The organism is Blautia sp. HCP3S3_G3 (genome assembly GCF_052063365.1).
Lineage (GTDB): Bacteria > Bacillota > Clostridia > Lachnospirales > Lachnospiraceae > Blautia_A.
Genome location: NZ_JBQHXR010000020.1, coordinates 1 through 49485 on the forward strand (window position 1 = coordinate 1; position 49485 = coordinate 49485).

At 43.3% G+C, this 49485-nt stretch carries 44 protein-coding genes, 1 pseudogene and 1 riboswitch; of the genes and pseudogenes, 6 read left to right on the forward strand and 39 right to left on the reverse strand.

Going from position 1 to position 49485, the window contains the following annotated elements; genetic code table 11:
• The first annotated feature begins 98 nt into the window (after positions 1-98).
• A complete protein-coding gene (locus tag ACTNEW_RS13080; protein WP_441061895.1) occupies positions 99-218 on the forward strand; it encodes a DUF6040 family protein in 120 nt (39 codons plus the stop codon).
• Positions 219-346: 128 nt separating this feature from the next.
• On the opposite strand, the gene ACTNEW_RS13085 is transcribed toward ACTNEW_RS13080, so the two are convergent.
• From ACTNEW_RS13085 to ACTNEW_RS13210, 26 genes and pseudogenes are all read right to left on the reverse strand, one after another.
• Positions 347-3007: an FtsX-like permease family protein gene (locus ACTNEW_RS13085; RefSeq protein ID WP_441061820.1), complete on the reverse strand. Its 2661-nt coding sequence runs from the start codon at positions 3005-3007 to the stop codon at positions 347-349.
• Positions 3001-3711, reverse strand: a complete 711-nt coding sequence (locus ACTNEW_RS13090) for an ABC transporter ATP-binding protein (RefSeq protein WP_008707470.1) — start codon at positions 3709-3711, stop codon at positions 3001-3003. Before ACTNEW_RS13090 ends, ACTNEW_RS13085 begins: the two co-directional genes overlap by 7 nt.
• Positions 3712-3784: 73 nt before the next feature.
• The gene (locus ACTNEW_RS13095; protein ID WP_055066700.1) at positions 3785-4690 is read right to left on the reverse strand and encodes a sensor histidine kinase; all 906 of its coding nucleotides are present in this window, start codon (positions 4688-4690) and stop codon (positions 3785-3787) included.
• A gap of 4 nt (positions 4691-4694) precedes the next feature.
• Positions 4695-5369: a response regulator transcription factor gene (locus ACTNEW_RS13100; protein ID WP_008707461.1), complete on the reverse strand. Its 675-nt coding sequence runs from the start codon at positions 5367-5369 to the stop codon at positions 4695-4697.
• Between the two features lie 227 nt (positions 5370-5596).
• Positions 5597-5836 (reverse strand): DUF6061 family protein, encoded by a 240-nt coding sequence (locus tag ACTNEW_RS13105; RefSeq protein ID WP_020994096.1) that lies wholly within the window; start codon positions 5834-5836, stop codon positions 5597-5599.
• Positions 5837-6136: 300 nt separating this feature from the next.
• Entirely contained in the window at positions 6137-6556 is a 420-nt protein-coding gene (locus ACTNEW_RS13110) for a GNAT family N-acetyltransferase (protein WP_441061826.1), read from the reverse strand.
• Positions 6557-6625: 69 nt separating this feature from the next.
• Positions 6626-7054, reverse strand: coding sequence for a pyridoxamine 5'-phosphate oxidase family protein (locus ACTNEW_RS13115; RefSeq protein ID WP_441061830.1), 429 nt, complete (start codon positions 7052-7054; stop codon positions 6626-6628).
• A 75-nt stretch (positions 7055-7129) separates the two neighbouring features.
• On the reverse strand, positions 7130-7618 hold the full coding sequence (locus tag ACTNEW_RS13120; RefSeq protein WP_441061831.1) for a GNAT family N-acetyltransferase: 489 nt from the start codon (positions 7616-7618) through the stop codon (positions 7130-7132).
• A gap of 81 nt (positions 7619-7699) precedes the next feature.
• Entirely contained in the window at positions 7700-8167 is a 468-nt protein-coding gene (locus ACTNEW_RS13125) for a GNAT family N-acetyltransferase (RefSeq protein ID WP_187115648.1), read from the reverse strand.
• A gap of 48 nt (positions 8168-8215) precedes the next feature.
• A complete protein-coding gene (locus tag ACTNEW_RS13130) occupies positions 8216-8683 on the reverse strand; it encodes a hypothetical protein (RefSeq protein WP_005340973.1) in 468 nt (155 codons plus the stop codon).
• Positions 8684-9001: 318 nt separating this feature from the next.
• Positions 9002-9199: a hypothetical protein gene (locus ACTNEW_RS13135; RefSeq protein WP_441061834.1), complete on the reverse strand. Its 198-nt coding sequence runs from the start codon at positions 9197-9199 to the stop codon at positions 9002-9004.
• A gap of 25 nt (positions 9200-9224) precedes the next feature.
• The gene (locus ACTNEW_RS13140) at positions 9225-10415 is read right to left on the reverse strand and encodes an erythromycin esterase family protein (RefSeq protein WP_441061835.1); all 1191 of its coding nucleotides are present in this window, start codon (positions 10413-10415) and stop codon (positions 9225-9227) included.
• Positions 10416-10526: 111 nt separating this feature from the next.
• Complete coding sequence (locus tag ACTNEW_RS13145) at positions 10527-11447, reverse strand: hypothetical protein (RefSeq protein ID WP_441061837.1); 921 nt, start codon at positions 11445-11447, stop codon at positions 10527-10529.
• A gap of 190 nt (positions 11448-11637) precedes the next feature.
• Positions 11638-11907, reverse strand: a complete 270-nt coding sequence (locus ACTNEW_RS13150) for a hypothetical protein (protein ID WP_441061839.1) — start codon at positions 11905-11907, stop codon at positions 11638-11640.
• On the reverse strand, positions 11904-12095 hold the full coding sequence (locus ACTNEW_RS13155) for a hypothetical protein (RefSeq protein ID WP_441061841.1): 192 nt from the start codon (positions 12093-12095) through the stop codon (positions 11904-11906). Before ACTNEW_RS13155 ends, ACTNEW_RS13150 begins: the two co-directional genes overlap by 4 nt.
• Positions 12076-12357 carry a hypothetical protein gene (locus ACTNEW_RS13160; protein ID WP_441061843.1) on the reverse strand — a complete coding sequence of 94 codons (282 nt, stop codon included), beginning with the start codon at positions 12355-12357 and terminating at the stop codon, positions 12076-12078. The genes ACTNEW_RS13155 and ACTNEW_RS13160 overlap by 20 nt, the downstream gene beginning before the upstream one ends.
• 40 nt (positions 12358-12397) lie before the next feature.
• On the reverse strand, positions 12398-13225 hold the full coding sequence (locus ACTNEW_RS13165) for an alpha/beta fold hydrolase (protein WP_441061845.1): 828 nt from the start codon (positions 13223-13225) through the stop codon (positions 12398-12400).
• A 6-nt stretch (positions 13226-13231) separates the two neighbouring features.
• Positions 13232-14392 (reverse strand): linear amide C-N hydrolase, encoded by a 1161-nt coding sequence (locus ACTNEW_RS13170; RefSeq protein WP_441061847.1) that lies wholly within the window; start codon positions 14390-14392, stop codon positions 13232-13234.
• 178 nt (positions 14393-14570) lie between these two features.
• Positions 14571-14711 carry a hypothetical protein gene (locus ACTNEW_RS13175; RefSeq protein ID WP_441061849.1) on the reverse strand — a complete coding sequence of 47 codons (141 nt, stop codon included), beginning with the start codon at positions 14709-14711 and terminating at the stop codon, positions 14571-14573.
• A 6-nt stretch (positions 14712-14717) separates the two neighbouring features.
• The gene (locus ACTNEW_RS13180; protein WP_441061851.1) at positions 14718-15485 is read right to left on the reverse strand and encodes an EFR1 family ferrodoxin; all 768 of its coding nucleotides are present in this window, start codon (positions 15483-15485) and stop codon (positions 14718-14720) included.
• A gap of 192 nt (positions 15486-15677) precedes the next feature.
• Positions 15678-16274, reverse strand: coding sequence for a TetR/AcrR family transcriptional regulator (locus ACTNEW_RS13185; RefSeq protein WP_441061853.1), 597 nt, complete (start codon positions 16272-16274; stop codon positions 15678-15680).
• A gap of 202 nt (positions 16275-16476) precedes the next feature.
• Positions 16477-16605 (reverse strand): annotated as a pseudogene (locus tag ACTNEW_RS13190) (ParM/StbA family protein); the annotation flags it as partial.
• Between the two features lie 251 nt (positions 16606-16856).
• Positions 16857-17090, reverse strand: coding sequence for a helix-turn-helix domain-containing protein (locus ACTNEW_RS13195; protein WP_441061855.1), 234 nt, complete (start codon positions 17088-17090; stop codon positions 16857-16859).
• A 75-nt stretch (positions 17091-17165) separates the two neighbouring features.
• On the reverse strand, positions 17166-19034 hold the full coding sequence (locus ACTNEW_RS13200; RefSeq protein WP_441061857.1) for a S8 family peptidase: 1869 nt from the start codon (positions 19032-19034) through the stop codon (positions 17166-17168).
• A gap of 138 nt (positions 19035-19172) precedes the next feature.
• A complete protein-coding gene (locus ACTNEW_RS13205; protein ID WP_441061859.1) occupies positions 19173-19781 on the reverse strand; it encodes an NUDIX hydrolase in 609 nt (202 codons plus the stop codon).
• Positions 19782-19797: 16 nt separating this feature from the next.
• Positions 19798-21069, reverse strand: coding sequence for a ferritin family protein (locus ACTNEW_RS13210; protein ID WP_441061861.1), 1272 nt, complete (start codon positions 21067-21069; stop codon positions 19798-19800).
• Between the two features lie 376 nt (positions 21070-21445).
• Here ACTNEW_RS13210 and ACTNEW_RS13215 point away from each other — a divergent pair, with 376 nt between their 5' ends.
• Complete coding sequence (locus ACTNEW_RS13215) at positions 21446-21610, forward strand: DUF6783 domain-containing protein (RefSeq protein ID WP_441061897.1); 165 nt, start codon at positions 21446-21448, stop codon at positions 21608-21610.
• On the opposite strand, the gene ACTNEW_RS13220 is transcribed toward ACTNEW_RS13215, so the two are convergent.
• The 6 genes from ACTNEW_RS13220 to ACTNEW_RS13245 form a co-directional block, all read right to left on the reverse strand.
• Positions 21596-22231 carry an ECF transporter S component gene (locus ACTNEW_RS13220; protein WP_441061863.1) on the reverse strand — a complete coding sequence of 212 codons (636 nt, stop codon included), beginning with the start codon at positions 22229-22231 and terminating at the stop codon, positions 21596-21598. The genes ACTNEW_RS13215 and ACTNEW_RS13220 overlap by 15 nt on opposite strands.
• A 256-nt stretch (positions 22232-22487) precedes the next feature.
• Positions 22488-22624: riboswitch (FMN riboswitch) on the reverse strand.
• A gap of 148 nt (positions 22625-22772) precedes the next feature.
• Positions 22773-25397 (reverse strand): glycoside hydrolase family 3 protein, encoded by a 2625-nt coding sequence (locus tag ACTNEW_RS13225; protein ID WP_441061865.1) that lies wholly within the window; start codon positions 25395-25397, stop codon positions 22773-22775.
• A gap of 108 nt (positions 25398-25505) precedes the next feature.
• Complete coding sequence (locus ACTNEW_RS13230) at positions 25506-26387, reverse strand: methylenetetrahydrofolate reductase (protein WP_441061867.1); 882 nt, start codon at positions 26385-26387, stop codon at positions 25506-25508.
• A gap of 169 nt (positions 26388-26556) precedes the next feature.
• Positions 26557-27180, reverse strand: coding sequence for a methylenetetrahydrofolate reductase C-terminal domain-containing protein (locus ACTNEW_RS13235; RefSeq protein ID WP_441061869.1), 624 nt, complete (start codon positions 27178-27180; stop codon positions 26557-26559).
• Between the two features lies 1 nt (position 27181).
• Positions 27182-29146: an electron transport complex subunit RsxC gene (gene rsxC / locus ACTNEW_RS13240; RefSeq protein ID WP_441061871.1), complete on the reverse strand. Its 1965-nt coding sequence runs from the start codon at positions 29144-29146 to the stop codon at positions 27182-27184.
• 214 nt (positions 29147-29360) lie between these two features.
• Positions 29361-33782 (reverse strand): SNF2-related protein, encoded by a 4422-nt coding sequence (locus tag ACTNEW_RS13245; RefSeq protein ID WP_441061873.1) that lies wholly within the window; start codon positions 33780-33782, stop codon positions 29361-29363.
• Between the two features lie 483 nt (positions 33783-34265).
• Here ACTNEW_RS13245 and ACTNEW_RS13250 point away from each other — a divergent pair, with 483 nt between their 5' ends.
• Positions 34266-35240 (forward strand): ketopantoate reductase family protein, encoded by a 975-nt coding sequence (locus tag ACTNEW_RS13250; RefSeq protein ID WP_441061875.1) that lies wholly within the window; start codon positions 34266-34268, stop codon positions 35238-35240.
• A 147-nt stretch (positions 35241-35387) separates the two neighbouring features.
• Here the strand turns inward: ACTNEW_RS13250 and ACTNEW_RS13255 are convergent, their stop codons facing one another.
• Together ACTNEW_RS13255 and ACTNEW_RS13260 are read right to left on the reverse strand one after the other, a co-directional pair.
• Positions 35388-37505: a beta-galactosidase gene (locus ACTNEW_RS13255; protein WP_441061877.1), complete on the reverse strand. Its 2118-nt coding sequence runs from the start codon at positions 37503-37505 to the stop codon at positions 35388-35390.
• Between the two features lie 82 nt (positions 37506-37587).
• On the reverse strand, positions 37588-38460 hold the full coding sequence (locus ACTNEW_RS13260; RefSeq protein ID WP_441061879.1) for a hypothetical protein: 873 nt from the start codon (positions 38458-38460) through the stop codon (positions 37588-37590).
• Between the two features lie 333 nt (positions 38461-38793).
• Between ACTNEW_RS13260 and ACTNEW_RS13265 the strand changes: the two genes are divergently transcribed.
• A complete protein-coding gene (locus ACTNEW_RS13265; RefSeq protein WP_441061881.1) occupies positions 38794-39105 on the forward strand; it encodes an alpha/beta hydrolase in 312 nt (103 codons plus the stop codon).
• Here the strand turns inward: ACTNEW_RS13265 and ACTNEW_RS13270 are convergent.
• Positions 38994-39974: a LysR family transcriptional regulator gene (locus ACTNEW_RS13270; protein ID WP_441061883.1), complete on the reverse strand. Its 981-nt coding sequence runs from the start codon at positions 39972-39974 to the stop codon at positions 38994-38996. The two genes, ACTNEW_RS13265 and ACTNEW_RS13270, sit on opposite strands and share 112 nt — an antisense overlap.
• 282 nt (positions 39975-40256) lie before the next feature.
• Between ACTNEW_RS13270 and ACTNEW_RS13275 the strand changes: the two genes are divergently transcribed.
• Both ACTNEW_RS13275 and ACTNEW_RS13280 read left to right on the forward strand, forming a co-directional pair.
• On the forward strand, positions 40257-41699 hold the full coding sequence (locus tag ACTNEW_RS13275) for an aspartate ammonia-lyase (protein ID WP_441061884.1): 1443 nt from the start codon (positions 40257-40259) through the stop codon (positions 41697-41699).
• A gap of 123 nt (positions 41700-41822) precedes the next feature.
• Positions 41823-42686, forward strand: a complete 864-nt coding sequence (locus ACTNEW_RS13280; RefSeq protein ID WP_441061886.1) for a YitT family protein — start codon at positions 41823-41825, stop codon at positions 42684-42686.
• 238 nt (positions 42687-42924) lie between these two features.
• Here the strand turns inward: ACTNEW_RS13280 and ACTNEW_RS13285 are convergent, their stop codons facing one another.
• The 4 genes from ACTNEW_RS13285 to ACTNEW_RS13300 all read right to left on the reverse strand — a co-directional run bounded on the left by ACTNEW_RS13285 (position 42925) and on the right by ACTNEW_RS13300 (position 49373).
• Positions 42925-44382: a uracil-xanthine permease family protein gene (locus ACTNEW_RS13285; RefSeq protein ID WP_441061888.1), complete on the reverse strand. Its 1458-nt coding sequence runs from the start codon at positions 44380-44382 to the stop codon at positions 42925-42927.
• Positions 44383-44607: 225 nt separating this feature from the next.
• Entirely contained in the window at positions 44608-46464 is a 1857-nt protein-coding gene (locus tag ACTNEW_RS13290) for an AAA family ATPase (protein ID WP_441061890.1), read from the reverse strand.
• A gap of 444 nt (positions 46465-46908) precedes the next feature.
• Positions 46909-48168 carry a chloride channel protein gene (locus ACTNEW_RS13295; protein WP_441061892.1) on the reverse strand — a complete coding sequence of 420 codons (1260 nt, stop codon included), beginning with the start codon at positions 48166-48168 and terminating at the stop codon, positions 46909-46911.
• A gap of 173 nt (positions 48169-48341) precedes the next feature.
• Entirely contained in the window at positions 48342-49373 is a 1032-nt protein-coding gene (locus tag ACTNEW_RS13300) for a YARHG domain-containing protein (RefSeq protein ID WP_441061894.1), read from the reverse strand.
• Positions 49374-49485 lie beyond the last annotated feature (112 nt).

Sequence of the window (49485 nt, forward strand, 5' to 3'; positions counted from 1 at the left end):
ACCATCTTGTTTTTGATAAAAATAATCAAGGGCTTGTAAGCGGATAACCGCTCCCAAGCCCACTCAATTATCATAGAAAATCTGGATTTACAGAGATTATTTCACACTGTCTCAAAAAAGTAATGCCCATAAATCTTTTGTTTCTTTTATTATTTATACAGGGAATATATCTTGGAATCCGGTGTTATCTGAACACTCTTTACTGGACAAACCGATAAAAGAAAGGGCGGCAGTATTTTACTGTCGCCCTCTGGTTACTTATAAAGATTGGGTATTCTCTTTAATTCTATTGCTATATCCAATGATACTAACCACTAAAGAAATTCTAAAAATCCTGATTATAAATCTATCTTCTAATCTCACTTATGATATTCTCTTTTCCCATCTTCCAAGCCGGAAACATTACTGCCACTACTGCAATCACTACATTCAGCACCATAATTCCATTCAGAACCAGATTCGGAATATTAGTAGTATAATGTAAAAACTGCAGCACATGAGCCAGATAATAATTCATCACTCTGCGAAGAACTCTGTTATAAATAAGATAGATAAATACATCCGCCAACAATCCATACAGAATACCTGTCTGTAAAATCATCTTGTAAAATCCGCCGTCCGTAATCCCTATTGCTCTGATAATCCCGTACTCTCTTCTTCTGGTCAGAATCGTATGACTCATGCTGTTTACGATATGGAACAGGCTGATAATCAGCAGAATCACTGCAATACTGGAAAAGAAGATCTGCTGCTGTCCAAGATAACCTTTCTGTGTTGCAATTGCGGTCGTATAATCCTGCAATACTGCCTTGGGGACATCTCGGATTACTTGTAATAACTGATTGCTCACGATCTTTGCATCCGCACTATCAGCCGGCGATGCATTGATAAAACTATAATCTGTAATTCCAAAGTTTTCTTCCATCTGTTCGCCTGTCATAATCACACTCTGCGCATTTTTCCAGACTTCTGTATTCAGAAAATCTTTCTCCTGCGCCAACGGTCTGTTTACGATTGCCGCAATCTCAAACTCTTTTTCAATATAGTTTTCTTCGCCACTTTGGAATTTTAACAGTTCATCTGTATAGTTTTCTGTCTTTGGTACTCGAAGAGTAATGGTATCGCCCGGCTTCTTTCCATAAAAAAAGTAATTTCCCTGACCGTCCATATTCGCCGTCACAATCACTTGATTATTATTCTTTATTGTTTCCGGCTGAATCTCTCCCTCCAGAATAAAATCCCGAAGCTGTTCTATCATCGCTTCATCGTAACCGTACACATTATATTTAATCCGATAATTTCCATCTTCCTGCTGCTTACAGATCCCATCATATCTCTGGATATAATACGGCTCCTGATTTTGATATTTGAAATAGTCACTCCATTCTTCTTCTGACAAAAATTCGTTTTTGGAAATCTGTAATTCCCCCATCGTATACTTTGTCGCATATACATTCTCTGTTTCCGGCATGTTTTTAATCTTATCTGCTACCGCCTCCGGAATCGTATCCTTCAGCGAGTCAGATTTTAAAGAAATACGGTACTCAGAACCAAGCCCATCATCCGATATCAGCGAAAGTTCTGCGTGAACCTTCAAATTTTCTACCATATAGGTGGTACATAAGAAAATGCAACCGCCGATAGACAAGGATAATAAAATCCCTATTACCTTTCGTTTATTGGCAAACATGAATTTCCGCACCACTACATTTGCCATATTAACATTTCGCATAGCGTATATTTTTCTTCTTTTTACAAAAGAAGTATCTCCACTCATCACAGTTTTCAGCGAATCTTTCCGCATGGAACGAACCACGAGAAAGGCAACGAGTGCTAACGAAATCAGTAGAAATACAAAACCAAACACAACAGCTTCCTTTGAAACAAAAAACTCTACTGTATTTTCTCCTTCTGCTAACGTATGGTCCGCAACAGAAAGACCATTCCCTGCTCCACTGATTCCTTTTCCACCAAATACACCGCTAAATTTCTGATACATAAGGCTTAAAACACCATTTCCTAAAAGACATCCTAACGGATATCCAATGAAAAATAACGTCCAAAGTTCCAAAAGTAAGGTGCCACCAATCTGCGCTTCACTAATACCTAATGTCTGTAATATTCCGTACTCAGAAGTTCTCTTCGATACAGAAATACTGAATACGCTGTAAACTACGAAAAGACTGAACAGACATAACAGGAAAATCATTCCGTTGTAAGCCAGATTGTAGTCGCTCTGCAATTTCAAAACGATATAAGTGAAGTTTCCTTCTTCTTCAAACAGACCAAATTTCACGATTTCAGAAATGCTGCTTGGTGCTTCTCCGCCAAGATACTGTATTACTTCATCATTTTCTGCTACCGATTCAGAAGATAATTTATGTTCCTGTAAAAAATCATCCAACTGTTTATATAACTTCTCATCTTCATTAAAACTGAGATATAAAAACGTCTGGCTTCCTCGACCTTTAAAAGAATCACTTACAAAAACTTCCATTTCACTGGAACTTGCCGCCCATTCGCTTTTCAGAACACCAGTAACAATATACTCTTTTTCACCAATGCGAAGGGAATCTCCTAAATTCCCTGAAAATCCAAGATTACTAAGCACAAATCCATCCGCTGCAATTTCATTTTCTTTCTCAGGGAATGTTCCTTCCAACAAGTCTCTGTGTGCCATTTGACGATAAGTTTCATCGGCATGGATAAAACAGATCATAAATTCTTCTGCCACAACGTCACGGATTTCCATTTTTCCACACTGTTCCAGCGTATATCCTTTTCCTTTCTCACCGCTTTCTACAGAATTAAAAAGTTCCTTATCCGTTTCAATATAATAATGCCAGTCTCCGTAAATAGTTTTGCTGTTCGACAGATCACTTTTCTGACTGCTGTAAATCAAAGAAGAAATCCCGGAAAGCAATGATGCTGTTAATAAAATACTCGCAAAAATTGCAAATGTCTGGCTCTTGTAATACCGCATATATTTCCATGCCAGCTTTAACATACGACATCACCGCCTTTTGCCGGAAATCTTCTCTTTCCTGTAACAATCTGACCATCTTCAATATGAATTACTCTGTCGCAAGTCTGTGCAATGGCTTCATTATGCGTTACCATGAGAATCGTCTGATTGTACTTACGACAACTCGTTTTTAATAACCCCATAACCTCAATGGTTGTGGCTGAGTCCAAATTACCTGTCGGTTCATCGCAAAGCAGGATACTCGGTTTATTTGCCAAAGCTCTGGCGATTGCAACTCTTTGCTGCTGACCGCCGGATAATTCGTTTGGATATTTCTTGCGTTTCTCCCAAATGCCCAGTTCCCGCAACAATTCTTCGATATATTTGCGGTTAATATGTTTTCCACAGTCAAATGTAACCGGCAATGCCACGTTATCATACACATTCAACACAGGCATTAAACTATAATTCTGGAATACAAACCCTATATTTCTTCTACGGAAAATCGTCAGTTCTTTTCTTGAAAGAGAACCAATCTCTTTATTCTTTATAAAAATCTGTCCACTTGTCGGATTATCCAGACCACCGATTAAATTAAGACAAGTAGATTTGCCTGAACCAGATGTGCCTACAATGGCAACAAACTCGCCTTCTTCTACTTTTAGATTGATATTCCGTAGTGCCTTTACCTGATTATCTTTTTCTCCATATATTTTCTCAACATTTCGTAATTCTAAAATACTCATCCGTCATCACTCCTCTTTTCTTGATACATCCAGTATAACTGCCGTATCTTGCAATTTCTTTACAAACGGATGATTAGTTCTTACAGTTTTGTAAGAACACAGAAAAACAGCTTCCCTTTCCATACTCGGAATCTACCGTCATATATCCTTTTTCTTTTTCCAAAATCAGATTAGAAAGATACAAACCAATCCCAGAACCTTCCATATTCTCAACTTCTGGGCTTCTATAAAATCGTTTGAATATATCGGTCATTTCCTCCTGCCGGATACCACGCCCATTATCTGCAATCTGAATCTCTGTGTATAAATCATAACTTTTTACACAAATGGAAATAGTTCCTCCTCTATCGGTGTACTTAACAGCATTTTCCAACAAATTTACAAATACTTCTGCTGTCCATTTTCGATTATGATACAGTAATCTGTCCTCAAATGGTTCCAATGTAAAGTTGATTTCCTTTTTTTCCAGTTTCTCATAAAGCGTATCTACTGCGTCTAAAATCGTCTGCTTGATCCCTATTGCTTTTCCTTCAAAGCCATCAATATTTTGCTCCAATTTTACCATCTTCGATAAAGACTCCACAATCCAACTCAGCTTGTCAATCTGTCGTTGCATTTTTTCAGAAAACAATGTTTTCCGTTCTGATGTAATTTCTTCTTTACTTAAGATTTCTGCATAGAGAGAAATATTCGCTAAGGGCGTTTTTAATTGATGAGACATATTAGATACCAGACTTTTCACCTGCTCTTTTTCTTGTTCGGCACTATTCACGTGATTATCAAGCACTTCCTGTATCTGCTTGATTTTACTGACAAGAGCAGAATATTCTCCTTCTTCCACATCAGAAGCTGCAATCATTTCCCGATTTAACACACTGTCCAGCAAACGGTCAATCAGGCGATATGTTTTTCTTTTTTGATATATGCTATATCCAATCGACAAACACAAAAGCACTGCTAAAAGTATCGTAATCCACATCTCTTTATTCCTTCCAGATATATCCGATTCCATGAACTGTTTGAATCCATTTTGGTTTCGATACATCATCCTCTATCTTTGTACGAAGCCTGCTGATATTCACAGACACCGTATTGTTATCTACATATTTTCCATCACTATCCCATATCTTCTCTAAAATCTGCTCCTTAGAAAGGATATGATTCTTATTTTCAATCAAATACACCAACAGACGGTATTCCAATTTGCTAAGAGAGATTTCTGAACCTCTTTTATATACTTTACAAGTACTCTGGTCTATGCTTAATGAACCTGTAACAATCTTTGTACTTTCAGATTTTTCTTGAAGTATCCGCTTCATTCTTGCTTTTAATACACCCAGAGAAAATGGTTTTGACAAGTAATCATTTACCCCTAATTCTAAAGCCTTTATCTCATCCATTTCTGTATCACGAGCAGTCAGCATAATGATTGGGATATTGCTGTAGCTACGAACTTCTTTACAGAGTTCAAAGCCCGTTCCGTCCGGCAGGTTACAATCCAAAAATACAATATCATAACCACCGTTTGCGATTTCTTGTAAACCATCCTTTTTTGTCCCTGTCTCTGTCACATCATATCCATCACCAGAAAAGGAGAAGGAAAGTCCCTCTCTCAAATCAACATCATCTTCAACTATTAGAATTTTATATTTTTCCATCATGTATTTCCTTTATTGCTTCATATCAAATTACTGCTTTTTACTTCATATTTCATTATACAGTAACCACCCTCGTTGTAAAGCAAAAAGCAAGCCATTTCAGACTTGCTTTCCACCATACAGTTTTAAAAATTAAACTCTATTGTAAAATGCGTATTAGCAATCATCTTGCATCTTAAGAACCCTCAAGAAATGAGATAGATCTACAACAATATTTCACTTCTTGCTTAATAAAGTTCTAATGAATCTTCTGCATCCACCCACATCTGTAAATTGCCATCAAGATATAATCTTGCATATTCCAAAGGCTCATCCACAGCCAATGAAGTAAGCGCACATTCTGATCCATATGTGGTTTTTAAATTTTTTTCAGCTTCCCAGCAATCAATGCGAAGCATATATCCGGCACTTGTGTAAACATCAATACTATCGTGGTTTATGTTGTATTCTGCATAAATTGTTCTCATCGTATCTTATCTCCATTTTCTTTTGATAATCAGTTATAAAGTTAAATATCGAAAACATTTCAATCAGTTCACCATGTCGTTATTGTTATATGTTATATTGTGTTATGAAATTTTCTTTCCCTTAATTTTTCCCATATTAAGGTTCATAAAAACCAATGGGAGAATGTAACACAAGGGAAAGAGTAAGGGAAAGTTCACTTGCTACAAACTTAGTATTTTCAAGGGTTTGCGAAGAATTTGATAATCAAATATAACAGTTATTAAATTTCCTAAAATATGTGAAATATCAACTGAAATTTGTTAAATACACTTAATAAAAAACATTTCCATTGGTTGCTCATATCCCGGAATATCTATAACAAAACCACCACAATCTTTATATCCTAATTTTCTATAAAAATGCTGTGCTTCCTCATCAACCTGGGTAGATGTCAAAAGCATACCATATCCCTGAGATTTCATATCAGCTTCCCAATGCTCCATAAGTTTTTTTCCATAACCTTTTCCCTGATAATTCCAGTCAATAAACAGCATGGTACAAAATGGTGTATTGTCCCAAAAAAGATTATATCTCAATAGTCCAATTGGTTTATTATCATCAAATATAATATATCCTCTTTTATTACTTACTTTGTTTTCAAATTCCGGTTCCGGTAAATGCCTGTCAAGACTATACCAAAATTCTTTATCTTCCGTTTGAACATATCTAATCTCTATCATTATCTTTACCTCTACAGCTTCAAATAATCGTGTGCTTTCAATCTCTCCTACAGACTGAAAGTTGTACCTCTATTCAGTAAAATCTATGTCATATCTTGTTCCGTGTGAAAACAATACACCATCAGTAAGCTCAATTTGAAGAATACATGTATTTTCATCTTCAAAATTGTTATGACCGTTATTTATCCATTCAGAAAAAGCAACTTTCATTTTCTCTGCAATATCCAAATTTTCTTTTTTGCCAAAATAACCCAAGTTAATGCCCTTTCCATTAGCAGTAAACCAATCTCCTGCAATTGCAACAAGCGGATTTTGTTGAATTTGTTTCATTTTATCTGAGCGTCCGTAAGTAAGTACATAGAAAGAACCCTTATCATAAAATGAATTTACACTGCGTACATAAGGCTTATTATCTACTGTCGTTGCCAATGCAATAATATTGTCTTTTCCAAATCTTTCAATCATAATCTTTTCTGCATCTGTCGACAATTTTTCCATCACCTTTTCCTCCATAAAATTCAAATTCGTCTCTCAGTTAAACACACCGGCTTGCTGAAATTTTATTCTTTCATACTATTGCAACTGAATTTTATAATACAAATAGTCGCCCGAAAAAGCGGCCTCATCGTTATTTTCTTTTGTATCATATAAAATAAAACCAACACTTTCATAATTCTTCGGTGCAATTAGATTACTATTTGTCCACACTCGTATTTCTTTCAGTCCTTCATATTCTTTTATGCGCCGAATAGCCTCGCTTAATTGGGCTTTCCCAAAGCCATTTCCCTTGTACTTTGCTCTTATACCATTATGCCCTATCTCGACATATTCAGGTCTATTTCTTGGGTCCCAACATATAAATCCTATTGGTTCACCTTTATAACAAGTTACAAAACCATATTTATCAGCAATATCAGGATTATCAAAGAAAAAGGCATCCGACTGCTTCCAGTTTTCATCCCAACAGATGGCACACCTTTCATCAAACAAGTATGCATCCTTTAAAATATCATACATAATACCTCTATTAAAATCGGTAAATTTTCTAAATTCTATATCCATAGCATCTCACCTCCAACTTCAAATCTTCTGTTGTTTTTCAGCCTCTCCGTAAGACTGGAAGTTGTCTGTCTGATTTCTTCGTCAATTTTTTTCATAGAATACTATATCCATTTTTTCGTTTATATGCTCAACCTTTCCAGTTTGAACATATCCCATTTTCTCATATAGATGTAGATTTCCCTTTTCTTGTAAAATTGTATCCAAACACCAATGGTCAGAACCATATATATTTTCAAGTTCAATCATTGCTTGTTGAGCATATCCTTTATTGCGAAATTCACCCATAATCCAAATTGGCGAAATTCTTTTTCTACTTCCATCGTTTTTATTAACTATTCGTACTGCACCAACAACTATATCATTCTCAACGATATAATAATAAGTTGTCCAAGGCTGTTCAAATTTAGCGATTATTTTTTCTAAGCTTTCAGTTGCCGGACTCATATCGAAATCTTGATATTTATCTAAAAGCTCTGTAAATGCCTCTACTTGCATTTTCCAGATTGTTTCTATATCTTCTCTCGTTGCTTTCTTTAATGTGATAGCCATTATCCTTCTCCTTCCTGTAATCGGTCGCACAAATTCAAATTGTTACACTTAAAAAAGCGGAATTTCACCATCATAGTTTTCTGCTTTTTCCAATAGCGGTCCTTTAGCTCCCATCGTAAACGCGATGTCGCTACTGCGGATAGAGAGCAGCTCCATTCCGGGTCTCACCTTCAAAAAATCCATCATTTTCTTCGTAAGAAGAATTTGCCCCTCCTGTGAAATCTCTACCCAGCAGTAGGAACGCCCCTTGTATTTGATAAATTCGCCAGAACCTGCTGAGTAGTCAAGCAACGGTGGAGTATCGTCCAAAATGTGACCAAGTTTTGACGGATGCAAAAGGCCTTTCCGGGTGACGCAGAAGCCACCGGTAATCTTACTTCCGGTAAAAAGATATACTTTTCCTTCATCTGCAATGTGATATTCTTCCATTGCCTGCGGTGGAATCCGCAACGTTCCATCCGTCCGAATGAGTGATTTCCCGAAAATAAATTTTCCTCCCTTATTCATTTGTGGCATAAAAACACCTCCTGAAATTCAAAGTTTCTGTTCCCTATAAAAAATAATTTTTCGGGATTTACCAAATCCACAAATGACGAGTTGCTAAACTCCATAATAAACCATTCACTCTTTCTTCCCAGTGTACCTCTTGGCTTTTCTGGTTACAGTCCCATCTGCATGACGCTCGATCTCATGCTTTTCTCCGATCCCCTTATACCGAATTGATCTGGATTCTATCAGTTCGAATTCTTTCAGTTTTTCACTTTCGATCACTGCCTCATTTTCTTCACCAACATGTTTTATGATACGATCTGTACCTCTCAGCAGAAAAAATGGCTAATCATCCAGTTTAAACAAATATGTAAATTCTGTTCCCTCTTCAAAATCTGAAACCTTAGGAAAAATCATCTTCCCATCCAATTTTACAAGCAAGTTTTCACCATCGAAGCAAAGAACGATATCGTCCTTGCAAGGTACGATATCGTTGTCATATTCATTATGTAATTTGTGTGGATAAATATCCTGTATCATCATTTGTTCCTCCCTCCATATTTTTTCATTAATGCTTTATATCTGTTGGTGTCGCATTTATCACAATAATCATTCCATCATATAATTCTGCTGGGACATCATTGATTCTATAGCTATTTGGTAAGATCTTATTCAAAAAGCTATAACCCTCTCCGAGTGATCCCATCAGCATACTCTGATTGATAATTTTCTTTATTTTTTCTGATTTTTGCAGTTTATCAAAATCAAGATACGTCATATCCATCCCAAGGGCATGCGCTGTATTTGCCAAAGGGTCAGCAGAATAAAATTTTCGTGTAATTCTTTTTCCATTTTTTCCAGGCAAATTGCATTCTGTTTTGTAAAAATCTGTGCCAATGACAAAATAATCATCACCATATTTATCAAACAGTTCTTCACCCATGAATGTAGTATATGTACTCTTCTTTGCCACATGTCCGTTATGCCCCGAAATCATAAGCATAGATTCGTTTCCTTTCCGAACATGCTCATAAATCCAGTCGATGTTTTCAGCCATATAATGATCTCTTATTTTTGCATAATCTACATTTGACGCATTACTAAGCTCCTGATTTTGCAGATAACATCTCGCTGCCTGCGCATACATTTCCATCCCTGGTATATTCTTTAAAGTTTCCGCAGCATCTTCCATATCGGTATACTGCATCTTAAGTTCTGAAAATGCTTCATCTACACATTTTTGATCCAAGTCGGAGTTTTGCATATCAAACCCATAAAAGCTTAACATCTCTTCCGGTTTTGCCTGTTTATTATAATCTGCCATATAGCGAATCAATGCCCTCATTTCATCCGTCTGGTAAATATGAAAAGCAAGTGCTTCCACTGCATCATCTTCCGTAAATTTCCCCTCACCGTGTATATATTGATTTACCAATAAGCATCCACCATAATCTGCTTCTAAGGCAAAGGCCTTACAGTTATATTCCTCTACCATTTTTCTAAACAAATCAAGCTTTAATTCCTGAAATTCTTTATTTCCGTGGGTCGCCTCTCCAAGAGCTAATATCTTTACATTTTCCGGTATCGCAATATCATCGATTTCCTCTGCAACTTTCAGAAATTCTTCATTATTTACCTGTGTTCCGGAGTTCATGCCCCCATAAGATATATATCTTATGAATGCCATGATTGCAGCTCCAAATAGAAACGCCACGATTATCTTTCCAATATATCGCTTTTTTGCATGATCTTTTTTCATCCGTCAACCAACTCCTCTCATCTTTTCGCGCTTATAATTTCGAAAAATCTGACACCTGATATCACACACGGCTCAATATGTGTATGTTCAGGATATGTGATATTTACATTTTCAAAACTTACATTTCCACTCCACCCCGTCCTCGTCGGTCCATGTATCCGTACCGTTATAGGTAAAACGGCGTTCAATGCGATCCATATAGGTGCCGTCCGCTAATTTATATACCGTTGTCGTGTCGCCGCGGAGATTCACAAGCTCTACCACATCCGCTCCCGGATAACCCGACTCAGCTTCATCGTCTCCACCCTTTCCTGTTTCGCCCTCGCCCTGCGACCAGCAAAGCAAGAGCCCCTTATATTCTGTGTACAGAAAAGTCCCGTCATCCGTTTTCTCAACTGTAAACTCCATTTTCATGGAGCTTTGGTCAAAGTCATTGGTCATGTCGGCGGAGAGAATATCGCCACTCAGCGAATATGTACCGGTTCCGCCGTCCGCTCCGATATACCATGAGATATGTCCGTTGCTTGTAATCTCCATGCTATTGCCAAACTCCATAGCACCGGGGATCGCCTCCATAGCGGTGGCATTGTCTTTTTCATCTTCCACCAGATGCCACGGGCCAACCAGATCGTCCGCTGTCACGGCATCCGAATTATTATGCTCCTGCACCGGTGGCGCGATGGAAACGGAGGTGTCCGTCGTTTCCCTGGTAGGAGCCTCAGCGGGAAGGATTTCTTCTTTCACAGTGAAATTCGACGGCTCCGGTGTCTCCGCCGGTTCCGTACTCGCAGGCACTTTTTCCACATCAACGTGGATCCTGCCCTTTGCATTCTGCCCCGCAACGACGATTGCGTAGGGACCGTCCACAGGAGCCTCCACGGTAAATTCCGTCACGGTTCCGTCTCCCTGATAGAGCGATGTTCCGTCCGGTGACGTAATCTTCATCTCCAGCGACCCTTTCACCGTCTCGAAAAAAATTTTGAGCGTATCACCCTGCTTCAGCTCCAGGGTGTGGGTGTCCGTGCCGTTCATGGTTTTGACATCCAAGTGGTAGGAATCCGCGTTCTTTGCGCTGCTGCCGTCAAAGGCGGAGTTGGATGCGCACCCGGCCAGAGATAGCAGGAGGGCACAGACGGTTATAACAATAACGAAAAATTTTTGCTGTTTCATAATGGTTTCCTTTCAGGATTCAGATTTGGTTTGATTGAACATGATCAAGTTGCTATTTCTTATCCATATTCATCCGAATCACATTAAAAAGGTTTGACAGCAACATGCACGCCAATGCGATTGCCAATGGTGTCGTGGTCTCATTTCCGTCAAAAATGCTGACGCACAGAAAGATTGCACCCGCTGCGATCAAACCTAAACTTGCTATGATGAAAAGTTTATTCAGTATTTTTTTCATTTCATTTTCTCCTTCCTCATTCTCTCCCAAGGGGAGATGTGTTCGCTGTGTTTTTACAGTTGTTACTTCTTTTTCTGTTTTCATTGAATACGATACCCAATGTAGGTGAGGGAGACGATCTTCTTCCAAAACGTGGTTTCTTCGGCCTCCATTACCTGACTCGAGTCGATGGAATGAAAAGAGATGAGTTTTTCATCCCGGTCAATCCACGCCTGTTTGAGCCGCTCCTGACTCCCGTGCGTTTCACAACTCCTAACCTCTGTTCCGTTCATAAGCGACCTTCCTTTTTTCCTCGATTTGTGAAAGGGCAGCCAAAACCTTTTTTATATTCTCCTCTCTTGGGAGAATGGTATGAATGTTTACCTCCGGATGCTCCGCAGCGAACGCTTTCAGGAAGCTTAATGCCGCCGTCTGGGCATTGTAAGCGGCAAGACGGTTTTTGCTTTCTCTCACCGCCGCGCCGCATCGTATCCCCTGGACAATGAAATAGATTGCCAGAGCAAGGAATACTCCCCCCGCTATGTAACTCCACATTCGCTTACACCTTCTCTTTTCAGTCACTGATTTCGTAAAATCAAACCTCCAGACACTTCGCCCGCTGAGCCAGCTGTTCGATCAGCCGGTTTACGATTTCCGGCTGGTCGGTGTTGGAGTTGTGTCCGGCGTCTTTGATCCATTCCAGCGATATGCCAGAATTTTTATGCCACGCCTTGTTGTATCGAACACAAGACCCCGCCTTGTCCTGTTCGCCGCAGATGAGCAGGGCGGGACATTTGATTTCATACGGCAAATCCCGCTCCACCGCCTCGGCAAGGATTCGGAAGCCGTGACCGGCAATCTTTGCGTAGCGCTTCTGGTCGCCGTCATACACCAGCATCATGTCCCACATCAGGTTCCTTCCGTATTCCGACAGGGCAACACCCTTTGTCCCGGACTTTAAGAGGGCCTTCCACGGATAGTGGCGATAGACTGGCTCCATTCGTTTCAGCAGCCAAAGCTCCGGCTCTGTCATATACTTTCGTTGCAGCGGCGCGGAGTCGATGGACACAAAGCCCTTCAGCTTTTCGGGGTAAGTTTGCGCATACGCCTGTCCCACATAGCCGCCCATAGACTGCCCCACGATAACGGGTTTTGTGATCCCCTCCTGCTCCAGAATTCCGTCCAGCCACCTTGCCTTGTCCATCAAATCGAAGGCAAAGGCAAAGGGCCAGGAGGCGGCGTGGCCGGGGGCGTCCCACACAAGGACATTGTATTTCCCCTCAAAATACACGATTTGTTTGTCAAACAACCGGTGATCCGCTGTCAGACCGGGCAGGAACACCAACGTTACCCCGTCCGGTGAAATCAGATGCACCCAATAATGGATTTTGCCCAATGGAGTCGTATATGTTCTCTCGTTCATACTTCCTCACTCTCCCTTTTTGCACCAATCCTTTTCTCCTAGGGAGAGGGCATAGGGCTGCGCCCAATCCTCGGTGTCGTAGAAGGTGGCGGTCAATTCCCGCTGGTCATAGACGCAGCTCCAGCAGGTCTTCTCCCCGCCGTTCTCGCCGGGGAAGTTGCTCTGTGCCACAGCCGCCAGCGAGGTGCGGACTTCCTCGGCGGTCATCACGCCCTTTGCCGCATCCCGCCGCTGGGTGAGGGTGTTAAAACGCACATAGGACTGTCCACTTCCGGAGGTGCCGTCGTCCCCGTGGAGATAGAAGTTGGTCACCACCGGGGTGTCCGTCACCACCATATCGCCGTTTTGCCACTCCACCGCCACGCTCCGCCCGGCAGCGTCGGAGAGGGAGAAGTGCTGGGCGCGGCCCAGGGAAAAGTGCATATCATACTGCGAAAGCAATTCCAACGCTTCCTCTACATTCGCCGCCTTGTCCAGCAGCAGCCGCAGACCGGAGACAATGGTAATGTCGGGCTTATCGGTATTCTGGTCGACACCCTCCTCGTGGCTCACCATGAGATCAGCCACGCACAGGCCTTTTTCGTTCATGCCGTCCAGGATAGCGTAGACGGAAGCCAGCGCCATGAACTTATCGCCCATGCTTCCATCGGGCTTCCAGTCCTCCCCAAAGCCCAGGAAGTCCAAATTGCAGGTGGCGATGGACGCATAGCCATTCTTGGGAACGGTATGTACCAGCATTATGTCACATTCCTCCCAGTCGAAGTTCCGGCCAAAGAGGGCCGCACCGTCGGGACTTGTCACCGCGACGGTGGAGCAGCCGTAGTTTCCCCCGGCGGCGGAGGTGTCCGGCTTCCAGAAGCCGTGAGAGAGGAATGAGGCGATGTAGTCTCCCATCTCGGCGTCGCTTTTTGCCCCGCCCTGCTCCAGAAATCCATCGAAGCCATAATCTCCCTTATATTCCATAGACCACAGATTATCATCCAGCTTCTCGATGGTCATGGCCGCCGTGAGTTGAGTGCCGAACATGATCCACGCCCCCGCAAGGGCTGCAATCAGAAAAGCCGCAATAACCAGAAGCGCGATTATCGCCTTTCCAAGTCTTTCCGAGGAAGACGAGTCCGCTTCGTTCGATTTACAAAGCTCTTTTTCCGAAACGATCATTTTCATATACTCCTTCCTTGCCCATCGGGGCGCATTTATCATTTTATTCTGTACCTGCTTATATCGTAAGTCATTGTCGTGTAAACGAGAATTTATCTTACCCTTGCCATATAGTAATCCAATTGGTTCATCAAACTCCAGAATTGTTCTGCTTCATCAACGGATAGTGTTCTATACACCATTTTCATATCCTCGCAAATTTTTGATTTTCCGGTGAGCCACTCATCTCTTGAAATTGCAAACACACCGGCTTTTCATTGTCCTCATCCGAAAACGCATCTACCATCCCAATTTCTCTATCCATAAAGCCGCTTTCCGCCCTCATGCACTTTCACTCCCCAGAGCCGTATTTTTCAAACCGGCACTGCTCTATTACCTCGTCCCCGAGTAGCGTGATGGCCTTTTGGGGACAGCGGCTGATACAGCGGTAACACATGGTACACCGGTCTTCCGCGGTGGCTTTCCCGTCTCGCAGGGAGAGATTTTTCGTGGGGCATAAAGAGACGCACAGCCCGCAGCCCACGCATTTTTCGCAGATTTTCAGCTTGTCCGTGTATCCCGCCGTCTTGCCGTAAAACCACAGCCGCTGTCCAAAAAGTCCCTTCAGGTGGGAAAAGAAGGACAGCCCGTCCTGGGGGTAGTTTCCTTGCTTGATCTGCCGTGCGGCAACTTCTATCTTTTGGTCGGCCTGACGGACGATCTCCCGGTTTTCCCCTGGCGTTTTCTTCAGCAGCTTGCTGTCGCAGACGGAATCCGGCATTTTGATCTGCAAACCGCCGAGTATTGTTGCCCCGCATTTCCTTAAGATTCGAGCTGTACATCCTGTTCCATCACCGCTGAAAAGCCCCATCGTATTGACGCAAAAGACCTTTTTCCCATTCCATAGAGAAGAATGGTTTTTAATAAAATCACGCACTATGATAGGGGCATTGGAAAACTGTGTCGGGTAGCCCAGCACAATGATGTCATGCTCTTCCAATATTTGAATCATCTGTGTATGTTCTAACGGAAAACTCTGAGCAGATACGTCCAACAGTTTGACTAACTTTTCGACACAATGTTTTGTATTTCCAGTTCCGCTGAAATAGATTCCAATCATGAACGCATCTCCTTCCTTAAATGGGAATTTGCTTTTTTACAGTGCGGTTACCCAAAAACATACTGCTGAAATTGCATAAAGCGGTGTCATAATATCTTTTCATTTTCTCTGCACAATGCCTATATTTGCTTTTACACATTCCGTAATTTCCTTTCATTCATCTGTTCACTGGTGATGGTTTGAACAATCAACTTACTTCATCCCATAAATTTCAACAAAATGTGACAGATGCACACCTATCTGCGTCCACATTTCGTCCGTCCTGTCAGGCTCCCGGTCTGCAATCTCTATCATCACTGTTACCGGTGCTACGATTTCCAGCGCAAGCAGATTGGCATCAAACCTGCGAATCAAATTCTTTTCCATCATTTTTTCTAACATCAAAGCATACATTTCCTGATTTCCGGTCAGCTGGTGCTTTGACGTAAGTGCCGCAATCTTTTCATTTCTATACTGCTCCTTTGTACAAAATCTTCTGACCTTTTGTATCTGCGGATCCTTCATTGTGAATCCAACTCGTCTCAGACAATCTTCCTTGAATTCATCTAGTGATTCCGGAATCTTATCCAAATGAGCGCTATTTCCGAAATTCTCGTCATATTTATGTTCCATCATAGCAATCAGGGAATCAAGAATATCTTCCTTTCCCTTATAATGTGCGTATATGGATGGACCTTTTATTCCCACAGCTTCTGCAACTAAATCAATGGATGTCTGGTCATATCCCTTTTCAGAAAACAAATCAAGCGCTGCGAAAAGTATTCTGTCCTTTGTTTTTATCTTTTTCATTTCGTTTCTCCAATCTTTGTATTCCTAATAGTCGTTAGGGATATTATACCTAATATCCGTTAGGAAGTCAATATGTCATGAAAACGAATCACAGCAAGTTTTCATCCTTGTTGTTCAATATTAACGATACAAAAAAGTGTCTCCGACACTTCAACGCCCCCCCTCATTCATGAGGGGTTACAAAGACATTTGTTCAGCAGGATATAGGCTCCTTCTCATATCTGACTACACCCGACGTAAAGCACCTGGTTGCGGTTTTCATGTTTCCATAACCGTGATCAATTCCAATCACCATAATTGTTTCATTTTTGTTGTTTTTCATCATTCTCATAATCATACCTCGTTCTTTCTTTTCTTATCCAATCCTATTAATACTTACGTGAATTGATAAGATAGATATTTTATTTACTGGTTCTTTAATAATTCATATTTAATAATATAGGTTATTAATAGTGACGGATTTTCCAATATGGGATTCCCCATATCTGGTTTTCCTGTTTTCTGATATCCGGAGATAGGGATTTCCTATGACCTGATTGTCCCAAATTGGACTATCCACCTTTAGGCTCTTCTCATCTCCACTCAATCACTTTCTTCTCCTAATGGAACTTCCCGGATAATATATTCGGTATCGCCATAAAAGCCATATTCATTGCGCAGTCTATGACGTTCCACATACCCATGATGCTCTAACTCCTTAATTGCGGAACGAACAGAATCAATTCCATCTCTGCTCAATGTTGCCAGCCCCTGCATGTTATAATTCCAGTCATCCGGTAAACTTAACATCAGCGACAATAAACCTTTCGCTTTCAATGTCAGATTCTTATTCTTGAAATGGTGATTGAATTATTGTCTGTAACAGAACCCCACGTTCATGTTACGTCATTGCTACAAATCTTTCTTTCCATGTGATTTTGCGTCCAACCCGGGCAGATTTTCTTCAAAATCATGGATAAAGTGCTTCGTTTCTGTGTTGGGAAAATGAACGGAAACACTTGATTTTATTGACTTTTTCCAATGTAACCTTATTATAACGTCCTCCCCATACCCAATCTCCTCATTAGGATATCGTCCAAACGCCGGCAGTGGCTTCGCTCCTCTTCTGAGATATGCCTTCACTTTCTCTCCATACAGAAACGGATCATTTCCTCTGACGATTCCCCATTCCATCAGAAGAGCTGCGGCCCCGCTGACAAATGGTGCGGCAAAGGATGTTCCGGTCACGGATGCATAGCCTCCGCCCGGAACCGGTGCCGTGATATTCACACCGGGAGCTGCAAGATCCGGTTTGCGGTAAACCAGGCTGACGCTTCCTCTTCCGGAAAAATCCGCATAAGTATTCAGCCTGGAATCATAGGCTCCCACTGTGATTGCACGGGAAGCTGTTGACGGAATCGTCAGGGTTCCCTGTGCTACAGGAAGAAAAAATCCTGTGTTCGGGTTCAGCACACCGCCTCCCGGCAGCCACATATAATATTCTCCCTCCCGGATATTTCTTCCATGCAAAATAAATTTCCATACACCACTGTCCACATAATTGCCCCCTGGAAGAAAATCAAAATAGATCTCCTGTGTAATCTGGAAAGGTCCCGGTTTGCCATAATAAATAAGAATTTCCGTTTCTCCCAGACGATATCTCTGCGGTCCCAGTTCCTCATAAAGCGGTCCGATTCTGGCCCCTGACGGATGCTCCAGATAAATTTCCATCTCGTCTGCATAAGCTTTCCATAACTGTAGATTCAAAGCAGGCTCATAGGGACTCACACCGAGCTCTACTTCTTTTATTTCCCGATCCATCACCTGTCCATCTGTGTGAAGGTTGTCATTTCCATTGTTTCCCGTTCCCGTGCAGATCACCAGCCGTCCCATATTGGCAACTGAATCAATATACGTTTCCAGAAGGGAATCGCCGCGGTGTGATCCGTAATTATTCCCGAAACTCAAATTAATCACCATAGGCCTGCCCATTTCCAGGGACTGCCGTACCAGATAATCAATTCCCTGAATCAGTTCCGTAGTCCTGGGGAAAGAACCTTCCCTTGGAATCCCAAGCTTCACCACCAGAAGATCACTCTCATAAGCAACTCCCCTGTTCATGCCGCCCGAAGCGCGGCCATTCCCTGCCGCAATTCCAAGGACAGAAGTTCCGTGTCTGCTGAAATCCACAGACGGCACAAGGCGCCGTCCTTCCTGCTCCGGAAGGGTCAGCGCCTCATTAATTTCCTCTTCTGTATATTCAGTTCCCATAACATATCCTGCCGGAGGATTTCCGGAAATACTCTGATCCCACAGTTTTATAATCCGAGTTGTCCCGTCTGCATTACGAAAATCCGGATGATAATAATCAACACCTGAATCAACAACTCCGACAAGAATCCCTTTTCCGGTCAGCCCCCGTCCTCCTACTCCCGGAATGACTCCGCTGCCCTGAACAGAAGTAATGCAGCTTGCCTGATTTGCCTGAAAATCTTCGAAATACATTCTTTTTGGCTTTTCTATAAATTCCACCTGGGTTCTGGAAGAATATGCATTAATTTCCGATTCAGGCAAAGTTACTACTGCATAACCGCCAAGGAGAGGAACAACCGAGATTCCCGGTCCGTAAAGTCCCGATTCCGACCCGCTGTATTTCACAATTACATCCCACAGCCTGCTTGTTGCATCAAATCCCACATTTAGATTTTCCGATTTTTCCCGTTCCTGTGGAGTTGCATCCATAGCAAGATTCAAAAGATTATCAAGCTTCTGGTCATCCATAGACTGCCTCCTGAAAATCACTTTCTGTTTAGTTTATGTTTAGTTTGAAGATTGTTTATCTTTTTACAGGAAATTTTCATCCATTTTATACCTGCTTTTTTGTGTCAGGCACCAATGTTCTTTAAACGTTGTTCCCAATCATTTCTTAAGAAACGCAAACGGTTCGTCATCCTCCAGAAAATGCATCAGCATATATGCACACATGATTGCTACGTTTTCTTCTTTCAGAATGCGTTTCACTTCTTCGCGGTCTGCAATGACGACTTCAATTTCTTCTGTATCTTCCTGAGCTGCCGCACTGATTTCTCCACTGGCATAACCGTAAACCGTTGCACAGGATTCATCGGTCATACCGATCGTAGTAAAGTATGGTTTTTCATAAGCTTCGTCCACTTTCAGCGTTGTAAGCTGAAGTCCTGTTTCCTCATACAGCTCACGGACCGCTCCTTCGTGAAAATCTTCTCCCGGCTCCACAAGTCCTGCCGGAAATTCATAAATATAATCCCCGATCGTGTAGCGATACTGACGGATCAACACTACTTTATCTCTCTTTTCGCCGTAAATACTGTAAATAATCACGCCATCCGGAGTATTTTTTCTGGTGTTCAGCTTCATATCTTCAATTTTTTCGGCACGGGATGCCACATAATATGAAACCGGAGTATCGTGAACACTGGTCGCATCTACATGATACAAATTCACAAACCGGTTATCGGTAAGCTTCTCTACATGATGTATTTTTCCCATAATATTTTCCCCTTTCTCATTCCTGTCCGGCCTGAAATACTTCATATTGTCTCTTCGGTCCGCCGCATACCGGACACCGCTCCGGGATATATTCCCCTGCCATTACATAACCGCAGATCGGACATACATAAATCGTATCTTTTTCAAAATGCTCCATGGCAGACGCTTCCTCAAGAAGACCGGCATGTACTTTCTCTGCTGCTGCCGCACCTGCAAAAGCCTGTCCGGTCAGAGGCGCCGCTTTTTCCTTTGCATATTCTTCCAGCATTCGATAACTGTGCTGATATTCAAACTCTTCTCCCGGTACAAATGTCTTTACAGATCCCCGGAAAGGCGCCGGATTTTCAATAACCGAATAAAAATTTCTGGCATGATGATATTCGGATGCTGCCAGAGCTTCAAAAAGATTGGCAATCCTGTTCAGTCCTCTTCTTTTGGCACGGTCTGCAAACATCAGATATTTCAGATGTGCAAGCAGCTCTCCTGCCACGGTTTTCTCCAGATTTTCCTTCAGAACCGGAATCTTCCGCTCTCTGTCATAACTGTTCTCTGCAAGATTCTCAAACCGGTAGCAAAGGGTCCCTTCTTCCATATAAAAATGAACCATATGATGTTCTACATCACTGGCACGAATATCCTCAGACACATCTTCAATCAGCGCTCCGCCACCGCCTGTGCAGATAAGAGGAATTCCGTCTGTCACATCTTCAAATCTGGAATGCACATGACCGCACAACAGATATTTTACTTTGTTTTTCCACGGCCCATAGGCTTCCTTAAGACGCGTGAACTCTTCTTCCGAAACAGAATTACGGATAAAATGATTCGGCACCGGAATGTGAAATGTAATGATCACCTGACGGACATCTTCCATAGCAAGTACCTGCTTCAGCAGATCCAGACCTTCCTGTTCAAAAGTCCGCATCGCATTATCCAGCACAACAACCGCAAAATCTCTGGCGATCAGTGCGTAATTCTTTCTTCCAAAATACTCCTGATAATCACCGGTATCATGATTTCCACGCAGCACATAAACATCGTTATGCGCAATAATTTCCGTCAGATCACTGATTTCCTCATAATAATGCTGATTTCCGATCGGAACTAGATCACCTGCGATCAGAGTAATATCGTCTTCAGCACTCTTTTCCAGTGCACCTGCATATACCTTCATATTGTATGTTCCAAGACCTTCACATCCGGGATCTCCAATGACACCCATGGAGGTCACCTGCGGAAGATACACGATTGCATCTTCTACTTTCTGAATTCTGCTTCTGCCCATCATTTCCTTCTCCTCTCAATACATTCGTACAGCAATCCGTAAATAACTGTGCCAGTACATACCGCTTTAATCCGGCGGCTCTTCTCATTATTTTGCAGCATTATCTTTATTTTGTCAACAAAAGACCAGACCCTGATAATACAGGAAAACTGTTCTTGATAGTACAGGAAAACTGCTTGACATGCTTTCCAAACAATCCAGCTCCATTTTGTCCATAACGCATAGGACCATAGTATAGAAAAATCCGGCTTATGTCTCACCTGACATAAACCGGACTCATTCTTTTATTTTATCTTTTGTTTTTTCTTATTTTCCCTGTATGTTCTTATATTCTCTGCTCTCATCTGCTAGAGCGTGTTTGAAAATTGCTTTCCGACAGATGTGCGTCACAATTTGTGGGGAATTTGACTCAAATGAGGGAGGCATAGCGGGCTATGTTGACCGAATGCGAGACAAATTTCCCTCAAAGTGGGGCGTGCAGATGCCGGGAATGAATTTTCAAACACGCTCTAGATTGCCGATTTCCCAATCAGTCGCCTTTTAATACCACACGGATTCTCTTGTAGATAAAGAACACAATAATGGAAACCAGAGTATATTTAAACAGATTAAACGGCACAATGATCATGACTACAAAGCCCAGAAGGTTGTTTACAGAACTGTGAACTGCCGCACCCATTTCAATAAATGCTTCCACCGGCATTCCGAATGCTTTTCCATAAGCCGGAAGAAGGACAAATGCATTCATAAAACACGCCGCCATCGTTGTCAGAACAGTACCTGCCGCCATTCCCAGAACCGCATGTTTTCTGCTCTTCACATGACGAAAACGATAGATCAGTCCTGCGGGTACCACATAGGCACATCCAAAGATAAAGTTTGCCACATCACCAACACCTGCTGTCATGGTTCCCTTCGTTACCAGATGCACCAGAATCTTCACCAGTTCTGTCAGGATGCCTGCCACCGGTCCCATGGCAAAGGCTGCCAGCAAAGCCGGGATTTCTGAAAAATCCAACTGATAGAAGGATGGTGCCAGGAAGGGAAGTGGAAACTCCAGATTCATCAATACTCCTGCGACTGCTCCCAGCATTGCAATCTGGGCAATCGTCCTCGTACGGCTTCTTTCCATTACATTTCCATTTCTTAATACCTGTTCACTCATACTTTCTCTCTCCTTTTTTAGAAATATTTCTTTACGAACCCAGGTCTCTTATTTTCTGCGTCCGTCCGTAAAAGAAAATCCCCAAGAAAGAATCCTGCCCGAAGGGCTTTTTGATATCATAGAATTATTTTTATTCTTTGATGCGATCCCGCCCGGAGGGCTTTTTTATATTACAGGAAAATGCGGAGCACTTTCCTGTAATATAAAAAACCCCGGAAATGAAATTCCGGGGTGCTGAGCACGTTTAAAAATAACGCGTGTTCTTCTCTCATCCAGACTATACTGTCGGTTCTGGAATCTCACCAGATCAACCGCAAAAGCAGCTCGCGGACTATACCGCCGGTAGGGAATTCCGATCATACAATAATCAGTCACCCTGCCCCGAAGAATTTTCTTTTATTGTCTACCATTATAACTCATTGAAGTATTGATTTCAATAGGGTTTGTTGATTTTGCTGATTTCTGATAATTTTTCTTTATTTCAGCCGATAAAGACCCTGTATCTCTTCGTTTTCGGATATATGCAATGTCTTTCTATTTCTTATTTTACTCTCACCACCCACGGAAGTTCACCGAACTGCTCTGCATATGGTCTGCAGTCGTCGTAGTTTAATGACTGTTTTTCGATATTCAGGATGCGATACGCACATTCCTGAAGAACACCAAGCGGGATCTGTCCGGATTCCACGCCTTTTACGATTGCTTCCACATTCTTCCGGCAGCCGGGCATCTGAAGATCATTTCCGGCTGTGATACATCCCTCCGGTTCGGAATGGCTGTACTTCAGTTCCCCGTTAAAGCTGAACATAAATCCAAGTGCCTCGGAGGTTCCCCAGTCCGTCATCACAAGTCCTGCAAACCCCCACTCATCTCTTGCCACTGAAGTCAGCAGGTCATGATGGTTCGCTGCATGTGTTCCGTTGATCAGGTTATAGGAAGTCATAATACTCATAGGCTGAGAAGTCTTTACCGCAATCTCAAAGCCTTTCAGGTAAATTTCACGAAGTGCCCGTTCACTGATATGCGCATTGTTAAACATACGGTTATCTTCCTGGCTGTTGGCGGCAAAATGCTTAATCGTCGTTCCTATTCCTGCGTGAGACTGCACACCTTTGGTATCTGCAGCTGCGCACATTCCTGTCAGGAGCGGATCTTCGGAATAGTATTCAAAGTTTCTTCCGCAAAGAGGATTTCTGTGGATATTCATTCCAGGTGCCAGCCATAAAGTGATATGGAATTCTTCCATTTCACGTCCTACGATATCACCGCATTTCTCCACAAGCTCCATATCCCAGGACTGTGCCAGAAGTGTGGCAACCGGAATTGCTGTACAATACTGGAAATATTCCTTTCCGCCCTCCGGGATTTCCAGCGGAGAATCCAGGTTAAAATCAGAAAATGCACCGGTATCCATCCGGTTCCCATCTTTATCCACAACAAAATGCGGAACAAGACGAAGTCCTGCAGGTCCGTCTGCCATGATCATATTGTCAATGCCGCGGTCTGCAAGAATCGATGTGGTATCTCCTGCTGCTCCAGGTGCCAGATTCGAAGCATTTCCAATAAAGGAACCGCCGGCAACACCCAGTTCAGCCGTACCATTGCAGACATTTGCCATTTCTTCTGCTGTAAGCTGAGAAACCAGATCTTTCAGCGTTGCCTTTCCGGCCTTTACATCTGCCATGGTGAGTTTTTCGATCTCGTTATACACCGGCAGTGCATCCGGCTCTCCGTGATATTCCACAACCTCTGTCACAAAAGCATCTGCATCCAGCACCAAGACTTTTGCGGCAGCTTTTTCGCTTTCCTCTGTTTCATAGCTGTACGGAGCCACACCTGCTCTTGTAATTTCTTTCAGCTTCTCCGTATCTGCAAACATATTCTCCAGCTGAGAAACCACTACCGGTTTATCCAACACTAAGGCTGCTGCCACAGCTGTATTCCTGGAGCTGTTTCCTACACGGATATAATAAGTGCCTCCCTCCAGCATCCATGCGGCACATTCCTCACAGTAAGATGCCATGGATGTGGTTTTGAAAGAAACCGTAAGTTCCTGAGACTCTCCCGGATTCAGAAGCTTTGTTTTTCCAAAGCCGGCCAGTTCCTGGTACGGTTTCTCAATATGTCCGTCCGGTGCGGAATAGTAAACCTGAACCACTTCTTTGCCTGCATATTCCGAACCGGTATTGGTAACCTTTACCGTAACATCCACAGTCTCTTCATTTGCTTTTACATCAGATACAGCCATGGAAAATTCTGTGTAGGTTTTTCCATATCCAAAACAGTAAGACGGTGTCACATTAAATGTGTCAAAATAACGATAGCCTACATAAATTCCTTCTGTATAATACTCGTCATTCACATCGCCATTGTTGTGGCTGAAATTTTCAGAAGACGGATAATCTTCATATTTTTTTGCCCAGGTATCCGTCAGCTTACCGGACGGAATGGTCTTTCCAAGAAGTACATCTGCCACAGCATAACCGCCGATGTTTCCCGCCTGTCCGGCAAGGAGTACTGCATTCAGTCCTTCTGTTGTTTTCAGCACCTCTGTATCGATCACATTAGCCACATTCAGGACTACGATTGTTTTTTCATAATGTTCTGCCAGAAACCGGATATTTGCTGCTTCCTGTTCGTTTAAAAGATAGTCACCTTCTTTATGAAAACGGTCACATCCTTCACCGGAATTTCTTGCAATCACATAAATTGCGGTATCCGCTGCAGAAGCCTTTACATCATTCTCTGTCACAAGAGGCGCTGCCGGTTCTGAAAAACCATAGGAAAAAGTAACAACAAATTCCGGAAGATTTTTCTCTTCTGCAATTTCACTGATCATTTTCCCGTATGCAGCTTTGGCATCTGCAAACACCTGGTCATATTTTGCCAGCCATTCTTTCGTCGTAATTTCAAATCCGGCATCTTCCAGGCCTTCTTCAATGGTTGCCACACTCCGGGTATTTACATCGCCGGAGCCGGTTCCGCCCTTTACAGTATGACGCGCACCATTTCCATATAACGCAATCTTTCCTGTTTTCTTCAACGGCAGAGTGCCATCATTCTCCAGAAGAGTCATGCACTCTCCGGCAAGACTCCGCACAAGATTCATGTGAAGCCGCTCCCGTTCACTGATCTCCCCTGATGTTGCTGCATAATATGTCGCCATGATGATTCCTCCTGTTCTTTTCCGATATAAAATTTCGCAAACGATATATTATGAAAGGGAGCTGCCGCAATACGACAACTCCCCTCCCGTCTTATTTCTGATAAAGAATTATGCGAGTCCAGCCTGCTCAAGAAGAGACGGTACTTTGGACTCCCAGCCCATTGCCATGATATGTACACCCTGGCAATATGGTTTACACTCTCTGATGATACGTGCGGCAATTTCCACACCAGTGATTCCGGCTTTGGTCTTTTCTTTGTCTGCCTTCAGTTCATCGATCATTTCTTCCGGAATATGGATACCTGCAACATTTGCGTTCATGTATCTGCACATTCCAACAGACTTCGGAATTACGATACCAAGCTGAACAGGTTTTCCGAACTGTTTTGCTTTTTCCATAAACTGGATAAATTTCTCAGGCTCATAAACTGCCTGTGTCTGGAAATAATCACATCCTGCTGCAACTTTTCTTTCCATTTTTGCAAGCTGTGCGTCAACGGAATCGCTGCATGGAGATACAACTGCACCTTTTGCAAATTTCGGCGGCTCACCAACCAGTTCATTTCCGCCAAGGTCTACACCTGCTTCCAGCTGTTTTACTGCATGGATCAGGGATACGGAATCCAGGTCAAATACCGGTTTTGCCTGTGGATGGTCACCAAGTTTGGTGTGGTCACCTGTTAAAAGCAGCAGGTTTTCGATTCCGAACATTGCTGCACTTAAAAGATCGGACTCCAGAGCGATACGGTTCCTGTCACGGCAGGTCATCTGGAAAATAGGGGTCAACCCTTCATCTTTCAGAGCCTTGCAGGTAGCCAGAGAACCAAGACGCATAACAGAAGACTGATTATCTGTTACATTCACTGCCGTAATGCCGCTCAGATAAGTCTTTGCTTCTTCCAGCATATGTTCAATATGAAATCCTTTTGGCGGTCCCACTTCCGCAGTAACTACAAATTCACCACGTTCAAATGCTTCTGTAATTTTCATTATACATTGCTCCTAATCATTATAAATTTGTAATTATTCAGTAACTTCATAATTACCGCTTGGCGATACAGATCCCAGTCAGGGATATCATGTCCGCTTCGCGATACTGCCTGCTGAATAGTTACATGTACTTAACAGTTTCCTTGTACTGTCTGTATCAACAGACATATTATTTCGATACCTCAGCATCTGTTGCAAAATTACGCAGCTGTGTCGGACATTTGATCAGATCCAGACGTCCGATCTGTTCCAGGCGTCTGTAAATGCGTTCCCATCCGCATTCCATGTTGCTGTCCACTTCACATTTGCCGTTCTTGGAACCGCCGCACTGGCCATTCACCAGACTCTTGGAACATGCGGTGATCGGGCAGATTCCGCCGGTCAGGTTCAGATAGCACTCTCCGCACTGGTCGCAGTCATATTCCAGCGGTGTCACACCCTGGAAGCCCGGCAGAGGATATGTATCACATGCTGCACATACTTTTTTGTCTTCAAATCTCTCAGCAACCGTCTGTACACCAACTCCACAGGAGAATACCAGGATAACATCGGCAGCCTCGATCTCACTCATATGTTTCTGAAGACGAAGCTCCAGATTTTCCGTATTGCAGATATAATCTGTTGTAATAATTCCAGTTACTTTCCCGTCAGCAGCTAATTCTTTCTGAAGCTCTGCAGCTTCCTTTTCCGGGAAATGAACTTCCTTGCATCCCTGGCAGTTAATGATGAAAGCTTTTTTGTCGCCCACCAGTGATACGATAGTTTCCTTGGCTTTTAAATCGGTAATTAACATATCACTTCATCTCCCTTATTGCATTCTTACCTGCTTTGATCTTTGTTACAAGCGGAATCTTGGAGGAACAGATAAATTCACAGGACCGGCATTCCACACAATCCATGACATTCATCTCTTTCATGCCCATCCAGTTCTTCTCATCCGCATATTTCGCAAAGTACAGCGGAGAAAGTTCCATCGGACAGACATCCACACAGCGTCCGCATTTGATACACGGCTGTTCTTTGGTCTGATCTGTATCAATGGCAATAATACCATTGGAACCTTTCATCATTGGAACATTCAGATCTGAGAGAGCAAATCCCATCATAGGTCCGCCCATCTTGATCATCACATCATCATCCGTTACACCGCCGCAGTAGTCGATCAGTTCTTTTACGCTGGTACCGATCTTCACGATGAAGTTGCCCGGTTTCTTAATCTTCTCACCGGTTACGGTTGCCACACGCTCGATCAGAGGCATGCCTGTCTGGATTGCATCGGAAATAGCCTTGACCGTACTGATATTATCCACGATCACACCTACATCTGCAGGCAGACCGCCGCGCGGTACCTGTCTTCCCATGACACGTTTGATCAGGGTCTTCTCAGCACCTTCCGGATATTTGGTTCTTACTTCAACCACATCCATATCTTCGATGTCTGCAACCTTTGCACGCATCAGTTCAATGGCATCCGGCTTGTTATCTTCGATAACGATCAGGCCTTTTTCTGCGCCTGTGGTCTTCAGGATTGCTCTGAGACCAAAGATGATGTCGTCTGCAAATTCCAGAAGTACTCTGTGGTCTGCAGTCAGAAGCGGTTCACACTCGCAGCCGTTCAGAAGAATGGTATCTACCGGCTTCGCGGGTTTCAGTTTGACACATGTCGGGAATCCGGCACCGCCCATACCTACGATTCCTGCCTCACGGACAATATCGATGATCTCATCCGGTGTAAGGCTGTCAAGATCTTTATTCGGTTTTACAGATTCGTGCAGAGTATCTTTTCCATCTGATTCGATGACCACAGCCATCACTTCGCTGCCTCTTGTCGCATGCATACGCGGCTCGACTGCAACGACTGTTCCGCTGACGCTGGAATGAACAGGAGCACTGATAAAGCCTGCTGCTTCACCAATCTTCTGTCCGACTTTAACTGTATCGCCAACCTGAACGATCGGATTGGCCGGAGCTCCCAGATGCTGTGACATGGAAATCACAACGGTCTTCGGTTCCGGGAATCTTTCCAGAGCGATATGCTCGCTGAATTCTTTGCGTTCTGAAGGATGAACGCCGCCGTAATAGCCGTCCAGTCTGTTGTCACGGATCGCATTCACATATTCCTGGATCACTTTCACATTGACCTTGGAATAATCACGCAGCTGTACCGGCTGATGTAAAAATTCTTCCAGACGTCCCTGTTTTTCCAGTCTTCTGTAAATATTCTCCCATGCACAGTCTTTCTTGCCATCCACTTCACATTTGCCGTTCTTCGCACCGCCGCACTGGCCATTCACCAGACTCTTGGAGCAGTCTACGATCGGACAGATACCGCCGGTAATATTCAGATAACACTGTGCACATGCATCACAGCTCTTCTTCGTAAGAGCCATACCGTGATGTCCTCTGTAATTCAGTGAATTGCTGGCAGCAATGACAGGCTTGCCTGCCAGATCAGCAACTGTCTGAATTCCCAGACCACAGGAAATGACAACCACGTTCTCCGTACCTTCCGGAATCAGATCCTGTAATTTCTTCCCGGTGTGCATCTTATTGCACAGGAAATCAAATTTCGCACTGCCGGTGATCGTTTTGCCCTGTTCGGCGGCGATTTTCTCAAACTCACCGCAATCCGGTTCGTCAATCGTTTCAAATTCCTTAAAGCATTTGTTGCAGGCAATCACGAACAGGTTGTCCTTACCGGCTAATAATGACACAAGTTCGTCTGTCTCTTTCAGCTTATACTTGGTATAGTTCTCCAATTGCTCACCTTCCTTGATAAAATTGGTTTACAAACCTTATCGCTGTCTGCTTTTTCTGTTCTTTCTCCCTCCGCACTTTTTAAAGAAAAAACAGGAAAAAGAAGGCAGCTAAGTTCTGCAATTAATACGTCATTAAGTATATCACACGTTAGCTATATTATCCAGTGCAAAGATATTTTTTTCCTGAAAAATATACATATTGTGCAAAAAAATCTCACACTTCCAAAAGCTCCATCAGTTCTTCTTTGCTCATGCTGCCAAGATTTCCGCCTTCCCCGCTGATCACCTGATCTGCCAGGTCTTTCTTCTTTTCCTGCAGCTTCTGAATTTTTTCCTCGATGGTCTGCCTGGCGATCAATTTATAAACCATTACCTTCTTCGTCTGTCCGATCCGGTGTGCACGGTCTGTTGCCTGATTCTGTGCTGCAAGGTTCCACCACGGATCATAATGAATGACCACATCTGCGCCTGTCAGATTCAGTCCCACACCTCCTGCTTTCAGCGAGATCAGAAATACCGGTACAGCACCTCCGTTAAATTCTTTTACCAGCTCCAGTCTCTGCTCCTTGGACGTGCTTCCTGTGATCACGAAATACGGAATATCCAGACCTTTCAGTTCTCTCTGAAGAATTTCCAGCATGGAAGTAAACTGAGAAAATACCAGAATCCGGTGTCCGCCGTCCATAGCACTCTGAATCAGATCCAGACATGCTTCCAGTTTGGAGGTTTCCCCTTTATAGTTTTCAAAACAAAGCGACGGATCACAGCAGATCTGACGCAGCCTTGTGAGCTCAGCCAGTACTTTCAGCTTATTTTTATTGAAATCTTCCGAATTCTGACGTGCAAGCATTTCCTTCATATGCACCACCTGTCCGTCATAAAGCTTTTGCTGTGTATCTCCCAGACGGATATAACGGTACTCTTCCAGTTTTTCCGGAAGATCTTTCAGAACATTTTCTTTCAGCCTTCGCAGAATAAACGGTCCCGTCATTTTCTGCAGCCGCTGCATGGCTTTTTCATCATTGTTTCTGACGATCGGGGTTTCTATTTCTTTTCGGAATACGTCATATCCATACAGGAATCCCGGCATCAGATAGTCAAAAATACTCCACAGTTCACTCAGCCTGTTTTCGATTGGTGTTCCTGTCAGAGCGTAACGCGTCCTGCTTTTGATTACTTTGACCGCTTTTGCGGCTGCTGTTGTATGATTTTTGATATACTGCGCTTCGTCTATGACCTCATAGGAAAATTCCTTGTCCTCATAGAACGCAATATCTCTTTTCAGAAGATCGTAGGAAGTCACCAGAACATCATACTGCTGATAATCGCTGATTTTTTTCTGTCTTTCTTCCTGGTTTCCGGTAATGAGGGTAAATTTCAGCTGCGGGGCAAACTTTTCGAACTCTGCTCCCCAGTTGAATACCAGAGATGCAGGAGTCACGACCAGAGATGTACCCTCTCTGCCTTCTTCTTTTGCTGCAAGCATGACGGCGATCACCTGAAGAGTTTTTCCCAGTCCCATATCATCTGCAAGTATCCCTCCGAACTGCCATGCTTCCAGTGTGCGCAGCCATTTATATCCGTCTTTCTGATATCTGCGCATCTGTCTGGAAAGAGAAGCCGGTTCCTCAAAATCTGCATCTTTTACGGTTTTAAAGCCTTTTACAACTTCTTTGAAATGGCTGTCACGGCTGCTTGTGACACTGTCGTGTTCCTCCAGAAGCTTGTCCAGATACAGCGTACGGTATACCGGAAGCTTCATTTTTCCCTTCAGAAGATCTTTGTCCTTGAGATTCATCGCTTCCGTAAGTTCCGCCAGCATCTCAAGAGACGGCTCTTCCAGATCCACAAAAGAGCCGTTTTTCAGACGATAGTATTTCTGCTTTCTGCGGTAGCTCTTCAGAATATCCAGAAGTTCTGCCGCCGGTACATCTTCTGTGGAAACATTCAGTTCCAGAAGTCCGGATGACAGGGACACACCTACCGATACTTTTACTTTATTCACACTGTGATATCCAAGGAACCGTTTGGTGCACCGCACCTCGCCAAGTTCCATCAGATGTTCTGTTCCCTGTTTCATCAGACGGTAAATGGTTTCCTCGTCTTTTCCGCAGCGGAGCTCGTCCTCTTCCCAGACAATTTCCGGGAACCACATATTGGCATAATACAGGATTTCCTCTTCCTTGTGCATATCCCGGAAAGGCTCTGTATTTCCGGCTCTGCCCCGTCCGACGCCTTCCACTACCGAGCACTCTCTGTCACCGTAAACCGCATAGATCCTGCATACGGCATCCTCCTCCACCATATCCAGGTAAAAAATATAATGGGCCTCCGGCAGCACATAAGACCGGAATTTCTCCGGCTGCGTTTCTTTAATTTCCGCAATTTCCTGAAGCTGTGGAAAAACGCGGAGATAAAACTCGGAAATCCGATTTCTGCCCACATGGAAAGAAAAACAGTCATTTTCCGCCATATTTGCCAGAGGCTCTGCTTTTTCCAGGAAAGCCTGTTCTGCTCTGTTCAAATGTCCATCACTGATATAATAAGCGGCATCCGTCCCGTAAAAAAGTTCCGGAAAGCGCCCTTCTACTTTGATTCCGTGAAACTCCTGATTTCCCGGAATCATATCTTCCGATATCCGTATGGACAGCTTTGGATTATTTTCTGCACAGGTCAGCATCTGCTTCTTTATTCCGCTGTCTTTATCCTCAAATTCAATTGCACCGTCTCCAAGACTCTCATAAAATTCGTCCAGCCTCCATCCATACACTTCAAGAGAAGAGCCTACACTTGCCTTCTCTCTTCCGTAATAATAACGGGAAGCATACAGTCTGTGCTGAAATTCTGATTCCTCCCGGACAATTTTGCTGATAAAACGGATCCAGCGTCTTCCCTCGTCTGTAAAGTTTTCCGGCGCATGATTGAATTCTGTACTAGTGCCGTAAACATCGTTGCTGGAATTTCTCACATTCTCACAAAACGTATCCAGCTTTTTTATCACAAATAATTTACTTTCTCCCACTTTGAAAGAAACCGTAAGTGTTCCGTCTTTTCTGATCAGGCGCGGTACCAGCCGGAGACTTTCTGCCTTCCCGTCGGCATGTGCCATCACGGTATTGGTTCTCTTGGTTTCAAAAGCAGACAACAGCCAGTTGCCATCAGCATCTGTTGCATCACCAATATTATGCTCCTTCAGATAGTTTTCCAGCATGCTCAATGCTCCTGCTTTATAAGGGCATTTCGTTTTCGACGGATCATACAGTGCATAATAATCATTGCGGCAGTTTTTACACTGACACTGAAAGGACAGGACTTTCGTTCTGTTAAACAAAATTCTTATGGGAAATTCCCGTTTCTGCTCATATCCGAAAGCGTCCATCTGTCCTTTGCGCTCGGAACTGCGCCCGTCAAATCCGGACCAGATTTTCTTCAGGACCACTTTGCCCTGGCTGCAGTATTTTTTTCCTTCTGCAGTGATATTTGGGGATATTTTTACAGAATTGCTGATCGCTGAGCCGTTAAAATACCGGTAATCCACCAGTTTCTGCTCCGCATGCACGAAACCGGAATTCTCTTCCTGGTCACCATCCTCATCCCAGGAACCGCCCAGAATCGTATAATCGTTTTTTCGCTTTTCCGCTTCCCGGCGTCTGTTCTCCTCTTCCAGCAGTTTTTCCTGTTCTCGTTTCTTCATTTCTTCCTTCAATCGAAGTTCCTCTTCTTTCTCCTTTTTTTCACGGGCAATACGCCTTTTCTCTTCTTCTGCACGTTTCTTTTCTTCTGCGATGCGGCGCTGTTCCTCCTGTTTTCTGCGCAGTTCCTGTTCTTCCAGTTCTCTTTGCCGCTTTTCTGCACGGCGGCGGGCTTCCTCCGCTTTTTCCTGACGGATTTTTTCCCTGCGTGCTTCCTCTGCTGCACGTTTCTCATATTCGATACGGGCAGCCTCTTCTGCCAGACGTTTCTGTTCTTCTTTCTTTCGTGCCTGCTCTGCTTTTCTCTGTTCCCGGGCAAGTCTGCGGGCGGCGCGCTGCTCTTCCAGACGTTTCTGCTCCTCAGCTTCCTTTCGTTTTTCCTCCGCTTCTTTTTCTTTCCGTTCTGCTTCGGCTTTTTTCTCTTCTTCACGCCGCAGCTTCTCCGCCTGTTTTTCCGCGCGCTGGCGTTTCTGTTCTTCCTGCTGGCGCTTTCGTTCTTCCCTCTGGCGCTTCTTTTCTTCCTGCTGGTTTTTCTGCTCTTCCTGCTGGCGTTTTCGTTCTTCCCTCTGGCGCTTCTTCTGCTTCTTTTCTTCTTCAGCCCGGGCTTCTTCCTGACGGAGCTCCTCATCCATTTTCTTCCATTTTTCGAGGAGTTCTTCATCCTTTACGCCATTCTCTTTTGCCTCTTTCGCAGCTTCCACCGCATACATCAGAGCCGACATATGCTCACAGTTTCTGCCGGCTCTGGAAGCCGGACATCTGCAGCTCATACGCCATACTCCGGAATCCGTCTTTCTTGCCGACACTTCTATCCTTTCTCTTGTAAGAACAGCCGCCGTAAATCCTTTTTCTGTTTCCTTCAGATCCGCAACTTTATGATTTAAAAAGAGCATCCTGCCCCTGTTCAAAACAACATCAATAAATTTTGATTCCCATTCGTACATCGGATTATCCTCAATTTCTCCCGACTAATTTCTTTTGATAAACCATTCTATTCTCCTCATTATATTCTTTTTTCACGGATGCTTCAATAAAAAAGCCAAAACCACCATCGAAACCACATATTTTTTCTCCATGATTTTCAAATTTCTGTTGTCCCGATAAATCATCTCGTTCACAGTAATACTTTTTTCAAACTTTTCATATGATGATACAAGGATTTCGGGAGCACAAAGTGCGGAGAAATCCGTGTATCAGAGACGCAAATACCTTTTGCCCCATCATCATGTGATATTTTTATTGATTTTCTTTACCACGGTGCTATAATACTTTACAAGGAAGCATCGTTCAGCCGGGATGAGCGTTCGCCTCGCACGCAAAAGGTCAGGAGTTCGAATCTCATATGCTCCATCATAATATATCTCCGAACTTTTCTCAGGTTCGGAGTTTTTCATTATCAAAAATTACAATAGACAGGGGAAAAATAAATGAGCGTGAATCATAATTCAAATTCAGTAAATCTGCAGAATAAAAAAATCGCCGTCATCGGCATCGGCGGCGTTGGAGGATATCTTGCCGGCATGCTTGCCTCCCGTTACCCTCATGTGACATTTGCTGCAAGGGGAAAGCGCCTGGAATCTATTAAAAAACATGGTCTGACTCTCCACAGTGACTATCACGGGAAAATCACTGCCGTTCCGGAACATGTTGTCCCTGTAGAAGAACTGGAAGAACAGGACTGTATCTTTGTCTGTGTCAAAAATTATTCACTTGAAGAAGTATGCCGCAGCATGAAGCATGCTGTATCAGACCACACGCTGATCATTCCGGTCATGAACGGCGTGGATCCCGGAGACCGTGTGCGCGCCATCCTGACCAAAGGTACTGTCATAGATTCCCTGATCTATATCATTGCCTTCGCAAATCCTGACTTTTCCATCTCCCAGCAGGGCAGCTTTGCACAGCTTTATCTGGGTATCCGGGATGCGGACTGTGCACAGAGAGAAGCTGTAAATGAAGCCGTATCCATTCTGGCAGGGGCAGACATTGACTGTAAAGCAGCAGAAGACATCGAACAGGCTATCTGGAAAAAATACATTCTCAACTGCGCCTATAATGTAACAACTGCCTGCTACGACAATACCATCGGACAGATTAGAAACGATCCTGTAAAAGCCGGTGAATATGAAGCTCTGGTAAAGGAAGCCTATCAGGTGGCTCTTGCCAGACATGTCCATATTACACAGGAGCATATTGACTCCATCATTCACCGCTTCTACTACGAATATGCTGATAATGCCACCAGTTCCCTGCAGCGAGATGTCCGGGCCGGTAAGACGAATGAGCTGGAAACCTTCAGCGGTTATCTTGTGCGCGAAGCCGCAAGACTTGGCGTACCCGTGCCTGTTTCAGAAAGAATGTACCAGATTTTAAAAGAACAGACACAATCACATATATTATAACAAAGCAGATAACGCCTGACCGGATATCTCTCCGAATCAGGCGCTTTTCTTCCAAACAACAGATTCATGGTCTTCCGGAAATGCTTATTAAAAGAAGGATCTGCTGAGATTTCCAACCCCTCAAAAAGATGCCCGGAATCACAACTCTTATTTATTCATAAGTACCTCAAATACTTCCACACCAAATGCCGGTATTTCCAGCTCACCGCATACCTCGATTTCTTTAAATACACTTCGCATTGCCTTCTTCAGGACAATTTTCCGGGACTCAAACTGATAATTCAGCACAAACAGATACTCGCGTCCATCTTTTCGTCTCATCACCAGTTCCACATCCTCCGGTGCTTCTATCAGATGTCTGAACGGCTCTTTCACACCAAGATATTCGAACAGCAATTCCGCATTCTGTCTGGAGAATGCGCTTCCAAGATGAAGAGTCCGGCCCTTTCCGGTTTTCTTTTCAATCAGAGCGGCTTTTCCGGTGTAATAGCTGTTTCCGTAAGCAGCAAGAACTTTTATCTTGTCATCTGCACAGTCTTTCGGATATGTTTCTTTTGCGGATTCATCACTCCTCCCGGAAACGGCAGGTTCCATAATATCATTGAAAATCGGCATTTCCATACGTTTCCCGTCCCAGTCTGCCCACACCGGTTCTTCCATGCCATGAACAAATGAAAATTCTTTCACATCAGACCCTGTCAGATCCCCAAGAAGTCCCGGCTGCGGCATCATCACACATTTTCCATTTTCCTGTTTATAGCCGGAGCGGCATCCGAGCACAAGCGTTCCTCCCTGAGCCACATACTCTTTCAGAAGTTCTGCCCTTTTCTCAGTCATGATCACCGGATGCGGGTAAAACAGTACCGGATAAGATGCCAGATTCTCCGGTATCGTATCTTCATGAAGATAGATCACATTGTACGGTGTATGTGTCAGCTGTGCAATTTCGAAGATTTCTTCCTCACTGGCCTCAGCCACACGCCGGTGAATTTCATCAATATTCGTATCCCAGACATTATCAAAATCTTTCAGAATACCAAATGCAGCCACATATTCTGAGCCGCACAGTTCATCCAGTTTTTTGAAATCCCGGTAAAACTCCTTTACTTCTGCAAGTTTCCGGTTATCCCGGTTGTCGTAATCCAGAATTCCATGCCAGTAGATTTCCGTTCCGAAAGTGCAGGTTCTCCAGCGGAAAAAGGAGATGTAATCTGCCCCATGAGCCACACTCTGCATCGCCCACAGCCGCACCTGTCCCGGACGGGGTGCAGGACCGGACATACGGGTCACCCAGCCGTTAGCTCCGGACTGCTGCTCCATAATTCCGAAATGCGGACAGATGGAACGCACCTCTGTCAGGTTTTTTGACGAGTGACGATCGTTCAGATCTTTTGTATTTTTCGGATCACGATCCAGTCCGAAGGCAAAGCTCGGATAAGAATCATAGGTATAAACATCCAGGCATTCCTCTGCCATTTTGTGATTGTCAATATTCCAGAACATTCCATTAGTGGTGATGAAATCTCCCGGTTTTTTATACTTCCGGATGATCTCCGTCTGCATCCGGCAAAACCGGATCGTGCTTTCGGAAATAAAGCGGTTGTAGTCAAGATACATATGCGGATTATATCCGTCATTCAATACCGGGCGCGGCACATAAATCTGCTCCCAGGCTGTGTATGTCTGATTCCAGAATACCGTTCCCCAGGCTTCATTCAGGGCACCCAGTGTACCGTATTTATCCTTCAGAAACACGCGAAAAGCCTCTGAATCCGCTTCAGAATGATACTCATATGTTTCACAGTTCAGCTCATTATCCACCTGCCATCCCACAATTGCCGGATGTTTTCCATAATGAGATGCAAGCTTTTCCACAATACGGGCGGACAGTTCCTGATATTTCCCTGAATTATAGTTATAGTGCCGTCTTGCACCATGCCGGTAAAGAGTGCCGTCTTCCCGGCCGTTCAGCACTTCCGGATATTTTTCAGTCAGCCATGCCGGAGGTGTTGCTGTGGGTGTTCCGAATATCACACGCATATTTTCTTCCAGACAAATATCCAGAAATTCATCAAAAAAGGTATAAGTAAACTTTTCCTCCTCCGGTTCCACTTTGTTCCAGGCAAACTCCGCAATGCGGACAACAGAAATCCCTGTTTCTTTCATTCGCCTCAGGTCATCTCTCCAGAGCGACCTGTCCCAGTGCTCCGGATAATAACAGACACCCATTGTCATTTCCGTCCATTGAAAATTTTGTTTTCTCATAAATCTTTCTTCTCCTGTAAGTGCATTTATTAGAAAAGCAGGCTTCCCGGAACCGGCTTTTCAGATTATTTCTGAAAATGTTTTATGGCTTTTCAGTGTTTTCCGTGTATTGTTCTTTAATCTCCAGATACTTTTCATAAGATTCATCCAGTATCTGGCAGGCCTTCTCCGGAGATATATGCATTTTTTTTATGATCTTATCTACATCCTCTGCAAATCGCTTATCATCTGCTTTTTTTGAAGCTTCCTCCCTCTGTACCTCAATATCCATTTCGTAATCATACTCTGCCATTAACATATTTACCACCTCGCTGCTCTTTCTTAAAAGATAGTCTGCAAGAATGCCTTTCTCTATGCATTCTTTTACTGCTTTCTGAAGCTGGTCCTCATCTTCTCTGTATTTTCTGGTTGCTTCTACGAACTGGCTGTATTCTCTCAATACTTTACATTTCTCAAGTATCTCATGTTGTTTGTCAGGGTTGATATTAATTACTTTTACAGCTAATTCGAGGCTTATGTTTTCTTCTGTTTCGCAAAATGCAGCAGACAGTTTCAGAATCTGCTCAGCTGGATAATCTTCTGTTCCATTATAAAACACAAAAAACCTTGGTGTCGGAATCTTCACAAGACTGGTTTTATAGCGATCCCGTACAGCTATTATCTTCTCGTACTCTCTTGCAATATAAAGCAGATCCCTCAGTGGAATATTCGGATTTACCGTACTTTGATGTTCACTCAGTACAATTTTTTGATTTCTGACTGTAAAAGCCACGTCATTTTTTAAATTCTTAAAGAGTACATCTTCCAGACTGATTACTTTAATCAATTCCGGATCCGTATCATTTGTGTCATAAAGAGCATTATGTAACTCCAGAAGGTTTTCTTTTGCGGTTTCATCTTTACAGAACAGATCTGTAAAGACACTGTCCTTATGTTCCCGATTTTCTTTTGCCATTCATTTCCTCGCTTTCCCTGCTAACGCAGATTTTTATATAGACAGGAAAAGCGCCCTGACACACATTCCTGAATATACCATAAATAGATATTCCTTTTTCGGAACGTTTGTCATTCGTAATAGTATAAGTACATCCTTATCTTAAATATACACTGTTCGGCAGATGATGTAAAGAATAGCTTCGCGCCTGATTTATCGGTAATTAATTCCATCATACATCTATTTGAAAACAATACGCAAATCCCATGCTTTTTTTTGACATCACTATCATTCTATTATAAACGCAGCTGAACACTATTTATCATCAAAGTTGATTGTCAAAAGGAGTATATTATGGAACTTGTCAAAGATATTGTTTATGGAACAGAAAATCCGGGGAAGCAGATTCTTGATCTTTATCTTCCTGACGGCAATACCTCCAATGTTCTGATCTATTTTCACGGCGGCGGGCTGGAGAGCGGTGATAAATCCACAGATCTTCCGGATAATTTCGGCATGCTTGCGGATCTTTGCAAAATTGTGGTATCCTCGGATTACCGCATGTACCCGGATGCTGTTTTTTCTGATTTTATTGAAGATTCCGCTGCTGCAGTTTTTAGAAATTCCTCCATCACTCTGGTGAAATACCGGCCTTTTTTCCAGTAGAAAAACAGTTTCCGGCTGCTGTCCTTCCCCTCCAGCTTATAGTAAATCACATTGGGATGATCTGTGCCCCGGCTGACCAGCGTATCACTGACAAAGGAAATTCCCAGACCGGAACAGGTAACGTTATAGGCAGTCTGCTGCTGATCCAGTTCAAATACAACATTCGGAGCAAAGCCATGATCCTGACAGAGGTTCATGGCTCTTTTTCCTGTATCATTATCCGGTTTCAGCAGGATAAAAGGCTCTTTCTCAAAATACTCCAGAGGAACCCCCGGGACTTCAGGATTCAGAAATGTCCCCTTCCTGATGTCCCCTGCACTGATCCCGTAACCCTGCAGTTTCTCATTGATTGAAAAAATCCCGGGCACCGCCAGAAGAAGATGTTCCTCCCGGTACTCGCATCTGTCAAAAACAGAACTGTCCAGAAGACAGTTATCCATTACAAGATCCACACCTCCGCTCTGCAAAAGTTTCTCCAGTCCGGATGTATTTTCCTCCACCAGAGCGATTTTTACCAGAGGATATTTTTTCGAAAACTCTCCCATGATCTGCGGAAGTACCCAGGAGGAAAACAGACTGCTGCCGCCCAGTACAAGGTTTCCGGTCTTCAGATCCCCCCAATCATTGATAAAATCCACAAATTCATTCTCCACTGCCATGATTTTTTCCACAGCACTGATGTATTTTTCCCCGCATTCCGTCAGACCCAGCGGCTTAGTACTCCTGTCAAAGATTGGATATCCAACTTTCTGCTCCACACGTTTTACCGCAGCACTGAGTGAGGGCTGTGAAATAAAAAGCTTCTGTGCCGCTTTTGAAAAACTCTTCTCCTGGTATACTGCGTAAACATATTCCATTCCCTGAAACATTGATTCCTCCCCGGTTCTTTTGCAATTCCATGTATATAGCTTTAAAGTTATAGTAATTATAAAAACATATATATTTGATTATAGTTTAACTCCGGTTTATACTATTTTCAACATAAAGTTGACGATACTTGTACAAGCGGACAATACCGTAAACCACCATGAGACTGACAGCACTAAAAATTGCAGAAAATTACTTGTATACGGCAGGCATACCTGCTGTCTCCACAGAAAGCGATACCGATACCACTTATCAGATAATAAAATTGAGGGAGGATTACCACCATGGAACAAAATCACAAAACAGATTATCGTGTAGAAAAAGATTCTATCGGAACCAAAGATGTACCGGAGGATGTCTATTACGGAGTTCAGTCTCTTCGTGCTGCTGAAAACTTTCCCATCACCGGTCTGAATATGCATCCGGAAATCATCAACAGTCTGGCTTATATCAAAAAAGCCGCTGCGATCACCAACTGCGAGATCGGGATTCTGGATAAGAAACGTGCCGCAGCCATTGTAAAAGCCTGTGATGAAATACTTACGGGAAAATTCCACGATGATTTTATCGTCGATCCCATTCAGGGCGGCGCGGGAACTTCCCTGAACATGAATGCCAACGAAGTAATCGCCAACCGTGCTATTGAGATTCTCGGCGGGCAGAAAGGAGATTATTCCATCGTCAATCCCAACGACCATGTTAACTGCGGTCAGTCCACAAATGATGTCATTCCCACAGCCGGCAAAATGACTTCTCTGCGTCTGCTGAAAAATTTAAAGAAAGAGCTTCTCCGTTTACATAAAGCTCTCTGCGCAAAAGCAGAGGAATTTGACCATGTGATCAAAATGGGCCGCACCCAGATGCAGGACGCGGTTCCCATCCGCCTCGGTCAGGAATTCCATGCCTATTCCGTTGCCATTATGCGTGACATGAAACGTATGGACAAAGCCATGGATGAAATGCGCTCCCTGAACATGGGCGGAACCGCTGTGGGAACCGGAATCAATGCAGATGAAGCCTATCTGAACCGCATTGTTCCAAACCTGGTAGAAGTATCTGATATGGAATTCGTACAGGCTTTTGACCTGATTGACGCGACACAGAATCTGGATCCGTTCGTTTCCGTTTCAGGTTCCATCAAAGCCTGCGCCGTAACTTTATCCAAGATTGCCAATGATCTGCGCCTGATGTCTTCCGGACCGAGAGCCGGTTTTGCAGAAATTAATCTTCCCGCCAGGCAGAATGGTTCCTCGATCATGCCGGGAAAGGTAAATCCTGTAATCCCGGAAGTCGTCAATCAGGTAGCCTTTAACATTATCGGAAACGACGTTACCATCACCATGGCAGCCGAAGCCGGACAGCTGGAACTGAATGCTTTCGAACCGATTGTATTTTACTGTCTGTTCCAGTCGATTGACACACTGGCTTACGCTGTCCGCACTTTTGTGGATAACTGCGTCACGGGCATCACTGCCAACGAAACCCGTTGCCGTTATCTGGTAGAAAACAGTGTGGGCATTATCACTGCCATCTGTCCGCACGTAGGCTATCAGAAAGCCGCCGACATCGCCAAAAAAGCACTGCAGACAGGAGAATCCGTCCGCAGCCTCATTCTTCGGGAAAAACTGCTGAATGAAGAGGAACTTGACCATATCCTGGATCCGGTCAATATGACAGAACCGGGAATATCCGGAAAAGAGATGCTTCTCCGGAAATCTCTCGGCTGAAATAATTCCTGAATTGTGAATCGCTCCTGCTTTTATCATTGACTTTTCCATCTGACAAATATGGACTTTTCCATGCGGGTGAGTTATGATAAAAATGTGATTAATGCAATTGGAGGGGGAACCATGAAAAATACGAATATGAAGCTTGAAATGAAGCGTTACGGCTGTGCAGCTTTCGCTGCCGTAATTTTTGCTTTGAATATCAAGACCTTTGTCCGGGCGGGCGGACTGTTTCCGGGCGGATTCAGCGGACTGACTTTGCTCTTTCAGAACATTTTCAGAACATTTGCCGGAGTGGAAATTCCATATACGCTCATCAACATTCTCTTAAATCTGTTTCCAGTGTACATAGGCTTCCGGTTTATCGGGAAGAAATTTACCATCAGTTCCTGCTGTGTTATTTTTCTTTCCAGTATCCTCACCGATATCATCCCGGTTCAGCCAATTACCTATGATACCCTGCTGATCAGTATCTTTGGCGGACTGATCAACGGACTGGCTGTCAGTCTCTGCCTCATCGGCAATACCAGCAGCGGCGGAACTGATTTTATTGCCATATATTTCTCAGAAAAAAGCGGACGTGATATCTGGAATTATATTCTTGGCGTCAATGCCTGCATCCTGCTCATTGCCGGTCTCCTTTTCGGATGGGAACGGGCGCTTTATTCTATTATTTTCCAGTTCACATCCACACAGGCAGTTCAGATTCTGCACCAGAGATACAAGAAACATACACTTTTCATCATCACGCAAAAACCGGATGTTGTCTATAGAGAAATCGCACAGCTCACGCACCACAGTGCCACCCAATTCGAAGGCACAGGCTGTTATACCGATGAAAAAACAAGCATGATCTATTCCGTCGTTTCAAGGGAAGAGGCAAAGATTCTTGTAAGAAAAGTAAAAGAAGCCGATCCTATGGCCTTCGTGAATATCATTAAGACAGACTACATCAATGGACGTTTTTACCATAAGACAGATTATTAGAATGACTCTCAGCTGACGCTGTCGGGTTCTGGATTTTGGCTCGTATCTGTGAAGGTACGGAACAGATACAATAGAAACCAATAGATACGAGATAAGCAAGAATAACAAACGGGGATACTGCAGTTCACCATCGGAACTGAGGCATCCCCATTTTTATACTGTTATTATGATTTGGAATCAAATTTATACTGTTATTAGATTTGGAATCAAAAAAGATGTGCTTCTGATGTCATATCCATCATTTCTTCTGCTTCGCTTTCTTCTCTGCCAGAATCTCTTCTGCAATTTCCACTTCGGATTTTTCATCCGGCGGAAGTACAATATTCAGAATAATGGCAAACAGTGCTGCCGGAACAATTCCTGAACCCCCGAAAATCAGGGAAATGGCGGAAGGAAGGTGTGCAAGTATTGCAGAGTTTGCACCGATTCCGTAGCCCAGTCCAAGTGCTACAGATACAATCGTAACATTTCTCGGTGTAACAGGCCATTTTGTAATAAGCTGAATACCGCTGACTACAATGGATGAGAACATCATAACAGCCGCACCGCCGAGAACGCTCTGCGGCATAATGGAAATCAGCGCAGCAAGTTTTGGAAACAGTCCGCATGCAATCAGGAAAATACCGCCTGTCGCAATGGAAAAACGATTGACAACTTTATTCATTGCAACCAGACCAACGTTCTGGCTGAAAGAAGTATTCGGCAATACGCCAAAAAGAGCTGCAAAAGAAGATCCCAGTCCGTCACACATCACACCGCCGGAAAGTTCTCTGTCTGTTGCTTCTCTTCCAAGACCGCCTTCTGTGATACCGGAAATATCACCAACGGTTTCCACTGCTGTTACCACAAACATAATACAGATCGGAACAATTGCTTTTGCATCAAACACCCATTTCACAGGCATAATCTTCGGAATTGCAAACCAGGACGCATCCGCAACTTTGCTCCAGTTCAGCACCCAGGCTTTGGTTGCCTCCACTGTCTCACCGGCATCATTGACATAGGTAAAAGTTGTAGGAAGAATCATGCCCATGATTCCAACCAGAATATATCCCACAATAATACCGATCAAAATGGATGAAAAACTGGTAAATCCTTTGGTTCCATGCTTCAAAGCCACAATCACGATCAATACAACAAAACCCACAAACAGATTTTCCAGAGAACCATAATCTGCTGCAGAACTTCCTCCTCCAAAAGAACCGATACCTACAGAAATCAACGAAAGACCAATGGACAATACCACAGTGCCTGTAACAACTGCCGGGAAAAATTTGCGCAATGGCTTCAGAAAGCCGCCCAGCACCGTCTCAAACAAACCTCCGATAAAGGAAGCTGCCAGAATCGCACCGTATCCTGCCACACCGCTTCCCATCACTGCTGCAACACTCTTGCATACTCCGATAAAACCGGAACTTGTTCCCATAACGATAGGAAGTTTACCTCCCACCGGCCCGATGGTAAAAATCTGAACCAGCGTAACAATTCCCGCAATCAGCATGGCATTCTGAAGCAATGCAACCTGAAGTTCACTTCCCGATTCAATTCCACATGCTCCTGTAATAATCAGAAGCGGTGTCAGATTTCCCACAAACATAGCCAGCACGTGCTGCAGTCCAAGGGGAATTGCCACCTTCAGAGGCGGACGCCCATCAAGATCATACGGAGTTACTGCATTATTTTGTTTTTTCTCCATAACCGTTCCTCTCTTTCACTTTCTCGTTTGCAATTTACACGAAAAAAGCAGTTCAGCCATTCTTTCAGGCAGGAGCTGCTTCTTCGCAAATATATTTGAATTATAACTCGTTTCCGGCATTTCTGGCAAGTATTTCTTTTCTGGTTTACTGCGCAAAACTTCCACTGAAATGGAACTTCTTATTTCTCCATATCCTTTTGCCTTCATTTTTCATTTGGGCCAAAGCTATTCGCACCTCTTCTTCACCTCCACGTTTTTACCTGCAAAGGCAATACCGTATTTTACGATTTCCTTAATCCCACGATCTTTCATGTCTGTATCATAGTGCTTATCATCAATCTGATTCAATGCTTCTTCGGCAGATGCCGATAGATCTGATTGATCCTTTGTCGCTTTAAATTCCATAATAATGCCCGGCATGGAATGCATTTTAGGCTCCAGCGTAAGATCAAATCGCTCTTCACCAGATTCTCTGTTTGACCGGATATAATATCTTGAAGACATCCCGGCTGCCAGACCCAGCATCATACCATGGTAAAAACTTTCTGATGCTCCATCAAAACAACTGATACAGGTAATCATATATTTTCTAAGAGATTCCTGAAGCTTCTTTCCATCATTCAGGTAGAGAGCTTTTTCCAGTCCTGCCATAATATTACCATCTACGGTTCCTCTGAGCCAGGATAAAATCTCTGTATTATAGACTCTACGGATCTCTTTATTTGGTAATTCAAGTTCTATGAATGTTCCAAATTCGGTTTCCACCGCATCACTTACCGGTCTTAAATATCCGGCAATTAAAAGAAAGCTAAAGATGGTATCTATTCCATCTGTAATTCTGGGATAAATGACATCCATATTCAAGGATGCCTGAACCGCCTCTCCTTGCATCAAAGCAAACAGATTCTCTGCAATCTCCGGTGTAAGAGAAACCATAATTTCACGGATGACCTCATTATCACTCGTATTGGTCCAGTATGGTCTCGCCTGACAATTGTTATAAAAATAATTCGCAACTGACCATGGATTATAGATTTCTGTACTTCCGAAACGATATCCGTCGTACCATTCACGAAGTTCATCAAGCTTTTCCTCCTGTCCATAATATGATGCCATAGCATTTACTTCATCTATAGTAAATCCAAAATACTCACTGTACTTTTCATCCAATACAGAATTCACGATTGGATTATTCAATCCGCTGAACAAATTCTCTTTGGAAACACGAAGAATACCGGTAAGAACACCAAATGCCAGAGAAGCATTATCCTTAAGTCCTCCGGACATAAAATTACGCATAAATATTATCACATCGTCATAGAAATCTCTGGAATGGCCTTGCTGAATCGGAGTGTCATATTCATCGACCAAAATTACAACCTTCGACTGATAATGTTTCTCCAGTATGCGACTCAGATTCAGAAGCGCCCTGGTATACTCCACCTCACTAAGCTCATCCGACTGTATTCTTGTCAAATAATCCTGTTCTACCGGGTTAAGACAGTCGCTTGTAAAAAGTTCTTCATGTCTCATGAATTCATCACGAATCACATTTTTGATTGCAATATAGGTACTGTCCCAATCAGAGAACTTTGCATCTTTAAAAGTAAGGGAAATAACCGGAAATACACCTTGCATCTTCTGATATTTTTCACCACATGCCCAGATCTGCTTATCTTTAAAATATACGGATGTATCTTCTTTCGTTTTTTCAAAGAAGGTCTTAAGCATATCCAAAGCGAGCGTCTTTCCAAATCTTCTCGGTCTGGTAAACAGAATAACCGGAATCTGATCATCAATCAAATCACGAATCAAGAGGGTTTTATCTACATAATAGCTGTTCTGTACCACGTCAATGTAGGAGGTGTTCCCAACTGAACAAGAAAGAATTGCATCATTTCCTACTTTGGGTTTTGCAGTACCAATATAAGCATATACTGTCTCCTCCGGAACTTGCCAGCTTCGACCTGCTCTCACAGCACCTTCCATTTTTCCATCATTGCATAATCCTACAACTCTCCTTGTGGATAACCCCATAATTCTGGCTGCTTCTTTTGTTGAAATATATTTGGTATCAGTCATGTTATCACCTCTTTCGGAAACAGTATAACATTTATCGGAAATTTATTCAATTTATTTCCGTAGAATTTCCGTTATATTTCTTCTATGATTCCGAAGAGACTCATCTTTAATGGTAATCTTTCTGTAACGTAGAATAGATATTCATGATTTTGCGGCAAGTAATTGTAAATTTTGTTAGAATGATGTATACTGTTTGCAACGGACACCCCCTTGTTTGAGTGAGTATGTTGTTGGTGGTACTTCAATTATACATCATTCTTCAGTGGGTGTCTTTATTTTGTGCAATATTTGGGATTTACTCATTTATAGTTATAAAAATAAACCAAATTGCTACAGCTTTATCCCCAACTCAAAGTATTTATTACTGAGTGAAAACCCACGATCATTCATGAAACTCTCTGTGATTCCCAAGAACCCCTTTTCATTCACCATACCTCTTCTTTCTCATCTGCAAGTCGCGTCAATAAATTCCGGTGCCTCTTTGGAATAAAGAATCTTCTGCTTGCTGTACAATCCATAATACCCGGAAAGCATATAACTGACCGCCGAAGCCAGCAGCATCCACTCCATCCCCTTTCCTCCAAAAAGCTCCATGCCAAGACAGATCGCTGTAATCGGACAATTCGTTACACCGCAGAACAGCGCAACCATCCCAAGCATCGCGCCAAAAGACGGTGAAAGACCCAGAAGACCACCCGCCACGCAGCCGAATGTAGAACCAATAAATAATGTCGGAACAATTTCGCCCCCTTTATACCCGGCTTCCAATGTCAACGCCGTAAAAATCATTTTCAGCAGAAATGCCTCCGGCCGTGCATTTCCCGCAACCGCCTCCTCAATCACACGCTCTCCTACACTCAGATAATCACCTGTTTGAAGAATCAGTGTCAATCCTATGATCAGAAGTCCTCCTACAAATGCTCTGACATAATGATTCTTAAAACAATGTTCATACCAATGTCCTGTTTTATGCAAGATCACACAGAAAATAATACTCACCACAGCACACCCAAGTGCCAGCACACAGACACGTCCTCCTGTCAGTAAATCAAAGCTTTCCGGCATGCCAGATACCGTAAATCCCATATGTCCGACTTTAAAATATCTGGCAATGGTATCTGCGGTAAGCGCCGCAACAGAACAGGGAACCAGCGCTGAATAATGCATAATTCCCACACTGACTACTTCCAGAGAAAACACCGCTGCAGCAACTGGCGTTCCGAACAATGCTGCAAAACATGCGCTCATTCCGCACATTGTATAAACATGCATGGTTCTCTCTTCCGCTTTTGCCCAGCGGCCAAGCTGCTGTGCGATACTCCCGCCCATCTGGAGCGCTGCACCTTCACGTCCGGCACTTCCTCCGCACAGATGTGTCAGAAGTGTTCCCACAAAAATAGCAGGTGCCATACGAAAAGGAACTTTACTTTTTGTCCGGATCGACAAAAGCACCCTGTTGGTTCCCCGATGCCTCCGAAGTCCTGCAAAATGATAAATTGCAACAATCAGAAGCCCTGCAAACGGAAGTCCGAATAATAACCACGGATACTGCGCCCGAAGCCCCGTTACCATCTTCATTCCGTAAGCAAATCCTGTTCCGCAAAATCCCACAACAGTTCCTACTCCAAGTCCAATCATCACCCACTGTAAAAAAACTGAGGCATAATGTCTGACTGCGTGATATACTTCTCTGACATGTTCCATTTTTCTTTCCCCAAAAAATACCAGCTGAATCAGATGAAATCATTGGTCATTTTAATGATTTTCCACCATCAGCTGGAATTCTTTTCTTTCCTGTAATTTTTGTCTTTTGCACTATCAGCTGCTGTAATTCTCTTGCACTTTCAGCTGCTGTAATTCTCTGTCTTTTTGCACTTTCAGCTGCTGTAACTCTCTGTCTTTTCGTAAGTTCCGTTGATACTCTTGGAATTACCCACAGTCACACTGTTCTGACCTGCCGCTACAGTAATACCATTCATTCCCTTGCCGGAAAGAACATAATTATTTCCACTGGATTTCACAATATTACCTGACATTTTGCCGATACTGCCATTTACATAATAAACGATCATCGTTACCGTACCGCACTCGGTACCTTCGCCGGCATCTTCAATAGAAAAATCTGTATACAGACTGATCTGCATCACAACTTCCTTACTGTCTGTATAAAGATGATACTCTCCGGCAAAATCCGAATACACACCGGATTCCGAAGAACTTCCCGATCCGGCATAATTTCCGGAATTCATGGCATCGGACAGCTTACTAATATTGGCATTTTCATACTCATTGAAAACACTCTCATCAAAATCAGACGGAGCAATCGTACCGTAATACCAGGACTGCTGATTGAAATAATCCTGATATTCTTTCATGTCAAATTTACGGCCGCGGCGGGCATAAATCTCATTGATCGCAAGCTGCTGCTGTTCTTTTGTCAGCGCTGAAACCTCCGCATCCGTCACGTAACGCAGATCACTTCCCGGAAGAAGATAGCTCAGTTTGCCCTGCAGTTTCTCAATATTTTTTTCTTCAATGCTGTTAAAAACATTTACATCAAAGGAATCAGCTTCTACGGTTCCGGAATACCAGGATTTTTCATTGAAATAATCCTGGACCTGGGATATCACAAATTTTCTGCCGTGACGGGCATAGATTTCATTGATTGCCATCTGTCTCTCGCTGTCAGACAGATTGGAAAGCGTATCTGAAGAAATCTCAGCACTGTCTGAATTCGGCACAATATAATAGTCCGGTGATCTGTCAAGCCCATCCACCAGAACATTTCCGTCTGTAATCGCCGCCTGTACCTCCACGACACCTCTCATTCCCACAGGATTTCCCATTGTCAGCATGCACGCCACAAGACCTGCCGCCATCATTTTATTCATCCACTTTTTTCTCATCATAAATTCCTCCCTATTAAGTCAAGTCTTTTTTCCTTGAATATCAAGGATTTTTTCAATATATCATCAATAAATATCTCAGAAGAAGGAGCCATAGGAATGGACATTTCTCTGT

Coding starts and splice junctions, on each gene's coding strand:
- ACTNEW_RS13085 (WP_441061820.1), bottom strand. CDS start 3,007: ATGTTAAAGCTGGCATGGAAATATATGCGGTATTACAAGAGCCAGACA.
- ACTNEW_RS13090 (WP_008707470.1), bottom strand. CDS start 3,711: ATGAGTATTTTAGAATTACGAAATGTTGAGAAAATATATGGAGAAAAA.
- ACTNEW_RS13095 (WP_055066700.1), bottom strand. CDS start 4,690: ATGTGGATTACGATACTTTTAGCAGTGCTTTTGTGTTTGTCGATTGGA.
- ACTNEW_RS13100 (WP_008707461.1), bottom strand. CDS start 5,369: ATGGAAAAATATAAAATTCTAATAGTTGAAGATGATGTTGATTTGAGA.
- ACTNEW_RS13105 (WP_020994096.1), bottom strand. CDS start 5,836: ATGAGAACAATTTATGCAGAATACAACATAAACCACGATAGTATTGAT.
- ACTNEW_RS13110 (WP_441061826.1), bottom strand. CDS start 6,556: ATGATAGAGATTAGATATGTTCAAACGGAAGATAAAGAATTTTGGTAT.
- ACTNEW_RS13115 (WP_441061830.1), bottom strand. CDS start 7,054: ATGGAAAAATTGTCGACAGATGCAGAAAAGATTATGATTGAAAGATTT.
- ACTNEW_RS13120 (WP_441061831.1), bottom strand. CDS start 7,618: ATGGATATAGAATTTAGAAAATTTACCGATTTTAATAGAGGTATTATG.
- ACTNEW_RS13125 (WP_187115648.1), bottom strand. CDS start 8,167: ATGGCTATCACATTAAAGAAAGCAACGAGAGAAGATATAGAAACAATC.
- ACTNEW_RS13130 (WP_005340973.1), bottom strand. CDS start 8,683: ATGCCACAAATGAATAAGGGAGGAAAATTTATTTTCGGGAAATCACTC.
- ACTNEW_RS13135 (WP_441061834.1), bottom strand. CDS start 9,199: ATGATGATACAGGATATTTATCCACACAAATTACATAATGAATATGAC.
- ACTNEW_RS13140 (WP_441061835.1), bottom strand. CDS start 10,415: ATGAAAAAAGATCATGCAAAAAAGCGATATATTGGAAAGATAATCGTG.
- ACTNEW_RS13145 (WP_441061837.1), bottom strand. CDS start 11,447: ATGAACGGCACGGACACCCACACCCTGGAGCTGAAGCAGGGTGATACG.
- ACTNEW_RS13150 (WP_441061839.1), bottom strand. CDS start 11,907: ATGAAAACAGAAAAAGAAGTAACAACTGTAAAAACACAGCGAACACAT.
- ACTNEW_RS13155 (WP_441061841.1), bottom strand. CDS start 12,095: ATGAACGGAACAGAGGTTAGGAGTTGTGAAACGCACGGGAGTCAGGAG.
- ACTNEW_RS13160 (WP_441061843.1), bottom strand. CDS start 12,357: ATGTGGAGTTACATAGCGGGGGGAGTATTCCTTGCTCTGGCAATCTAT.
- ACTNEW_RS13165 (WP_441061845.1), bottom strand. CDS start 13,225: ATGAACGAGAGAACATATACGACTCCATTGGGCAAAATCCATTATTGG.
- ACTNEW_RS13170 (WP_441061847.1), bottom strand. CDS start 14,392: ATGAAAATGATCGTTTCGGAAAAAGAGCTTTGTAAATCGAACGAAGCG.
- ACTNEW_RS13175 (WP_441061849.1), bottom strand. CDS start 14,711: ATGAGGGCGGAAAGCGGCTTTATGGATAGAGAAATTGGGATGGTAGAT.
- ACTNEW_RS13180 (WP_441061851.1), bottom strand. CDS start 15,485: ATGATTGGAATCTATTTCAGCGGAACTGGAAATACAAAACATTGTGTC.
- ACTNEW_RS13185 (WP_441061853.1), bottom strand. CDS start 16,274: ATGAAAAAGATAAAAACAAAGGACAGAATACTTTTCGCAGCGCTTGAT.
- ACTNEW_RS13200 (WP_441061857.1), bottom strand. CDS start 19,034: ATGGATGACCAGAAGCTTGATAATCTTTTGAATCTTGCTATGGATGCA.
- ACTNEW_RS13205 (WP_441061859.1), bottom strand. CDS start 19,781: ATGGGAAAAATACATCATGTAGAGAAGCTTACCGATAACCGGTTTGTG.
- ACTNEW_RS13210 (WP_441061861.1), bottom strand. CDS start 21,069: ATGATGGGCAGAAGCAGAATTCAGAAAGTAGAAGATGCAATCGTGTAT.
- ACTNEW_RS13215 (WP_441061897.1), top strand. CDS start 21,446: ATGTGCGTCACAATTTGTGGGGAATTTGACTCAAATGAGGGAGGCATA.
- ACTNEW_RS13220 (WP_441061863.1), bottom strand. CDS start 22,231: ATGAGTGAACAGGTATTAAGAAATGGAAATGTAATGGAAAGAAGCCGT.
- ACTNEW_RS13225 (WP_441061865.1), bottom strand. CDS start 25,397: ATGGCGACATATTATGCAGCAACATCAGGGGAGATCAGTGAACGGGAG.
- ACTNEW_RS13230 (WP_441061867.1), bottom strand. CDS start 26,387: ATGAAAATTACAGAAGCATTTGAACGTGGTGAATTTGTAGTTACTGCG.
- ACTNEW_RS13235 (WP_441061869.1), bottom strand. CDS start 27,180: ATGTTAATTACCGATTTAAAAGCCAAGGAAACTATCGTATCACTGGTG.
- ACTNEW_RS13245 (WP_441061873.1), bottom strand. CDS start 33,782: ATGTACGAATGGGAATCAAAATTTATTGATGTTGTTTTGAACAGGGGC.
- ACTNEW_RS13250 (WP_441061875.1), top strand. CDS start 34,266: ATGAGCGTGAATCATAATTCAAATTCAGTAAATCTGCAGAATAAAAAA.
- ACTNEW_RS13255 (WP_441061877.1), bottom strand. CDS start 37,505: ATGAGAAAACAAAATTTTCAATGGACGGAAATGACAATGGGTGTCTGT.
- ACTNEW_RS13260 (WP_441061879.1), bottom strand. CDS start 38,460: ATGGCAAAAGAAAATCGGGAACATAAGGACAGTGTCTTTACAGATCTG.
- ACTNEW_RS13265 (WP_441061881.1), top strand. CDS start 38,794: ATGGAACTTGTCAAAGATATTGTTTATGGAACAGAAAATCCGGGGAAG.
- ACTNEW_RS13270 (WP_441061883.1), bottom strand. CDS start 39,974: ATGTTTCAGGGAATGGAATATGTTTACGCAGTATACCAGGAGAAGAGT.
- ACTNEW_RS13275 (WP_441061884.1), top strand. CDS start 40,257: ATGGAACAAAATCACAAAACAGATTATCGTGTAGAAAAAGATTCTATC.
- ACTNEW_RS13280 (WP_441061886.1), top strand. CDS start 41,823: ATGAAAAATACGAATATGAAGCTTGAAATGAAGCGTTACGGCTGTGCA.
- ACTNEW_RS13285 (WP_441061888.1), bottom strand. CDS start 44,382: ATGGAGAAAAAACAAAATAATGCAGTAACTCCGTATGATCTTGATGGG.
- ACTNEW_RS13290 (WP_441061890.1), bottom strand. CDS start 46,464: ATGACTGATACCAAATATATTTCAACAAAAGAAGCAGCCAGAATTATG.
- ACTNEW_RS13295 (WP_441061892.1), bottom strand. CDS start 48,168: ATGGAACATGTCAGAGAAGTATATCACGCAGTCAGACATTATGCCTCA.
- ACTNEW_RS13300 (WP_441061894.1), bottom strand. CDS start 49,373: ATGATGAGAAAAAAGTGGATGAATAAAATGATGGCGGCAGGTCTTGTG.